This is a genomic window from Lysinibacillus zambalensis, from assembly GCF_040183165.1.
Taxonomy (GTDB): domain Bacteria; phylum Bacillota; class Bacilli; order Bacillales_A; family Planococcaceae; genus Lysinibacillus; species Lysinibacillus zambalensis.
In genome coordinates this window covers 403,698-461,368 of the sequence record NZ_JBEGDG010000001.1, presented here as the reverse complement: position 1 = coordinate 461,368, position 57,671 = coordinate 403,698, and the positions used below count along the sequence as shown (strand labels likewise).

General features: G+C 35.2%; 62 protein-coding genes and 2 pseudogenes (1 of these 64 only partly in view). 45 read left to right on the top strand and 19 right to left on the bottom strand.

What is annotated here, in order from left to right; translation table 11 throughout:
• The first annotated feature begins 12 nt into the window (after positions 1–12).
• The 5 genes from ABNX05_RS02245 (at position 13) to ABNX05_RS02225 (ending at position 4,850) form a co-directional block, all read left to right on the top strand.
• Positions 13–777, top strand: coding sequence for a MerR family transcriptional regulator (locus ABNX05_RS02245; RefSeq protein WP_349658199.1), 765 nt, complete (start codon positions 13–15; stop codon positions 775–777).
• Positions 778–1,137: 360 nt separating this feature from the next.
• Entirely contained in the window at positions 1,138–1,722 is a 585-nt protein-coding gene (locus tag ABNX05_RS02240) for a hypothetical protein (RefSeq protein ID WP_349658198.1), read from the top strand.
• A 418-nt stretch (positions 1,723–2,140) separates the two neighbouring features.
• On the top strand, positions 2,141–3,202 hold the full coding sequence (locus tag ABNX05_RS02235) for a suppressor of fused domain protein (protein ID WP_349658197.1): 1,062 nt from the start codon (positions 2,141–2,143) through the stop codon (positions 3,200–3,202).
• A gap of 198 nt (positions 3,203–3,400) precedes the next feature.
• Positions 3,401–4,249 (top strand): metallophosphoesterase family protein, encoded by an 849-nt coding sequence (locus tag ABNX05_RS02230; RefSeq protein ID WP_349658196.1) that lies wholly within the window; start codon positions 3,401–3,403, stop codon positions 4,247–4,249.
• A 130-nt stretch (positions 4,250–4,379) separates the two neighbouring features.
• Entirely contained in the window at positions 4,380–4,850 is a 471-nt protein-coding gene (locus tag ABNX05_RS02225) for a DUF4259 domain-containing protein (RefSeq protein WP_349658195.1), read from the top strand.
• 87 nt (positions 4,851–4,937) lie between these two features.
• On the opposite strand, the gene ABNX05_RS02220 is transcribed toward ABNX05_RS02225, so the two are convergent.
• Positions 4,938–5,633 carry a hypothetical protein gene (locus ABNX05_RS02220; protein ID WP_349658194.1) on the bottom strand — a complete coding sequence of 232 codons (696 nt, stop codon included), beginning with the start codon at positions 5,631–5,633 and terminating at the stop codon, positions 4,938–4,940.
• Between the two features lie 52 nt (positions 5,634–5,685).
• Between ABNX05_RS02220 and ABNX05_RS02215 the strand changes: the two genes are divergently transcribed.
• From ABNX05_RS02215 to ABNX05_RS02195, 5 genes are all read left to right on the top strand, one after another.
• Positions 5,686–6,159: a hypothetical protein gene (locus tag ABNX05_RS02215; RefSeq protein ID WP_349658193.1), complete on the top strand. Its 474-nt coding sequence runs from the start codon at positions 5,686–5,688 to the stop codon at positions 6,157–6,159.
• A gap of 395 nt (positions 6,160–6,554) precedes the next feature.
• Entirely contained in the window at positions 6,555–6,866 is a 312-nt protein-coding gene (locus ABNX05_RS02210; protein WP_349658307.1) for a GNAT family N-acetyltransferase, read from the top strand.
• A gap of 10 nt (positions 6,867–6,876) precedes the next feature.
• Positions 6,877–7,356, top strand: a complete 480-nt coding sequence (locus ABNX05_RS02205; RefSeq protein WP_349658192.1) for a nucleoside 2-deoxyribosyltransferase — start codon at positions 6,877–6,879, stop codon at positions 7,354–7,356.
• Between the two features lie 13 nt (positions 7,357–7,369).
• On the top strand, positions 7,370–7,687 hold the full coding sequence (locus ABNX05_RS02200; RefSeq protein ID WP_349658191.1) for a YbjQ family protein: 318 nt from the start codon (positions 7,370–7,372) through the stop codon (positions 7,685–7,687).
• A gap of 618 nt (positions 7,688–8,305) precedes the next feature.
• Positions 8,306–9,280: a helix-turn-helix transcriptional regulator gene (locus ABNX05_RS02195; RefSeq protein ID WP_349658190.1), complete on the top strand. Its 975-nt coding sequence runs from the start codon at positions 8,306–8,308 to the stop codon at positions 9,278–9,280.
• An 86-nt stretch (positions 9,281–9,366) separates the two neighbouring features.
• On the opposite strand, the gene ABNX05_RS02190 is transcribed toward ABNX05_RS02195, so the two are convergent.
• Entirely contained in the window at positions 9,367–9,795 is a 429-nt protein-coding gene (locus ABNX05_RS02190; protein ID WP_349658189.1) for a hypothetical protein, read from the bottom strand.
• A 93-nt stretch (positions 9,796–9,888) separates the two neighbouring features.
• Between ABNX05_RS02190 and ABNX05_RS02185 the strand changes: the two genes are divergently transcribed.
• From ABNX05_RS02185 to ABNX05_RS02160, 6 genes are all read left to right on the top strand, one after another.
• Positions 9,889–11,577: an AAA family ATPase gene (locus ABNX05_RS02185; RefSeq protein WP_349658188.1), complete on the top strand. Its 1,689-nt coding sequence runs from the start codon at positions 9,889–9,891 to the stop codon at positions 11,575–11,577.
• A 499-nt stretch (positions 11,578–12,076) separates the two neighbouring features.
• Complete coding sequence (locus ABNX05_RS02180; protein ID WP_349658187.1) at positions 12,077–12,595, top strand: TetR/AcrR family transcriptional regulator; 519 nt, start codon at positions 12,077–12,079, stop codon at positions 12,593–12,595.
• A gap of 205 nt (positions 12,596–12,800) precedes the next feature.
• Positions 12,801–13,223 carry a DUF3995 domain-containing protein gene (locus ABNX05_RS02175; protein ID WP_349658186.1) on the top strand — a complete coding sequence of 141 codons (423 nt, stop codon included), beginning with the start codon at positions 12,801–12,803 and terminating at the stop codon, positions 13,221–13,223.
• Between the two features lie 41 nt (positions 13,224–13,264).
• A complete protein-coding gene (locus ABNX05_RS02170) occupies positions 13,265–13,885 on the top strand; it encodes a histidine phosphatase family protein (RefSeq protein WP_349658185.1) in 621 nt (206 codons plus the stop codon).
• Positions 13,886–14,079: 194 nt separating this feature from the next.
• Complete coding sequence (locus tag ABNX05_RS02165; RefSeq protein WP_349658184.1) at positions 14,080–14,916, top strand: D-alanyl-D-alanine carboxypeptidase family protein; 837 nt, start codon at positions 14,080–14,082, stop codon at positions 14,914–14,916.
• Positions 14,917–15,368: 452 nt separating this feature from the next.
• Entirely contained in the window at positions 15,369–16,634 is a 1,266-nt protein-coding gene (locus ABNX05_RS02160) for a polysaccharide deacetylase family protein (protein WP_349658183.1), read from the top strand.
• Between the two features lie 63 nt (positions 16,635–16,697).
• Here ABNX05_RS02160 and gltS read toward each other — a convergent pair whose 3' ends face one another.
• Together gltS and hutG are read right to left on the bottom strand one after the other, a co-directional pair.
• Positions 16,698–17,882, bottom strand: coding sequence for a sodium/glutamate symporter (gltS, locus tag ABNX05_RS02155; RefSeq protein ID WP_349658182.1), 1,185 nt, complete (start codon positions 17,880–17,882; stop codon positions 16,698–16,700).
• Positions 17,879–18,844, bottom strand: coding sequence for a formimidoylglutamase (gene hutG / locus ABNX05_RS02150; protein ID WP_349658181.1), 966 nt, complete (start codon positions 18,842–18,844; stop codon positions 17,879–17,881). Before hutG ends, gltS begins: the two co-directional genes overlap by 4 nt.
• Positions 18,845–18,984: 140 nt before the next feature.
• On the opposite strand from hutG, the gene ABNX05_RS02145 reads away from it, so the two are divergent.
• The 5 genes from ABNX05_RS02145 to ABNX05_RS02125 all read left to right on the top strand — a co-directional run bounded on the left by ABNX05_RS02145 (position 18,985) and on the right by ABNX05_RS02125 (position 24,681).
• Positions 18,985–19,872, top strand: a complete 888-nt coding sequence (locus ABNX05_RS02145; RefSeq protein WP_349658180.1) for a LysR family transcriptional regulator — start codon at positions 18,985–18,987, stop codon at positions 19,870–19,872.
• A 659-nt stretch (positions 19,873–20,531) separates the two neighbouring features.
• Entirely contained in the window at positions 20,532–21,767 is a 1,236-nt protein-coding gene (locus ABNX05_RS02140) for an acyl-CoA dehydrogenase family protein (protein ID WP_349658179.1), read from the top strand.
• Positions 21,764–22,540, top strand: a complete 777-nt coding sequence (locus tag ABNX05_RS02135) for an SDR family oxidoreductase (RefSeq protein WP_197140615.1) — start codon at positions 21,764–21,766, stop codon at positions 22,538–22,540. Before ABNX05_RS02140 ends, ABNX05_RS02135 begins: the two co-directional genes overlap by 4 nt.
• A gap of 237 nt (positions 22,541–22,777) precedes the next feature.
• Positions 22,778–23,821: a phosphotransferase family protein gene (locus tag ABNX05_RS02130; RefSeq protein ID WP_349658178.1), complete on the top strand. Its 1,044-nt coding sequence runs from the start codon at positions 22,778–22,780 to the stop codon at positions 23,819–23,821.
• Between the two features lie 641 nt (positions 23,822–24,462).
• Positions 24,463–24,681, top strand: coding sequence for a DUF3955 domain-containing protein (locus ABNX05_RS02125; protein ID WP_349658177.1), 219 nt, complete (start codon positions 24,463–24,465; stop codon positions 24,679–24,681).
• A gap of 54 nt (positions 24,682–24,735) precedes the next feature.
• Here ABNX05_RS02125 and ABNX05_RS02120 read toward each other — a convergent pair whose 3' ends face one another.
• Positions 24,736–25,221 carry a tetratricopeptide repeat protein gene (locus ABNX05_RS02120; protein ID WP_349658176.1) on the bottom strand — a complete coding sequence of 162 codons (486 nt, stop codon included), beginning with the start codon at positions 25,219–25,221 and terminating at the stop codon, positions 24,736–24,738.
• Between the two features lie 316 nt (positions 25,222–25,537).
• On the opposite strand from ABNX05_RS02120, the gene ABNX05_RS02115 reads away from it, so the two are divergent.
• Entirely contained in the window at positions 25,538–26,383 is an 846-nt protein-coding gene (locus tag ABNX05_RS02115; RefSeq protein WP_349658175.1) for an alpha/beta hydrolase, read from the top strand.
• Between the two features lie 106 nt (positions 26,384–26,489).
• Here the strand turns inward: ABNX05_RS02115 and ABNX05_RS02110 are convergent, their stop codons facing one another.
• Positions 26,490–26,939 (bottom strand): ribosomal maturation YjgA family protein, encoded by a 450-nt coding sequence (locus ABNX05_RS02110; protein ID WP_432760111.1) that lies wholly within the window; start codon positions 26,937–26,939, stop codon positions 26,490–26,492.
• Positions 26,940–27,186: 247 nt separating this feature from the next.
• Between ABNX05_RS02110 and ABNX05_RS02105 the strand changes: the two genes are divergently transcribed.
• The gene (locus tag ABNX05_RS02105; protein ID WP_349658174.1) at positions 27,187–27,657 is read left to right on the top strand and encodes a DinB family protein; all 471 of its coding nucleotides are present in this window, start codon (positions 27,187–27,189) and stop codon (positions 27,655–27,657) included.
• Positions 27,658–28,197: 540 nt separating this feature from the next.
• On the opposite strand, the gene ABNX05_RS26325 is transcribed toward ABNX05_RS02105, so the two are convergent.
• The 3 genes from ABNX05_RS26325 to ABNX05_RS02095 form a co-directional block, all read right to left on the bottom strand.
• Positions 28,198–28,404 (bottom strand): DUF2992 family protein, encoded by a 207-nt coding sequence (locus ABNX05_RS26325; RefSeq protein WP_432760116.1) that lies wholly within the window; start codon positions 28,402–28,404, stop codon positions 28,198–28,200.
• Positions 28,374–28,613: a DUF2992 family protein gene (locus ABNX05_RS02100; RefSeq protein WP_349658173.1), complete on the bottom strand. Its 240-nt coding sequence runs from the start codon at positions 28,611–28,613 to the stop codon at positions 28,374–28,376. Before ABNX05_RS02100 ends, ABNX05_RS26325 begins: the two co-directional genes overlap by 31 nt.
• Before the next feature lie 452 nt (positions 28,614–29,065).
• Positions 29,066–29,641 carry a GNAT family N-acetyltransferase gene (locus tag ABNX05_RS02095; RefSeq protein ID WP_349658172.1) on the bottom strand — a complete coding sequence of 192 codons (576 nt, stop codon included), beginning with the start codon at positions 29,639–29,641 and terminating at the stop codon, positions 29,066–29,068.
• A gap of 248 nt (positions 29,642–29,889) precedes the next feature.
• Between ABNX05_RS02095 and ABNX05_RS02090 the strand changes: the two genes are divergently transcribed.
• Complete coding sequence (locus ABNX05_RS02090) at positions 29,890–30,648, top strand: class I SAM-dependent methyltransferase (RefSeq protein ID WP_349658171.1); 759 nt, start codon at positions 29,890–29,892, stop codon at positions 30,646–30,648.
• Between the two features lie 123 nt (positions 30,649–30,771).
• Here ABNX05_RS02090 and ABNX05_RS02085 read toward each other — a convergent pair whose 3' ends face one another.
• Entirely contained in the window at positions 30,772–31,527 is a 756-nt protein-coding gene (locus ABNX05_RS02085; protein ID WP_349658170.1) for a DUF1266 domain-containing protein, read from the bottom strand.
• Between the two features lie 395 nt (positions 31,528–31,922).
• Here ABNX05_RS02085 and ABNX05_RS02080 point away from each other — a divergent pair, with 395 nt between their 5' ends.
• Positions 31,923–32,768, top strand: coding sequence for an MBL fold metallo-hydrolase (locus ABNX05_RS02080; protein ID WP_349658169.1), 846 nt, complete (start codon positions 31,923–31,925; stop codon positions 32,766–32,768).
• A gap of 188 nt (positions 32,769–32,956) precedes the next feature.
• Here ABNX05_RS02080 and ABNX05_RS02075 read toward each other — a convergent pair whose 3' ends face one another.
• Positions 32,957–33,499 carry a sodium:solute symporter family transporter gene (locus ABNX05_RS02075; protein WP_349658168.1) on the bottom strand — a complete coding sequence of 181 codons (543 nt, stop codon included), beginning with the start codon at positions 33,497–33,499 and terminating at the stop codon, positions 32,957–32,959.
• A gap of 172 nt (positions 33,500–33,671) precedes the next feature.
• On the opposite strand from ABNX05_RS02075, the gene ABNX05_RS02070 reads away from it, so the two are divergent.
• The 4 genes from ABNX05_RS02070 to ABNX05_RS02055 all read left to right on the top strand — a co-directional run bounded on the left by ABNX05_RS02070 (position 33,672) and on the right by ABNX05_RS02055 (position 36,191).
• Complete coding sequence (locus ABNX05_RS02070) at positions 33,672–33,905, top strand: hypothetical protein (RefSeq protein ID WP_349658167.1); 234 nt, start codon at positions 33,672–33,674, stop codon at positions 33,903–33,905.
• Positions 33,906–34,160: 255 nt separating this feature from the next.
• Positions 34,161–34,709 carry a PadR family transcriptional regulator gene (locus ABNX05_RS02065; RefSeq protein WP_349658166.1) on the top strand — a complete coding sequence of 183 codons (549 nt, stop codon included), beginning with the start codon at positions 34,161–34,163 and terminating at the stop codon, positions 34,707–34,709.
• 64 nt (positions 34,710–34,773) lie between these two features.
• Positions 34,774–35,469 carry an ABC transporter ATP-binding protein gene (locus ABNX05_RS02060; protein WP_349658165.1) on the top strand — a complete coding sequence of 232 codons (696 nt, stop codon included), beginning with the start codon at positions 34,774–34,776 and terminating at the stop codon, positions 35,467–35,469.
• Between the two features lie 11 nt (positions 35,470–35,480).
• A complete protein-coding gene (locus ABNX05_RS02055) occupies positions 35,481–36,191 on the top strand; it encodes an ABC transporter permease (protein ID WP_349658164.1) in 711 nt (236 codons plus the stop codon).
• 192 nt (positions 36,192–36,383) lie between these two features.
• On the opposite strand, the gene ABNX05_RS02050 is transcribed toward ABNX05_RS02055, so the two are convergent.
• On the bottom strand, positions 36,384–37,583 hold the full coding sequence (locus tag ABNX05_RS02050) for an alpha/beta hydrolase fold domain-containing protein (RefSeq protein WP_349658163.1): 1,200 nt from the start codon (positions 37,581–37,583) through the stop codon (positions 36,384–36,386).
• 379 nt (positions 37,584–37,962) lie between these two features.
• Between ABNX05_RS02050 and ABNX05_RS02045 the strand changes: the two are divergent.
• Together ABNX05_RS02045 and ABNX05_RS02040 are read left to right on the top strand one after the other, a co-directional pair.
• Positions 37,963–38,388, top strand: a pseudogene (locus ABNX05_RS02045) (VOC family protein).
• A pseudogene (locus ABNX05_RS02040) lies at positions 38,381–38,720 on the top strand (VOC family protein). The pseudogenes ABNX05_RS02045 and ABNX05_RS02040 overlap by 8 nt, the downstream one beginning before the upstream one ends.
• Positions 38,721–38,961: 241 nt before the next feature.
• Here the strand turns inward: ABNX05_RS02040 and ABNX05_RS02035 are convergent.
• The 3 genes from ABNX05_RS02035 to ABNX05_RS02025 all read right to left on the bottom strand — a co-directional run bounded on the left by ABNX05_RS02035 (position 38,962) and on the right by ABNX05_RS02025 (position 40,923).
• The gene (locus ABNX05_RS02035) at positions 38,962–39,153 is read right to left on the bottom strand and encodes a hypothetical protein (RefSeq protein WP_349658162.1); all 192 of its coding nucleotides are present in this window, start codon (positions 39,151–39,153) and stop codon (positions 38,962–38,964) included.
• Between the two features lie 21 nt (positions 39,154–39,174).
• Positions 39,175–40,089, bottom strand: a complete 915-nt coding sequence (locus ABNX05_RS02030; protein ID WP_349658161.1) for a class I SAM-dependent methyltransferase — start codon at positions 40,087–40,089, stop codon at positions 39,175–39,177.
• 147 nt (positions 40,090–40,236) lie between these two features.
• Entirely contained in the window at positions 40,237–40,923 is a 687-nt protein-coding gene (locus tag ABNX05_RS02025) for a DUF421 domain-containing protein (RefSeq protein ID WP_349658160.1), read from the bottom strand.
• 255 nt (positions 40,924–41,178) lie between these two features.
• Here ABNX05_RS02025 and ABNX05_RS02020 point away from each other — a divergent pair, with 255 nt between their 5' ends.
• The 9 genes from ABNX05_RS02020 to ABNX05_RS01980 all read left to right on the top strand — a co-directional run bounded on the left by ABNX05_RS02020 (position 41,179) and on the right by ABNX05_RS01980 (position 47,785).
• Entirely contained in the window at positions 41,179–41,991 is an 813-nt protein-coding gene (locus ABNX05_RS02020) for an aminoglycoside adenylyltransferase domain-containing protein (protein WP_349658159.1), read from the top strand.
• Between the two features lie 307 nt (positions 41,992–42,298).
• A complete protein-coding gene (locus ABNX05_RS02015) occupies positions 42,299–42,856 on the top strand; it encodes a cysteine hydrolase family protein (protein ID WP_349658158.1) in 558 nt (185 codons plus the stop codon).
• Between the two features lie 136 nt (positions 42,857–42,992).
• Positions 42,993–43,565, top strand: a complete 573-nt coding sequence (locus ABNX05_RS02010; RefSeq protein ID WP_349658157.1) for a DUF1697 domain-containing protein — start codon at positions 42,993–42,995, stop codon at positions 43,563–43,565.
• Positions 43,566–43,944: 379 nt separating this feature from the next.
• Positions 43,945–44,265, top strand: a complete 321-nt coding sequence (locus tag ABNX05_RS02005) for an ArsR/SmtB family transcription factor (RefSeq protein WP_349658156.1) — start codon at positions 43,945–43,947, stop codon at positions 44,263–44,265.
• 83 nt (positions 44,266–44,348) lie between these two features.
• Entirely contained in the window at positions 44,349–45,287 is a 939-nt protein-coding gene (locus ABNX05_RS02000; protein ID WP_349658155.1) for a DMT family transporter, read from the top strand.
• Positions 45,288–45,967: 680 nt separating this feature from the next.
• A complete protein-coding gene (locus tag ABNX05_RS01995) occupies positions 45,968–46,528 on the top strand; it encodes a hypothetical protein (protein WP_349658154.1) in 561 nt (186 codons plus the stop codon).
• Positions 46,529–46,593: 65 nt separating this feature from the next.
• Positions 46,594–46,722: a transposase gene (locus tag ABNX05_RS01990; RefSeq protein ID WP_349658153.1), complete on the top strand. Its 129-nt coding sequence runs from the start codon at positions 46,594–46,596 to the stop codon at positions 46,720–46,722.
• Positions 46,716–46,907 (top strand): hypothetical protein, encoded by a 192-nt coding sequence (locus tag ABNX05_RS01985; RefSeq protein ID WP_349658152.1) that lies wholly within the window; start codon positions 46,716–46,718, stop codon positions 46,905–46,907. The genes ABNX05_RS01990 and ABNX05_RS01985 overlap by 7 nt, the downstream gene beginning before the upstream one ends.
• A 134-nt stretch (positions 46,908–47,041) precedes the next feature.
• Entirely contained in the window at positions 47,042–47,785 is a 744-nt protein-coding gene (locus ABNX05_RS01980; protein ID WP_349658151.1) for an amidohydrolase family protein, read from the top strand.
• Positions 47,786–47,961: 176 nt separating this feature from the next.
• Here the strand turns inward: ABNX05_RS01980 and ABNX05_RS01975 are convergent, their stop codons facing one another.
• Positions 47,962–48,123 carry a hypothetical protein gene (locus ABNX05_RS01975; RefSeq protein WP_349658150.1) on the bottom strand — a complete coding sequence of 54 codons (162 nt, stop codon included), beginning with the start codon at positions 48,121–48,123 and terminating at the stop codon, positions 47,962–47,964.
• Positions 48,124–48,455: 332 nt separating this feature from the next.
• Positions 48,456–49,772, bottom strand: a complete 1,317-nt coding sequence (locus ABNX05_RS01970) for an HTH domain-containing protein (protein WP_349658149.1) — start codon at positions 49,770–49,772, stop codon at positions 48,456–48,458.
• Positions 49,773–49,999: 227 nt separating this feature from the next.
• On the opposite strand from ABNX05_RS01970, the gene ABNX05_RS01965 reads away from it, so the two are divergent.
• Together ABNX05_RS01965 and ABNX05_RS01960 are read left to right on the top strand one after the other, a co-directional pair.
• Positions 50,000–51,238: an MFS transporter gene (locus ABNX05_RS01965; RefSeq protein ID WP_349658148.1), complete on the top strand. Its 1,239-nt coding sequence runs from the start codon at positions 50,000–50,002 to the stop codon at positions 51,236–51,238.
• Between the two features lie 24 nt (positions 51,239–51,262).
• On the top strand, positions 51,263–52,696 hold the full coding sequence (locus tag ABNX05_RS01960; protein WP_349658147.1) for a M20 family metallopeptidase: 1,434 nt from the start codon (positions 51,263–51,265) through the stop codon (positions 52,694–52,696).
• Between the two features lie 537 nt (positions 52,697–53,233).
• Here the strand turns inward: ABNX05_RS01960 and ABNX05_RS01955 are convergent.
• A complete protein-coding gene (locus ABNX05_RS01955) occupies positions 53,234–54,148 on the bottom strand; it encodes a DMT family transporter (RefSeq protein ID WP_349658305.1) in 915 nt (304 codons plus the stop codon).
• Positions 54,149–54,278: 130 nt separating this feature from the next.
• Between ABNX05_RS01955 and ABNX05_RS01950 the strand changes: the two genes are divergently transcribed.
• From ABNX05_RS01950 to ABNX05_RS01940, 3 genes are all read left to right on the top strand, one after another.
• On the top strand, positions 54,279–55,706 hold the full coding sequence (locus tag ABNX05_RS01950) for an aminotransferase-like domain-containing protein (RefSeq protein ID WP_349658146.1): 1,428 nt from the start codon (positions 54,279–54,281) through the stop codon (positions 55,704–55,706).
• A 1-nt stretch (position 55,707) separates the two neighbouring features.
• On the top strand, positions 55,708–56,334 hold the full coding sequence (locus tag ABNX05_RS01945) for a DUF3267 domain-containing protein (protein ID WP_349658145.1): 627 nt from the start codon (positions 55,708–55,710) through the stop codon (positions 56,332–56,334).
• 361 nt (positions 56,335–56,695) lie between these two features.
• Positions 56,696–57,505 (top strand): hypothetical protein, encoded by an 810-nt coding sequence (locus tag ABNX05_RS01940; protein WP_349658144.1) that lies wholly within the window; start codon positions 56,696–56,698, stop codon positions 57,503–57,505.
• A 74-nt stretch (positions 57,506–57,579) separates the two neighbouring features.
• Here ABNX05_RS01940 and ABNX05_RS01935 read toward each other — a convergent pair whose 3' ends face one another.
• On the bottom strand, positions 57,580–57,671 hold the 3' end of the coding sequence (locus ABNX05_RS01935; protein ID WP_349658143.1) for a putative iron-sulfur cluster-binding metallochaperone. 367 nt of this gene lie beyond the right edge of the window; only the last 92 of its 459 coding nucleotides appear in the window; its start codon lies beyond the right edge, outside the window; it ends in the stop codon at positions 57,580–57,582.

Below are 57,671 nucleotides of genomic sequence, written 5' to 3'. Positions count from 1 at the left end.
AGAGAATAATTTGTGGGGAAAGGTATATTTACGATAGGTGAGCTTGTACAAAAGTCTGGTGTTAGTATTAGAACCCTACGCTATTATGACAGTATAGACTTACTGAAACCAAGTGATTACACAGAGGGTGGACATAGACTATATTCTACAGAGGACCTATCTACTTTACAAAACATTAAGTCATTACAGTTTCTAGGCTTGTCGCTAAAGGAAATTAAAGATATGCTGCAAAAAAACAAGATTAAAGGTGAAATTATCTTAAAATCTTTAAACAATCAAAAACAGTTGTTTGAAGCTAAACAACTTGAAATCATAAATATATTAGCCGATTTAAACCATCTTATTGAAACAGTGAAAGATGAAGAAGTTATCAATATCGAGATATTTTGTGCTATGCTACAAAAATTAATGTTTGCTGAAAACACCGAAACATGGTTTAAAGAACACTTTTCAAAAGATATAACTGATGAATTATTTAGTATAAATAAATCTGAGGAACTCGATTTAGATAGAAAATGGACTAAAGTTTTATCAGAAATTAAACATTTAACGTTTACAGACGCTATACCTTCTTCAAAAGAAGCTCAAGAAACGGTTAGAACACTTCTACAGCTTATGAATGAAACCTTGAAAGGGAATTTAGATTTAGTTGAAAAAAAGCTACCATTTACAGAAACATTCAAATTTCCAAATCCTTTTACAGAACAGGAGCAACTATTTTTAAAAGAAGCAATAAGTATATATCAAAATAATTGTCAGGAAACGGTGAAGAATTAAAGTATAATCAAGCATGAAAACGCAGATTGAAAAAATGGATAGCATGGAAATTGTGCCCCACTTGTGACTAACAATTGGGGTACAGACCATTATTAGTTATCTAATAAACAATTAGCTCTCAAACTTTCATCACACCCTTCTATAATCACATTTCCTCTCGTACATACATATACTTAAGTACTCAGTGTCACACATAAGAATACGATTCAAAACATATAAATAAAGGTGGTTTAAAAAACTCTAAAAGCATTTACGAAAAATTAAGAAAATATTCAGTTTTTACTAAGAAAAAATATAGTATCATAATATATACTTATAAAAACAGGAAATTAATGAAACCGATTGAATATTTAAAACGTATTGGTAGTAGGAAAGAATATTGAAGTAGGTGAGGAAATGGCACACACCATTTACATAGTATTAACAAAAACAGGTACATTATTATCAAAAGCTATAGGTATGTATACTGGAAAAGAGATGAATCATGCATCAATTGCTTTTGATGAGGAGCTCTTTGAAATGTATAGCTTTGGACGTCGACAATTAAACAATCCTTTAAGTGGGGGGTTTTTACGAGAAGATGCCGTCAGAGGGCTATTTGAAACAGCTGATTGTGTCATTTATCGTTGTAAAATATCCCATTATCAATACTTAGAGATGATGAAGATCGTACATTATATGTATTGGAATCGCGATCGTTATAAATATAATTTTATTGGGCTCTTTGGCGTTATGATGCAAAGGGAGGTTCGAAGAGAGCGCGCCTATTTTTGTTCGCAATTTGTGGCGATGCTTTTAAAGGTTGGGGGGCTGAATGTTTATCAAAACCCAGCATTAATGACCCCCCATTGCATTTCACAATTACCTTATTTAGAAAAAGTATACGCAGGGAAGCTTGCAGACTATTTACAAAGTGTGCGTTCACCAGCAATGTTATACGGTTAAGGACAAACCTCGAATCATTTTAATTATTTTTACCTTCGCTATTGATAACGCCTCGGCATATTTAGATATCGTCGAGGCTTCACTTGATGGTCACTCTAGGCCGAAGTCGATACAGATTGGCATTGGATATAATTCTTAAGTCCCGATAATTAACTCGACATCCTTCATCGATTAATGAACATTAAACTATTCTGTTATAAAATTAAAGGTAATCAAGTTGGGTATTATTCTCTTTGGAGTATATTATATACTTTAAAGTAGAATCTGAAGTGAATATATTAGTAACGAAAGTGAAACGTCAGTTTTAGAAGTCTTCCATCTCAATAGTTGGGAGATGAATAGAGTTTAAGTTACTTTTCAGCGGGTGTCCAAACATCCACTAAAAGGAAGTTGAAAAATACATAAAGGGGCGTTATGGATGAGTGAAGAATTAAATACATCTGGCTGGGATGCAATTGATGAGGAATTATTAAAAATTTATGGGGAGCAAGAGCCGAAGCATTATGGAACCGTTATTCCCTATTTATTAGGGGGCGAAGATCCGCTTGAAGGAATCAGTGCCTATAAGAGTGAGACACCAGTTCCACACTGGCATTTTGTCACTTATGGATTTTCCGAGTTATATGAGAAAGAATCAGAAAATGCTGAATACAGCGGATATGGGTTTGAGTTAACATTTCGTCTTGACCGAAAAGAAGATGAGGTGGAGCCACCAGCATGGGCGTTGAATTTGCTACAAAACATGGGAAGATATGTGTTTAACAGTGGCAATGTTTTCAGATCAGGTGATTACTTGGATGCTAATGGTCCAATCTGCCAAGGGGCAGACACGCTTTTAACGGCACTTGCCTTTACGATAGATCCCGAGTTGCCTGCTATTGATACACCGAATGGACAAGTAGAGTTTATTCAAATGGTCGGTATTACAGGTGATGAGCTTGAGGCGATGCAAACATGGAATACAATGGGTGTGCTAAATGCAGGTCTTGAATATATCCCGAGCTATGTTACTGATTTATCTCGTGCATCTCTTTTACAGATTCCATCCATTGCAGGAGCTGTAGAAAAAGGAATGGAGGAAGATGGCTCTAGTACCGGCTTTTTATTCGTAGACCAACTAGCTTGGGAACAGGGCAAAAAGGGATTGTTCAGCAAACAAGCTAATAAGTTAACGCTAGGGGCAAAGCAAGCGGGAATAATCGGCAAGCTATTACGCGGACGGATTTTAAAAGAGAAAAGCCTAACCTTAGTTAGTCAAGAATTCCGTGTTGTATTTGAGCCGGGTGAAAAATGTGGGTATAACGTGGAGGAAACGGATGTTACCATTACTTTAAATGACAAGGCAGTTATGGAACTCCATCAAAGCTTGATGCCGCAAGAACAAGAGTTTGAAATATCCTCTATACCGGGGCTTTCCATCCAAATTGCAAAAACAACTATTAAAGATCAGCAAGGAAACGTTGTGGAAACAATCGGATGATAAAAAATAGTCTCCCACTAAAACGAACTGAAATCCAAATGATGTGCTTTGGGTTCGTAGTGGGAGATTTTTAACGTGGAAGAATCGAATCTAATGCTCCAAAAGATAAGTTTGAATGAACTAGAAAAAGAGAATTTATTATTCGAATGAAAAGATGAAGTACTACTTTGATTCCTATCTGTAAGGGGAATGTCTTAAATGAAGAAACAGACAAAAAGAGCATTGAAAATCGTTGATATTGCCAAAGAGCCTTTAGAGAAATTACCATACATTACTGCTGCATCAAAGGGAGCGGGTATTTCTTATGAATGGCTTCCTGTTTATTGGGGAGAGATGTTTGAACTGCCAGAAGAGCTGGATGCGATAATTATTGCTTCTGATTTACAAGGAATCGCAGGTCATCATCAAGAAACGATAGAAGAAGTTCCAAAGCTACTGGGTGAGGAACTTGCGGAAGTGCTCTCCCTTTTGTTTCAAATCCATTTACCAAATTTGGACCCAGCCAAAGTGATGGTTTGCTTATGTGGAGATTTATACACTGATCTAACCAAAAGAGGTGCTAGCGGTAATCCTCTGCCTGTATGGAGAGCTTTTCAGAGTCAATTTGGATTTGTCACAGGCATCGCAGGAAATCACGACCTATTGACGAATAAGGAACAAGTTGAATTGGATTCTACCTCAGGAATACATTTCTTCTCGGATGGGGGTACGGTCATCTATGCAAATCTTGCAGTTGCAGGGCTTGGAGGAATCATCGGTAAGGGAGATAAACCGAATCGTATGGGAGAAACTGATTATTTGGCAAAACTCAGAGACATTTTAAGGCATGTTCCCGACATCCTGCTACTGCATGAAAGTCCGAAGATTAGCGCACAAGGTCTACCTGGTAATCCACATATTTGGAATGAACTACAGAATGCTGCTGAGCTTTTGGTTTGCTGTGGCCATGTTCATTGGGATACACCACTAGTTGAAACGAATGATGGGTTACAGATTTTAAATGCGGATGGACGTGCTTTTGTTTTTACTGCTGCGACACTAAATTAGAAATGAATTACTTAATGGGATAGACAACTCCATAATGTCTATGATTCTAGATTCTCTCATAGTTAATAGGAAAGCAAAGGGTAGGACATTTGGAAGAATTGTTATATTTTAAATATGAAGGAGTTTTAATATGGGAGCATGGGGATATAAGCCATTAGAAAGCGATGAAGGCTTGGATGTAGTTGATTTTTTAGAGAACTATATCCAAAATAATGCAGAATCAAATCATATAGAGCTATCAGAGGTTATCAATGCGATGAAACGAGAGGGTTTTTTTGGGAAAAGCTTCGATGAAATTGATTTCCTTTTCGATATAAGTGCGATGGCGCTTGCAGAGCTTTATGTAATGTATCTTGATACAGGGAAATTATATGATGCAGAAGACGAATTTGAAAAAATACACTCAATAAATGTGGATGAGGAATCATTGAAGTTTATATTAAGATATTTAAATGATATTAGAGCTGAAGTTCCAGATGCTGATGGTATTAGGGAAATCGTTGAATTATGGCGTGAATCAGAATGCTGGATTGAATGGAAATCTAATTTAGAGTTGCTATTCAGTAGAGTTGAAAAAGAAATGATCCATTCTTTAAAGTGATATTAGAATGGACATTTCATCTTTATGTAAAGAGCTTATTTCTCTTTTGAAAATATTTATCAAGAGAGGACAAGTTCTTTACTTTTACTACAAGGGAACAGAGCTACGCAATAGCTTATTTAACTCGTCTTTAGAAATGATTTTATTTCCCCCGTATACGATGTCATAATGAAATCCCCATTCTCCCAACGCAATAAGATGGTGACGTTCATTTTTCTTTTTGATGAGAGCCCATGTTCCTAAATCGCTTTCCGTACTTGCACTTATCAATATCCATTCGTTGTAATGTAACACATATATATCCCTAAACATCTGAAAAGAATCCAAATGACTAGAACCGTTTGAATCAGACCAAATATCGCAAGCTTCTTTTAAGAGAACAACATTCAGAATTCTGATTTCAATCCAAGGACATTCATCATTTCTAGACAAAATCTGCTCAAAGCTGCAATTTACAAATGCTGAGGAATTGATTTCACTAGGATGCTCTTTCCATCCGTTAAAGTATGAGAGGGCAGGCATAAATAACATCCAAAAGCTTTCACCTACTGTCATCTGAAAGGGATAACGGACCATTACGATCCTTCTATCTCCTTTGAGAGGTGGATTATTTGATCGTGCCCATATTTTTTCATCAAGAGAAGGTAAATTACTGGCTTGAAAATCGGACCACTCAATGCCCGCCTCAAATCCTACGACTTCGAAATTATTTTTGATTAATTCTAGTTTATCAGGTATTTTATTACATGTAGAATATGGAAAAGCTATACCGTTATCATACATAATAAATCACCGTTTCATTTTGTTTTATTAATTGTAAAAGGAGAGATTGAATTTGCATTATGAATTTTGGATTATGACATCGATTTCAGAACTAGTTCATTATCCCGACGAATGGAAAGATGAATACATACCTCACCCGAATTTTAAAACGATTATGGATGCGATTGGTATTCGTGCACCAATCGAGGATATTTACGAACGTTATTTTAACCAGCCTGTACATACTGGTCATGTACTAGTGTTTTCCAATAAACATGAGCCAGGTACATGTATTGTTTTTGACACTTATCGAGACGCAATGGACCAGAGCGATATGATTAGATTCGGATGGAGAATCAGTGGAAAAGAAGCTATTGAATCAGTAAAACAATTATCAAGGCGCCTTTATGATGAATGCGAAGATGCTACCATATTCTACAAGGAAGGTCAATGTGTTCTTTATGAGGTACTGAAAGAAGAACGTTATCCTCGTAAAATTTATTATAAAAAGGTATTTAAACAGCAAATCAAAAGGTACATAGTTTGAGATAACTGTCTTATTATCTCAAACTATACCAAATATGTATGATTATTATCCTTGATTTACGGGAACGGGGCATATGTTTTTGGTAAGTAAACCAAATACCCAAAGCAGGTCAGTTAACGTGTTCGACGACTGGAACTAAGGATAAAACATAGCACTTTATGAAGATTGCTATGAATTTTCTTTAACTCAGGTTAAACCGTATTGCATTGTTCAACCTTAAAGTTAAACCTTTTTCTGCTATAATTAATGACAGTTGAGATAGGGGTGATAAAGGTGTATATCGTTACAATTGAAGGTGTTCCATATGATTGGCTGAAGCGATTACAGAAGATTCATGCACATGTATTTGATGGAGCAAATTTACACTAGAAAAACTTGAAAATAAAGAATGCCTCATTTGTTTATTAGCTATAGAAGATGAGGAAATCATAGGCTTTAAAATAGGCTACACACATCCGGATGGTGTTTTTTATAGCTGGTTAGGTGGTGTGCATGAGAAGAAACGTGGTCAAGGAATTGCCAGTCAATTAATGAAGCGGCAGCACGAACATCTACATTCACTTGGCTTTAAAAAAATTCGTACATATGGTAGAAATGAGCGAAAAGCAATGCTCATCACAAATATTAAACACGGATTTGATATTGTCTCAACTTTTGTGGATAAAAAAGATCAACATAAAATAGTGTTTGAAAAAATATTGGAATAGGAGTTTTAACATGAAAGCATACTTAGCAAATGGATTATTTTCTTTAGGAGATCGTTTAGTCAACGAACAGCTCGCTGCCGCAATTAGAGAGGCAGTACCCGGTATCGAATTATATGTACCACAGGAGAATGATGCGATAAACGATAAAACGGCCTATGCGGATAGTTTGGCGATTGCACAAGCAGATTTAGAAATGCTGCAAAATAGCGATGTATTAGTAGCTGTTTTAGATGGTGTTGAGATTGATTCAGGTGTAGCAGCAGAAATAGGTGCATTTGCGATGCTCGATCGCCCAATCGTAGGTGTCTTTACAGATGTTCGTCAACAAGGTCGGGACAATATGATGAAAATAGAGGCACTTGTACGCGATGGAATTGAAAATCAGTTTGTTTATCGTAATTTATTTGTTATTGGTTTAATTAAGCGTACGGGAGTGATTACGACTTCCATCGATGAAGCTGTTCAAGCGGTTCAAAAATATAAAAAATAGGAGGAGTTTTTGTATGTTATTATCAACAACAGATATTGTGGTTGGAAAAGAAATTGTAGAAACACTCGGCTTAGTAAAAGGTAACTCTGTACAATCAAGAAATATTGGACGCGATATGATGGCGGGACTTCGTAATATTGTTGGAGGAGAGATGAAGGAGTATGCAGAAATGCTCGTTCGCTCCCGAGAAGTTGCTACGCAAGCTATGGAGGAAGAGGCAAGACGGTTAGGGGCAAATGCCATTGTTGGCGTAAGATTTTCCACGTCATCTGTGATGGATGGCACATCAGAGGTATTAGCATACGGAACAGCAGTAAGAGTAAAAGAATAACGGGTAAGGGCTTCAATCAACGAGGTTGGAGACCTAACTAATGTATTCACTTTTTGCAAAGATATGTTGTTGATGCCACTAAGTCGCACTGCGCTTTCGCGCATGAAAAACATTGTTGAAATTTAGTTTCGTTTTAATATTATTAATTAGAATGAATAACATGCCAGAAGATATATGATAAAAGAAATGGTTGATTGGAGTGGAGGCTGGGCGACTCCTTGGGGATAGCGTCACAGATGAGACCCTGGAGCGAGCTTAGCGAGTGAAGCGGCTCATCGGACTTGCTCTGTGCGAAAGCGAAGCGACAGCAACAAAGCGCCCAGCCGGAACGGAAATCAACACCTCGCTCTATACATTAATTTCATAGACTTAATCGTGAAGGGCTTCAATCAACAAGGTTGAAGCTCTTTTTTATTTGCCACTACGGAATTAGTTGGTAAAAATAAAGTTAATTATAACAAAAGTATAGTATGTTTAGTCTGCATAATGGTTATTGTTTCTAATTAGAATACACCAATTATACCAAAGTTATAGAAAAATTATAGTTAAAAGGACTAATAGTGTCCAACTAATTTTGTATAATAGAGTTGTAACTATGAAGAAAGAGTGGGATATACGGTGGATTCACAACAAAACAAAGGCTATCGTGTCATTTCGATGTTTGACAGACTAATAGATGGTCGAGGAATTAACAAAAAACAAGAAGCATTTACACATAATGTTGGAGAAAAAACAATACAACGGGATTTGAATGAAATTCGAGCGTATTTGGAAAAAGCTAAATTGGATAGTCATTTAGAATATGTTCGGACCGAAAATGTGTACAGGCTGACAAATACAGGGGAAAGTAATTTATCGAAGGAGCAAGTTTTAGCGATTGTAAAAATTCTGATCGAATCAAGAGCGCTGCTAAAATCAGAAATGAGCGATATTATAGATAAGCTTATTTCGATTGTTGCAGCCGATAAGCAGGAGTTTATTCGCAATATTATTTTAAATGAAAAGCATTTGTATGTAGATTTACATCATAAAAAGTCTCTATTGTGTTTAATTTGGGCTCTGTCAGAGGCAATTCAAAAAAAGAAAATCATTAAAATTGATTATTTACGTGAAGGTGAAGCAATTCCGACAGAAAAGATTTTAAAACCACTCGCCGTTATTTTCTCAGAATACTACTTTTATTTAATTGCTTACGATAATAAGGTCGAAAAGGATTTGCCCATTGTCTATAGAGTCGACCGTATACAACATTTACAAGAACTCGAACAAAAATTTCAAATACCCTATACCGAACGTTTTCAAGAAGGAGAGTTCCGTAAGCGTATTCAGTTTATGCAGGCTGGCGAGCTGTTACGTATGAAATTTATCTTTAAAGGAACATCCCCGCAAGCGGTTTTAGATCGCTTACCAACAGCAAACATAGTATCTAAAAAAGATGAGCATTATTTATTTGAAGCAGAAGTTTTTGGACATGGTATTAAAATGTGGCTGCTGAGCCAAGGGGCAAACATTGAAGTGCTAGAGCCAATTGAGCTTAGAGAAGAGATCATTGAAACGATTCAATCGATGCAGGAAAACTACCGCTATATATAATAAACAAAAGCAATCCACAAATAAACGATAAAAATCCGCGTAGAATCTAATCGAAGCGGATTTTTACCGTTTAAGAATGAAAATATCTAAAAAAGATCCTCAAAAAAGGTCATATTAAATTGATCTAAAAGCTTGTAATCTTTCATATAGTTTTCCTCATACAAATAAACGAATAAATGCTTTGAGTTATCTAATCGTATGCCTATTTCTAGGTTATCACTATTACGTAATGTTAGCCAATAAGCCTCGTCATAATCTGAATTGGAAAAATAGACTTTTCGAAGTGACTGATCTTCAAATTGCTGCATTATTTGATTGATTGTAGCTACATCTGTAATAGTGATTGTTTTGTTATCAGAGGAACGGATCAATTCAATTTCATTAATTTGTTCAATATCAAATCGTTCAATTACCTCCTTATCAAATGTTGAATCGCGCGTTAAAAATATGGTTGAAGCATATAAGATGAGAAGAGGTAATAGGATGCCGATTAATATTTTGTATCGTTTTTTCATGTTAAACTCCTTAAATTCTGAAAATTTGTATATATGTATTCTTTCCCACGCTATAATTGAGCATATACTGAATGGATAAAGGATGGCAACAAAATGACGCATAATCATGAAGAAAAAGAGATATTGTATCCAGATGGTACATTAATGTATCGTGGCGGTGTGAAGAAAAATGACTTTGGTCATGACATTTATGATGGAAAGGGTACGCTATTTGACCAAGAAGGTGAGCTTTTATTCGAGGGAGAATTCATCAACCATATGAAGCAAGGTAACGGCATCATGTATTTAAAAGGCCAAATAATATACCAGGGCGAATTTATTCAAAATAAAAAACAAGGTAATGGTATTTTATATAAGAGCGGTCACGTATATTACGAGGGGCAATTTCGTAATGATTTGATGGAAGGTTATGGGGTTTTATATTATGAGGAAGATGGTATTGCCCCATTTAAAGAGCTTCGTGAACTGTATCCGCATTTAAATCAACCACAATATGAGGGTGATTTTGTTCATGGCATGAAGAAAGGCAAGGGAAAGCAATACTATCCAAATGGTTTTTTACAATATGAAGGTGATTTCATATGGAATCATATGCAAGGGGCAGGAAAGCTGTATTATGCATCAGAATCTCCAAGTGCTGAGGAGCTTGCAAAGGGTGTAACATCCCTTCTGTACGATGGCTATTTCTTTGAGGATTTGAAGCATGGAAAAGGTAAGAACTATTCCAGACAAGGTGTACTTGAATCGGAGGGGCAATTTAAAGAGGATGCTATGACAGGACAGGGTACTCTTTATTATGCTAATGGACAAGCTTCTTATATTGGGGAACTTGTAAATGGAGCAAAGCACGGTCGAGGAGATTATTTTAATAAAGAAGGAAAAATTATTTATAGTGGTGAATTCATTAACGATGAACGTTTACGAATAACGCCAGAAATAGAACGAGAGATTGAAAAATTACAGAAGCAGCTTGATGGGCTTGTAGGACTTCCTAATGCTAAGAAGGAGTTACATAATTTAATCAATTTCATAAAAATTCAAAGCTTGCGTGTCGACCATGGTTTAACAAGCTTCCCAATCACCTATCATCTTGTGTTCTCCGGAAATCCAGGTACAGGAAAAACAACAGTGGCGCGCATTATAGGCCAAATATATAAGCATCTTGGTGTGCTCTCTAGCGGTCATTTTGTGGAAACGGATCGTGCCGGCTTAGTAGCAGGGTATGTTGGTCAGACGGCTTTGAAGGTCCAGGAAGTTGTGAATAAAGCTAAGGGCGGCGTGCTCTTTATAGATGAAGCTTATTCACTAATTCATGATAAACAGGACGCATTTGGTAAAGAAGCAATTGATAGCCTATTAAAGGCAATGGAGGATTTACGTGATGATTTAGTTGTGATCGTTGCTGGATATACAGAGCTCATGGAGGGATTTTTGCTCGCTAATCCAGGATTTAAGTCGCGCTTTAATCACTTTGTGCAGTTTGATAACTTTAGCACAAATGAGCTTTATGATATTTTTGCCATGCTATGTAAAAATAATGATTACCAGTATCGGGACGTATTTGCACACCATATGAAGGAGCAATTACATCAAATTCCCGTCGAATCCATTCCTAACTTTTCGAACGGTCGTTACATACGAAACTTATTTGAAAAACTCGTGACTATTCAGTCAAACCGCTTAATTCAACAGAAAGACGTTACAAGAGAAGAATTAATGGAGTTTACAGAGCAAGATATTTTACTAGGTAAAGCAGAAAATCTATTTGCTAATACATTTTAACTTATTTCAGCGGGTGTCCAAACACTCGCTGAAATAAAGGAACTCAGGCTAAGTGGCATCTACTGAGTGACCAACGTCGTGTTGTTGCTGCCGCTGCGTTAGCACTACGCTTTCGCACAAAAAACATCTGTTGGGCCCAAGCCTCCGGCGAATGTCACGGAGAATCGGAAAGGAGTTCTTTGCAAGCATAAAGCCGATTCCGGACGCATTTTGCCGAGGCATGATTCATAAGTTATCGTTGAGGCCAGGAATAAATTAAAATTTAGCCTCAGCTATTTACAAAAAAATATGATCAATAAAATGAAAAAAGGAGAGAAAGATGAAAAAACTTTTAGCTTTTATATTAATATGCGCTTGTATTTTACCAAGGGTAATGAACATAAATATTACGATCAACAATAACATTAAAGTACATAAACAGAATGATAATTGACAAAAAATGAAAGTAGTAGTAATCTAGCTAAAAACATACGCAACCGTATCTTATTGGAGAGATAACATGCAATTAACGAGGGAAGATTGGATAAAAGCAGGGCTACAACAATTAGCTGATGAAGGAATACATAAAGTTCGCGTCGAAGCACTTGCTCGATTGTTAAAAATAAGTAAAGGGAGCTTTTATCACTATTTTCGTGACCATCAAGAGCTGTTAGATTCTATGTTTGACTATTGGGAAGTACATGCAACAAAGCTCATTGTTCAAAGTATGGAGCAACCGGATGCCTCATTAGAACAGCTATTACAAATTAGTTTTAATCGAGATAAAAAGATGGAGATTGGCATTTATACTTGGGCAAAATATGATGCTGTTATTGCAGAACGCTTAGTGAATATTGAAGAACAAAGAATTTCATGTGTTGCGAAATTGTATCAAAAAAAGGGTGCAGACAATGCTGAATCGATTGATAGAGCGAGACTTGCCTATTTAACGTATGTAGGATGGATGACAAGGTTTGAAGAAAATCCTAATTTTGATATTGATAAAATGGTTGAACTTTTAACTTCTTTCAGCGGTTGACAAAATATCTGTTTTTGCTGTCGCTACGTTAGCACTACGCTTTTGCACAAAATTTTATGACCGAATCCGGCCGCAATTATGCCGGGAATAATTGAATACACGATTTTAAATGTCCCTAATATAGTTATAGAACTTGAAGGGACAAATTTAACCGTATAACATACGGTGACGTATGTTATGGAGTAACGACATTGGAGGCAACTATATGCAATCAATTTTACCGTTAATAGCTGTGGGGTTTCTGTGGTTTATCAGTTTGTTGCATGTGTATTGGGCTTTTGGAGGGCGATGGGGTTCTGCTGCTGTAATCCCAGTGAGAAAGGGAGAGTATAAACCTGCATTTACGCCGAGAAAATGGGGCACATTATTCGTAGCCATTCTTATTCTATTTGCTAGTATCATTATCGTTGTGCAAGGTGATTATTTACTGGGCTTCAAAGCAAATAACCTTTCAAAAATCGGAAGTATTATCTGTGCTATCGTTTTTACTATTCGGGCGATTGGTGATTTTAATTACGTTGGATTTTTCAAAAAAATAAAACATTCACAGTTTGCTAAATACGATACTTGGATCTACAGTCCATTATGTTTGTTCTTTGGAATTGTCTATATCTTATTAGTATTTTAAAATAAGAGACAGATCGGGAGAATTTATAGGGGGAAACAATAATGAATCAAACGATTTACTTACTCCGTCATGGGGAAACGGAATTTAATACACAAGGACGATACCAAGGAGAGCTCGATACTTCATTAACAGAAATGGGTGTACAACAAGTACAACAGAACGCACAAATGCTGAAAAGTTTAATTGGAAATCCTGATGAATGGAAAATTGTGTCGAGTCCATTAGGAAGAGCGATGCAAAGTACTGAAATCATTTGTGAAACAATAGGATATGATGTGAAAAAGGTTGAAAAAGATGAACGATTAACAGAGGTTGCTGTGGGACAATGGGCTGGGTTAACAACGAAAGAAATTGAAAGTTCTTGGCCAAACCTTTTTCAAAATACAAATGTGTATAACTGGTATTTTAATGCGCCTAATGGAGAAGCTTATGACTCGGTAGTGAGCAGGCTAAGTACTTGGTTAAAAGACATTCAACATGTACCAAATGTGATTGCTATTTCCCATGGTCTAACAGGTCGTATTTTACGAGGAATTTATGCAGATTTAAAAAAGGAAGACGCACTGAAGCTAGAAGTGTCTCAAGATGTATTTTTTAAATTAACGGATAACACGATCACTAGAATATGTTCAGATTTTGATGATGTTTATCTTCATTTATAATGTTTTTTCACGAAAGTGTAGCGACAGGTACAGAAGACTCCTACCTTTGAAGGTGGAGATGAATAAAGACAAAGTCTCCTGACGCAATTACACCAAGGCGAAATTAATTAAAAAACCTTAAAAATTTCTTCATAAATTTCCTACAGGAATATTCATAAATGCCTCCTATTATAATGAGTGGGGGGCGTTTTTTTATGAAGAAATTTGTCGTATTTTGTTTTACATGTGCGGTTGTATTCTTTTTTTATTTTACAAATAACTCAACGGAACAAACCGAAATAGAGCTACCTTCGTTGCATAGTAAAAATGCGTTGTTGCTGAATGCAAAAGGAGATATATTGTTCGAAAAAAATGCAGATGCCATTATTTATCCTGCATCATTAACGAAAATTATGACAGCGATTGTTGCCATTGAACTGACTACTGATCTGCAGAAGCAAACAATCGTTGAACCACAAACGATTTCTAAATTTACTGCTCAAAATGCTTCCATGGCTGGCTTTAAGGCAGGAGATTTTGTGACGATAGAGGATTTATTATATGGTACATTACTTGCTTCTGGGGCAGATGCTACAGGAACACTTGCGGATGCGATTGCAGGAAGTGAAGAATCATTTGTGACATTAATGAATAATAAAGCACATGAATTAGGGTTGAATGATACTCATTTTGTGAATACCAGCGGATTACATGATCCTGCTCATGTCTCCAGTGTACGAGATATTAGCAAGCTGTTTCGTTATGCTATCGAAAATCCTATCTTTTATCAAATTTTGACTTCAAAAAGCTATAGTACTCATGTGCCTAATGCATTAACGATAACAAGCTCACTTTTGACCAAAATACCAGGCGGAGAAGGTGCAATATTGGGAGGGAAAACGGGCTATACACCTGAAGCGGGTCTTTGCTTAGCGTCAATAATCGAAAAAGATGATAAACGATATATATTCGTGACGACGAATGCGGATGGGCAGGCCTGGACACCACCATTCCATATTGAAGATGCTCTGACAGCGTACGATTCGCTGTAGGGAAAAATATGAAGAAATAACAACTTTTTAATCGTTTCAACCGTCTTCTTAATAGGGAGCACACATAAACACTTGAAAAAAGGCGTCTTGGGAGCCTTTTTTCGAAATATATGGGATAGCTAGGGAATACAATCGATCAGTTTTTGATTTAAGAGGGGAGGTGTTATGTGATCATTGAAAGTTTTTTAGAAAAAAATAAGCAAACAATTCAACAATATGCCGTATTTTATTACTTGATTGGAGTGGAGGTTGGGCAACTCTAGGAAAGCGCCTAGCCCGAAATGGAAATCAATCCTACGTTATACTGTGTTCCATTTTTATTCACAATAACTAGTTAATTCCTACTATTTCCTGGTACAATCTATTAATCTATAATTAGAGTCGAATTCTATACTTTAATAGAAAAAGCACATGAGAAAAGACATCTGTGATGAAAAGGGCGGTGTAGAACAATGAAAAAACTTTTACCCTTTGCAATTATTTTGACATTTTTAATTAGTTTTGTGTTTGTAGATAATGAAGCTGCAAATGCTAGGGGTACATCTGTTATTCAATCAGTAGCTAAAGACACAGCAATTTATGAAGAACCTTCCGTAGAAAGTACCGAAATTGGTCAAATAACGAAAGGTAGTTATGTAACAGCTACACCTGTAAGTAAGAAATGGACTCAAATTAAAGTGCAACAGCTAGAGGGATATGTTGAAACGGCAGCATTAGTAAGCACTACACCTGAAATTTATTTAGTGACGCAAAAAGGCGGAACATCTTTATTTACATATCCTAGTCCCAATGCACAAAAAACGGGACTGCTAAATGAAAACAGTATTATCTTTGTATATGGATCAGCACCTGGAGGTTGGTCATTTGTTCAATATGGTCATCAAACAGGCTATGTTGCAACAAACTCTTTAAAGAAACCTGTTGCGACAACAAAACGAGTAAATGCTGCTAATGGCGCCGTGCTTCGTTTAACTGCTAGCCCAAATGGCGAGATTCTTGGTACGATTGCTAATAAAACAGTCGTTCAACAGTACACAACGCTAGTTGGCTGGGCTTATGTAGAAGCAGGTGAACAAAAGGGCTATGTGAAAGCTTCAGAGCTGGCAAATATCCAAATACCTGGTAATAAAATATATAACAAAGGTGTACCAGTAGCGAAAGGGGAAAAGAAACGTGTGGCTTTAACATTTGATGATGGGCCAGATGCAAAAGTTACCCCACAAATTTTAGCGACTTTAAATAAATATAATGCAAAAGCAACATTTTTTATGGTTGGGCCAAACGCCTCTAAAAACTCAGCAATCGTAAAGAAAGTTTATGAGGCAGGTCATGAAATAGGTAATCATACATGGAACCATCCAAAGTTAACAGGCTTATCGCCAGCAAATGTTAAACAAGAGGTTGATCGAACTAGCAATGCTATTTATGCATCCATCGGTCAATATCCAACGGTTTTCCGTCCACCATATGGTGCAGTGAATGATAAAGTTCGTTCTGTCATTACAATGCCTTCTATTCTATGGTCAATCGATACATTAGATTGGAAGCATCGCAATGCTGATAAAATATTAGCGTCTGTGAAAGCATCAGTGAAAGATGGCAGCATTGTTTTAATGCATGATATTCATCAAACGACAGCAAATGGTTTGGAAAATGTAATTCTTTACTTGCAAAAGCAAGGCTATGAATTTGTAACTGTTAGTGAAATATTACAATAAACTATAGGCAATAAAATAAGGCCGTGTAACTGTCTAACTAAGACAATTGCACGGCCTTATTGATTATTTAAATAGATTAATAGTCGTAATAATAATTGGAATACCGAATACGTCGATTAAAAACGCTCCTACAATTGGTACGACAAGAAATGCTTTTTTCGATGGACCGAAGCGTTGGACAACTGCTGACATATTAGCCATCGCATTTGGCGTTGCCCCTAAGCCGTGTCCGGCGAAACCTGCAACCATAACTGCAGCATCGTAGTTTTTACCAAGAATCTTAAATAATACAAAGATACTAAATACGACAATGAAGAATACTTGCGCGAAAACAATAATGAATAATGGAAGTGCTAAATCAGCAATTTCCCATAATTTGATACTCATTAGTGCCATAGAAAGGAAGATCCCTAATGTTACATCGCCGATTAAAGAAATGCTTTTCATGTTAATCGCTTCAGGGTTAATTTTATCCATAATATTGCGCACTAGGACAGCTACAAACATTGCACCAACATAGCCAGGGAGTACGAAGCCAGTAGCTTCTGAGAATAATGTTCCAACATATGTACCTATTGCCATACAGAACGTGATGAATAATACTTGTGTAAAGAATGAATCAGATGTAATTTGTTCATTTTTATTTTCAAAATCAACTTCTTCAGTTTCTTGTTCATCTGGCGTTAAATTGTATTTACCAACTAAGTACTTTACAATAGGACCACCGATTAAGCCACCAGCAACTAAACCACATGTAGCTGCCGCCGCACCGATTGTCATGGCTGAAGAAATACCTAAGTCTTCTAATGTTTGTCCGAATGCTGCAGCGGCACCATGACCGCCTTCCATAGAAACAGCGCCAGCCATCATACCGATTAATGGATGAATCCCCATTAGTGAAGCAAGTGACACACCAATAACATTTTGCATTAAAGCTAAGAAACCACAAGCTAACCAATAAATAACTAATAATTTTCCACCAAGCTTCACAAGTTTAAAGCTAGCCCCTAAACCAATTGTTGTGAAGAAAGTAATCATAAATAAACTTTGTAACGACGTATCAAGCGAAATTTCTATGACGTCTGTTGTCTTTAGAATAGTTGCTAATGCGGCGAATAGTAAGCCACCAACAACAGGCGCTGGTATACAAAACCTTTTTAAAAAACCGATTTTATTAATAAGCCAGCTGCCCAATGCGAATAGGGCAACCGCTAGAAATACTGTTGTAATTTGATTAAATTCGATCATGAACCATGTCTCCTAAGTAAGTGATTTAGTGCTTCATAAACAAAATAAGCACCTAATTTAACTGTGTGTCCGTTCTCATCCAGTGAAGGATTTACCTCACAAATATCAAAAGAATGTGTATTTGGGTGCGAAGTTACTGTTTGAAGTATTGTGCGAACAGTTTTTGGATCTAGTCCAAACGGTGATGGAGCACTGACTCCTGGTGCAAATGCAGCGTTTAGCACATCCATACATAACGTTAAAAGGATATAATCATGATTATCCATAAATTGCTGAAGATCATGTAAGATTTGCGCCATATTTTCTGACGTCAGGTTATCTTCTAACACATAATTTACATTCAACTCATCTGCTTTATCAAATAGCTCTTTTGTATTACCGTAACGTTGTATGCCTAGAACAAAGTAATCGGCATGTGGATCCTGCTCTAAAATCTGACGGAACATTGTGCCAGACGATGGTTGTTCATCATATGGTCGTAAATCGAAATGAGCGTCGATATTGACGATCCCAATTTCTGCATCTTTAGGTAACGCTGAGCGAACGCCTAAGTAATGTCCGTATAGTGTTTCGTGTCCTCCGCCAAGCACGACACATTGTAATTTTTTATTTAGCAATGTTTTGACAATTTCACCGAGCTCACGCTGTGCATCTTGTAATGCATGATTTAGACAAATAACGTTACCGACATCTATAATTTGCTGTTCATCATCAAATGTCCAAGGTAGGCTAGATAATGCCTCTCGCAGAGCATTAGGTGCACTTGCTGCGCCTATACGTCCTTGATTACGACGTACACCTTCATCACAAATAAAGCCAACAATCCCGGCATGGTGATTATCTGAGGCACTGACATCATTAATAGGAATTCTATTTACTTTTTGATGTAAACGAAAACTACTCGTATTAGTAGTTGAATCTATACGACCTTTCCATTGTTTTTGATCTGTTACTGTATACATATCAGTATCAACTCCGTTTCCAATATTATTGTAGTGAAAATATTGTTATGAATAAATTATATATTCGCATAATTATAATATCTAATATATAATTATTATTAATCTATAGCTTTAAACTATAAATGGGGAGGGGTGTTGTTGTGGATATTAAACAATTGCAATATTTTATAGCAGTTGCGGGGCAAATGAATTTCTCGAAGGCTGCTGAAAAACTGCATATTTCTCAGCCTTCTCTAAGTAATGCTATCAAAAAATTAGAACAAGAAATTGGTTCACCTTTACTTGAAAGGAATACTAGAAACCTTCAATTAACAGAAGCGGGCGAGCTTTTATATGAACGAGCAATAGTTATATTGAAAAACATGGAAGTTTTAAAAATAGAAATGGATGAGGTCATCGTACGAGGCACGAGCGAAATAACGATCGGCATTATGGAGTCGATTAAGCATTGGCTCCCAAAAGTTATTACAGAGTATAAAAAAGAGTATCCCCAAATGATGATTCATCTAGTAGATATTTTAGGAAGTAAACGTGTGGAAAAATCGCTTAAAAGCTATAAAACACATTTAATTATTACAAATCAAATCATGGAAGATGAGGATCTCGAAGTTAAATGCTTATATGAAGAGAGACTTGTAGCCGTTTTACCATTAAATCACCCTTTAGCAGAAAAGGAAAGGTTGACGATCGCCGATTTAAGTGAGGAGCCATTTATTATAAGTACAGAGGGCTTTCAAACGAGACAAGATATTTTAGATGCATTCGCAAGGGCTGACAAAAACATTAATATACAATTTGAAATTGAACGTTTTGAAACGGCTGTGTCTCTCGTACGTGAAAATTTAGGGATTACCATTCTACCTGAAAATTATTTAAAAGGTCCTACAGCTAAAACGATTGTACAAAAAGAAATAGATTGTCCTAATTTACGACGAAATGTGTATGTTGTGTATTTAAAAAACCGTCATCTACCTTTAGCTATTCGTCAATTGCTTACTGATATTATGACAGTAGGCAAAACGCATTAAAATGTTAGAGACTAATATAATTGGAAAGAGTAACTTCTTTGAATGGGAAGTTACTCTTTTTATCTTACTTTTCGCTTACCAATTTTAAAAAGAAGAGGCTCACTGGACGACCTAGGAAAATCAACCCCACGCTATGGTAATGAGCCATACAAGGGAATTTCTTATAAGTTTTAGTCCTTCATCAGAAGTTTGAGATGTCATTTTGAAATACATGTCATGTGAATATGTTGATTGTAGTGGAGGCTGGCGACTCCTTGGGGATCAGCAATAGAGGTACGAAGGCTAAAACCATCACGTCCTGTGATAATGCCTTCGTGACCAACATCGTGGAACGGAAATCAACCCCATGCTATGATGATGAGCTAAAGTAAAAAAAGCGACTATGAAAATACCAAATCATAAAATTTTTAATCAAAAGAAGCTATTTTGATTTTAATATACATATTATGTCAAAATAATTTTTGGCTTGAGTTTTATTATCGTAATGTGATGACTTATTTGCTTAAAATCTTATATTGAGTATGAATTTTCTCTATAATTCAAATTTTTGATTAATAGACATTGATTTACAAGAAATATAGCGGTAACATTTAATGTAAGAATAAAAATGAATATTCATTCATTTGTCATTTTGGTGTTCAAACAAAGGGGGCTTTTTTATGAACTTTTCTTATAGCGAAAAAGTAGTAGAACTGCAAGAGAAGCTGACAAATTTTATGGAGCAATACATTTATCCGAACGAGGCAGTGTTTGCAGCACAGGTAGAGGCAATGGAGGATCGTTGGGGAGCGATTCCGCCAATTATGGAGGAATTAAAGCAAAAAGCAAAAGAAGCGGGCTTATGGAATTTATTTTTACCAGATAGCAAATATGGAGCAGGTTTGACGAATTTAGAATATGCACCTCTATGTGAAATAATGGGACGCTCTTTACTTGCACCAGAAGTTTTTAATTGTAATGCACCAGATACGGGAAATATGGAGGTACTTGTGCGTTACGGCTCAGAACAGCAGAAAAAACAATGGCTAGAGCCGTTATTACGTGGGGAAATACGTTCCTGCTTTGCAATGACTGAGCCAGCAGTTGCCTCTAGTGATGCAACAAATATCGAGGCAAGCATTGAACGTGATGGCGATTATTATATTTTAAATGGACATAAGTGGTGGACAACAGGAGCTGGGGATCCACGCTGTAAAATCGCCATTTTTATGGGGAAACATAAAGATACTACAGCACCTATCCATGAGCAACAGTCGATGATCTTAGTGCCGATGGATACTCCTGGAGTGAAAATTGAGCGTATGCTTACTGCATTTGGCTATGATCACGCACCAGAAGGACACGGTGAGGTGACGTTTACGAACGTTCGAGTGCCTGTTGAAAATATATTGTGGGGAGAAGGAAAAGGCTTTGCGATTGCACAAGGTCGTTTAGGGCCAGGTCGTATCCATCACTGTATGCGTCTTATTGGAGCCGCTGAACGTGCATTAGAGGAAATGTGTGTGCGTGTAAGTGAGCGACACGCTTTCCATCGAGCACTCGCAGACCAAGGTGTGATGCGCGAGCGTATTGCGGAGTCCCGAATTGATATTGAGCAGGCAAGGCTCTTAACGTTAAAAGCGGCGTATATGATGGACACAGTAGGGAATAAAGAGGCGAAAGCAGAAATTGCCATGATTAAAGTAGTGGCGCCAAATATGGCATTAAGAGTGATTGACCGAGCGATTCAAGCATTCGGTGCTGCTGGAGTAGGACCTGATACGACGCTTGCTGCACAATGGGCAAACTCCCGTACATTACGATTAGCAGATGGACCGGATGAAGTGCATCGTAACACAGTTGCTAAGCTGGAGCTAAAGAAGCATGCCAAAAAACAAGAGGAGCTGGTTAAATGACGGTACTAGATTTATTTAGCTTAAAAGGGAAAACGGCCATCGTAACAGGCGGAGGTCGTGGTCTTGGAGCTCAAATCGCACAAGGCTTTGCAGAAGCAGGTGCCAACGTTGTACTTTGCTCAAGAAAGGTTGAGGCATGCGAAGAGGTAGCGGCAGAATTAGCTGATTTAGGTGTACAAACATTAGCGCTTGCCTGTGATGTAACAAAGCCAGAAGATATAGCGAATGTAGTGTCAAAAACGCTTGAAACATTCGGTCAAATTGATATTTTAGTCAATAACAGTGGGGCGTCTTGGGGTACTCCTGCTGTTGAAATGCCATATGAAGCTTGGCAAAAAGTCTTCGATGTTAACGTCAATGGTACATTTTTAATGAGCCAAGCTGTTGGCAAAATAATGCTAGAACAAAAGAGTGGAAAAATCATCAATATCGCTTCGGTTGCAGGGCTTGGTGGTACATTACCTGAATTCATGGATACAATTGGTTATAACGCAAGTAAAGGCGCGGTCATTACGCTAACGAAAGATTTAGCCGTAAAATGGGGACCATATGGCGTTAATGTAAATGCGATTGCTCCAGGATTTTTCCCAACAAAAATGTCAAAGGTTTTAATTGAGCGCGGACAAGATTATTTAATGGGCGTGACGCCGTTAAAACGATTAGGAACTGAAAATGACCTAAAAGGTGTTGCATTATTTTTAGCCGCAGCTGCCTCAGATTATATTACGGGGGATGTTTTAGTTGTGGATGGCGGTATGAGCTCAATCATTTAACTTCTTTCAGCAATTATTTTCTGTAGCGAAAGTGAAGCGACAGGTACAGAAGTCTCCCACCTCAATAGTGGTGAGATGAATGCAAATTTAAGTTGCTTTTCATCGGGTGTCCAAACACCGCTGAAATAAGTTAAAGCCTCCGGCGGATGTCACAGAATCGGTAAGGAGTTCTTTGTGCAAGCACAAAGCCAATTCTGGACGCAATTATGCCGAGGCATAATTGATAGGAGGGGTACAATGGATACGATTCAAGTAAGAGCAAGTGAACGTATAGATGAAGTGAAATTACACTCATTTTTAAAGAGTCAATTTCCGGAATTACAAGAGGGGAAACTAGAAATTTCACAGTTTAGTGCTGGACATTCAAATTTGACTTATTGCCTAAAAGTAGGCGAATTTGAAGTGGTTCTTCGACGACCTCCACATGGTCCAGTTGCCAAAAAAGCGCATGATATGAAACGTGAGTTTACGATTATATCGGCATTACATCCATTTTTATCTGCAGTACCTAAACCGTATGTGTACGTTGATGATCGAGATATAATCGGCAGTGATTTCTTTCTAATGGAGCGCAAAAAGGGTATCGTACTAGATACTCATTTCCCATCTGGCACTGATAATACGGAGGAATTAGGACGTCTCGTTTCGGAAAAGATGGTTGATTCACTTGTAGCTCTTCATGCAATACCATATAAGGAAACGCAATTAAAAGATATGGTGAAGCCAGAAGGATTTATGGAACGGCAAGTACATGGGTGGATTGAGCGCTATGACAAAGCGAAAACGGCAGAACATGCTGAAGTAGCAGCGTTGACTAATTGGTTAGAAGACCATGTACCTTCTAATGATGAAGCTACTATTATTCATTATGATTACAAGCTTAATAACGCTATGTTTTCCGGCGATTACTCTGAAATGATTGGTCTTTTTGATTTAGAGATGACAACTGTAGGGGACCCATTAGCAGATTTAGGGGTAGCTATGAGCTATTGGATGCATGCAGATGATCCAAAAATGTTACTATACGCATTTGGAGAACCACCAATAACGACTTTACCAGGGTTTTACACACGTCAGGAATTCATAAATCGCTATGCTGAGAAAAGCGGACGTGATGTTTCGACCATCGATTATTATATTACATTTGCCTACTTTAAATTAGCTGTAATTTGTCAGCAAATCTATTATCGATACGTCAACGGTCAAACAAAAGATGATCGTTTTGCACAAATGGATAAAATGGTAGCTGCTCTAATTCATCAGGCATCCAAAGCACTATAAATATAAAGAATAACGGTTGCTTGTCCGAGCAGCCGTTTTATTATTGTTAAAACAACAGATTATCCGACATTTGTTTTTATATTATTAAGATGTATTCTCGCACCCAATTTATTTTTATAACAAAATATTCCCGTGAAGAAAATTAAGGGAGTGTGAACGTGTGTTCTTATTTTATCATATTTCACTAATTTAACAAGCATTTTGGCTAAAAAGGGGAAGGATGAGTAGTTACAATAATTATTTATTGTTTTACGATAAAAAATTATTGACTTAGAATGAATGACAAGTTAATATGTCATTAGCAAGTTATGAATCAAAGAGAATTATCAAGATGGGTAAAATTGATAATTGTATTTTGTGCTTTATTTGGTTTATTGTTCTTTATTTATGTAGGGCCACAAATAGGCAAGGATGTTTTACTAGACTTAGTAAGAAAAGCAAGTGAGATAAAGCAGGATAACATTTGGGGTGTGTAAACGAACTAGGCAATACAATGGCGAATGTTTCTATCTTGAAAAATGAAAGGCAAATGTCGCTAAATTTTCTACATTAGAAAAAATTATGCGAAGTTTTAGACTGTTAACAAGATGACATTTTGGAATATAGAAAAAATGAGGATAATGAATAATAGGAGAAGAACGATGAAAAAATATATACTTGCAACTTTACCGATTTTAATAGGAGTTTTATGTTTATTTACGAAGGGATTTATCGGGGATGAAATGCTGCCAGATGGTACCCTCATAGAAAGAAATTTCTTTTTAATTCCTTTAAGTTATTTATTTTTCTTTAGCGGTATAATTTCAATATTATTTGTTGCAATTATTTCTACCGATAAAAAAACAAATATTGCGAAGTAATTTGAAAAGATCAGGTTACCAAATAGGAGCCTGATCCTTTCTGCGTTTATTTTGCTATTCCCACGTTTGATCAAGTTTATCACTGTAAAACTTTATAGCTTTACGATAGTCTTTTATACCTTCATTATTAGTAGTGTCGGCTACAGTATTTAATAAAATTTCCATTGCCTTTGAATGTTCATTGAGATTATAGAGAGTCATAGCATAGAATACCTTTACATGTTCGGCTTCTGGAAACTCACTTAAAGCTTGTTCAAAAATACGTTTTGCCTGTCCATATTGCCCTAACGTACGATAAGTGCTTCCTAATCCTACATAAGCATCTAGTAAGATTTCTGGTTTGAGCCCTAGTTTTATCGCTTTTTCATAGTGGGGGATAGCATCATTTTCTTTTCCTAATAAATCATATGTCCATGCACATTGAAATTGATAATATCCATTTTCAGGCTCTTCTTTAACTAGTTCTACGATTAATTGATTTGCTTCTTCCAATCGACCATTCTCCCGCAAGGTTATGATGTGTTGTAATTGTTTATCCATTTTCTTGTACCCTCTAACTTTCTATATTTAACTAATATTTAATAATTTTAAACTGTTAAATTCATATTGTATACTTGGTTCATGTTTTAAAAATTTTACTTTTCTATATTATCAGGCATTTTGATAGGGGAAATACAATATATTATTGTTCAATAAAAGGCTTTTTAAATAACATACAAAATAATAATGAGAGGTGAGGTAGGATGCTGGAGCGTTCTATGGAGAAAACACGGGAACGTAAAATAGAAAGGGAGTGATAAAAAGAAGAGCATTAAATGATAGCTCTTCGATATAAAAAGAAAAGAGGACGATTATAATGAATAGTTATCAAAGCATTTTAAATGAAGGATTTGAATTAAAATATTATGTGAAGGGACAAGGTAAGCCGATATTGGTAGTGAGTAGCAGTGTATATTATCCACGCTTGTTCTCAGAAAATTTATATAAACATTTTCAATTTATCTTCTTAGATCATAGAGGTTTTGTGAAGCCACCACGTGCTTTAAAGAAAGAAGATTATACTTTAGATAAAATTGTCGAGGATATTGAAGCAGCAAGACAATTATTAAAGCTTGAGGATTTTATCATTTTAGGACATTCTGGACATGCATTTATGGCCTTGGCGTATGCCGAAAAATATCCTCAATATGTTCAGAAGGTCATTTTATTAAATTCAGCACCGACAAACAGTCAGGAGAGACAGCAACAAAGTTTTTCATTTTTTAATGAGACGGCTAGTGCTGAACGAACGAAGCAATTTGAGCAGGATATTGCTTTGTTAGAGAATGACATTCACAATGATCCAGAGAGAAGATTTGTGCATATGTGTATTCGTATGGGAGCGCATAGTTTTTATGATTATACGTTCGATGCTGCTTATATGTGGGATGGCGTCTATACAAATATGGATATTATTGATTATCTTTGGGGTGTAGCTTTTGCTGAACGAAATCTAATTCAATCTATGGCTCACTTAGATAAACCTATTTTTGTAGGGTTAGGAAGGTATGATTATTTAGTCGCCCCTGTTTCACTCTGGGATGTAATTGACGATTCATTTGAACATGTGAAGAAGGTCATTTTTGAAAAAAGTGGCCATAACCCAATGTTTGAAGAACCGGATATTTTTGATAAAGAATTCATCAATTGGATTAATGAATAGATGATGACCATTCTTCATATTGGTTTGTAATAAAGATTGCTCATTTAAAATATGGTTCATTAATATAACCCTAAATATAAAATCGCTAGAGACTTAATATAATTCTCTAGCGATTTTCCATGTAACTTCGAAGCGTGAACTTAATTGTCGCCGTATCCAAAATAGTAGCAATTATGATTCCTGCTGAATATCGAACCAAATCCTCTTTAAGAAAACCTTTGCCAAGTATCAAAGCCCCGAGCGTAGTCCCTCGAATCTGATTAATCCAATCTTCCTGATATAACTGGCTAAATTCAATGCCGAAGCTAAACAAAAAACTAAGCAAGATAGCTGTGAGGACGCTTTTTCGCACTAGCAACAATCGAAATCCGAAATAGACCATCATAGCCCATAGTATGTCCCCTGCATTCGGCGCTACAAATGATGGGAGTAGGGTACTCCAATTTCTTGAAGCTAAGCCGAGTGAAATGGTGATAGCAATAGCTATCAAATAAATTATTCGCATTTTACCGTATTGCAAGTTGATAGGTTTATGCCCATTAGTCAATAGAATCACTCTTTTTCGCGGATTGATTTAGTATTCATCAATTTTCAGTATATCTCATAAATGGTATCAGCAAGAATTATATGTTTATAAGCCTTTGAGGAAATGATCGATTTGTACTATAAGGTGAAACTAGGGAAAGGCTTTAATGCAATGAGAAGGGAGAATAAGTCAAAAAGGCATCTTTAAAGATCAATTTGATATTACAGATTAACCCAAATAGTGTTATTGTTAATTTAATTAACTTAAGGAGGATAAGATGAATATATATTGTAAAAGCGCATTACATCAAATTAAATTTGCTATAACGACAATAGTTGAGATGATAGAAAAGTTAGCAGAACATGACTTGCAAAAAAGACCTACACCTAGCAAGTATTCCATAGGAGAGCTGCTAGAACATATTGCTATTATTTGTGTAGCTGATTCACTTATTTCAGATGGGGCATCTCAAGACAAGATGAAAAAGTTTTATTTAAGTGTTTCATATAAGAATCTAAATGAGATGAAAGACGCATTGATAATAAATTATCAATTTTTAGAAGATAAATATATGAATTATACAGAAGTCGAGCTTCATGAGAAAATTACTTCTTATTGGGGTGTAACATACTCACGATATGAATGGTTATTAGAGATCCTAGCTCATGTTTATCATCACAGAGGGCAATTAAACTCTATGCTTGTTCATTGTTATGGGATAGAACCAAACGTTCCATTGTTTGAATAGAAATTAACTACTTAACAAACAGGGGGCTTTTAGCCAAAATTACTATCACAATAACCAGAAATATCTCTAAAGATCATTTCAAAAAATCCATCACCTGAAAAACTAAAGTTTTAAACCGTAGTAGAAAATATATCATCTTGTTCTCTCAAAGCATACATATATGGACCATATAATAAACAGTCGATAAGTGCAAATGTAGCGGATTCCTCTTGTAGCTACAACTTTAGATTATATACTTATATGCCCAAGCTCCAAATTACAAGTAATACTTATGATAAATAAGGGTAATTTAAGTAAATTGGAAAAATGTTGTTTCCGTCTTGTTTATTAACGTGATGCCGATTGTTCAATTAGAGCGATCGCTTCTTGTGCTAACGAAGCAGTTGAGTTGATCTAGAAGGAGTAGAAAGTTACTTTAAACAGAAATATCAAAGTGAAACTGTAAATTTCATAACTATATTGAATGAATATCTGAAAGAAAATATACAGTAATCAACGAATAAAAAACTGACAACTAATGTTGTCAGTAAAAGGAATGAATTACCTACCTTTATGTTTATTTTTAGACTTTTGAACTTTGATATTCCTAATATATTCTTTATGTTCATCTTTTAGTCGTTTGCAGGTAACAGATTTTTCTTTTTTTCTAAGTTCCAATTCTGCTTTAAGCGCTTCTTCAGCCTTAGTAGAAATACTAGGTTTTTTTAGTTCTTTCGCTACTTTCCTTTGAAGTCTTTTAGGATTGATGTTTTTACTTTCTTCTGCTGGATAGGTATTCCGCTATGTTTATCATTATGTTTGATAAAATCCAACAAATTCGTATTTACAAAATCATAAACTTCTTGATCTTTAGGTTCTTTTCTAAAAATATACCGGTATGCTTTGTATTTGTTTTCGGGAATGTTTTCTATTAGCCCTATATAAAATTGTCCATCATAACAAATGGTTAGTTTCATAGTAGGTCCCTCCTTAAAATTAAACTCGAATGATGGACATCCCAAGGAGGGGAAGGTTATTGACATCAAAATTATGATGCATCCGGACTACCAACCGAATCGTAGTTTTTCATTCAAGTATGTATTATAAACGATATAGTGATTTTTGTAATGAAAAATTTGGATATTAATTATTAGTTAACTAGAAATTGATACAAAATAGAGAATCTCATAAAGTAGAAATTTAATTACTGAACAATATGAGTAAGTTAATAAATATGATGCAATCTGCTTTTTTGTAAATATGCAAAAAACAGTTAAACAAACGAAGGCTGTAATAATAGTTCAATTCTAGAAATAACAAAACAAAAAATCATATTGATAAAATATATCTTTTAGTTTTAATAGTAACAATCTTTGGGGATCTAGCCGAAATTTAAGACTTAAACACAAGCTTTATGAACCTCACCCAATTATTTATCTATGATGTATTCTTCTTTAAGCAAACCGTATATTTCTAAATCTACAACACCTTTACCAGACCACACTTTAGCTTGTCTCAAAAGTCCTTCTTTTAGAAAACCATTTTTCTGGAGAACCTTTTTAGATGCTTCATTTAACGGCATTACTTCGGCCTGTATTCGATTTATATTAACTTCCTCAAATAAAAATTTGACAAGTATGTTAACCGCATCAAATGCAAGACCTTTACCCCAATAGTCCTCTGCTAAATAGTAACCAATCGTCACCATATTCACTTTTTGATTAAATTCCATTGCTTCTATAATACCTACTAATTGATCGCTATGAGATTTTTGAAAAATGCCCCATTTAACTATGTTTTCCTTCTTGTAATCTCTATCAAAATGCCCAATCATTTTACTCACTGTTTGGATATTATGTTTAGGGATTATCCCGCAGTATTCAAATACTTTTTCATTATCATAAATCGCAAATAGTTCCTGTAAATGTGCATCTTCAATTTTTTTTAGTACTAGCTTTTCGGAGTTTAATAACGGGAATTCTGCAAACACTTTTTCTTTATTCATAGAATTCTCTCCTTATTTTTTAATGAGCACAAGATCAGCAGTAAGGTTCTTCTGACCATTCTTCAGCTTATTTGGGAATTTAAAAACTATTTGTAAAATTTAGATTAATTATGTATAATTTTACTATATTCTTTACGAAAGTGAGTGATTAATTATGAAAGTCAGCTCTATTTTTTCATCAAACATAAATAAGGTGTGGAAGAACTAAGTATAATAGATTCTTCTGCAAAAAAATCGGAGGAATTACTTTGTATAGTGATTACGGTCCATTATGTACAGAACTTTATGATTTGACAAAACCAGTAGGATATTCTATTGGTGGGGATATTGAATATTATCTAGAACGACTAAAGGGAACTAAGGGAAAAGTGCTTGAAGCAGGGGTTGGTTCGGGACGCTTCTTAATTCCTTTACTTGAAAAGAGATATAATGTTGAGGGAATTGACTACTCACCTGACATGTTAGATTTATGCAGAAAACGTTGTGAAGAAAGAGGATTCATGCCAAATCTATATGAAGGTAACTTGAGCAATTTTTCAATAGACTCAAAATATGAAGCGATTGTTATGCCTACAGGTTCTTTATGCTTAATAGAGAATTCAAAAGATGCAATGGATGCATTAAAATGTATGTACAATCATTTAATACCTGGAGGACGCTTAATTGTAGACTTGCTTTTACCTACAGACTGGCGAACAGGGGAAACTTCTTCATCTTACTATGAAATTTCGAAAGAGGAAGGAATTGCATTAGAAAGAAAAGCCGTTGAAATGAACTGGATCGATCAATATACTTTAACCGTTTTGAAATATGAAAAATGGAGAAATGGTAAATTAATAGATTCAGAATTGCAAAGATTTTCGTTACGATGGTACGGAATAGAAGAATTCCAGCACATATTAACAAGCTTAGGTTTTTCTGATATTACTTGTTCAGCTGAATATATTTATGACAAAAAGCCTTCAAAAGAGCATTCATTAATTACATTTGAAGCTGTTCGTAAATAAGTAAACCTGCTAGATTTTAGCTAAGAAAGTAGCTAAATATCTAGCAGGTTTTTGTTTTAATTATCATTCATTTCTTTGTACTCTAAATAGAATACTCTCTTAGACCTTGTCCAATGTTAAGTTTTAGACTTTTTGTACCGCTGTTCGATTAATACTAAATTCATTCCAAATCGAACCATCTTCTTTTAGCAATTCTTTTCCACTCCAAATGATGTCGTAAATGTCACCCTCGTAAGCAATGGCACGACCAAATGCAAATGAAATAAAGTAGTCATTCCATGATTGGAAGAAATGGCTGCCGGCATCAGCTGCTCTTGCAATATAGCCCCATGCCTGTTCTTCGGATAAATAACCAACTATGTAGCTCCATCTTGCAATATTTACAGCTCGGTCAAAATCCCATGCGGCAATAGTGTCCACACGGTCATAGTCTGATTTAGCAAAGGAAAGCTGCTTTATCATTACTTCTTGCGCAGATTCATAGCATTTCTGCGATTTGCCCACTTCTTCCTCTGTAAAAGTCTGTCCAGCTTTCAACGCCATAAATAATTCGTCATATCTTGCACGATGTCCTTCCATAAGAAGCCATTCAAGGGTTGCTACAGCTTCTTCTGGATTACTAACGTCCCAGAATGAAGAAAGACCTTCTTTCAAAGTCTCGTGATCTACCTTCACCGGCAGTATCCGAGGCGACTCAGACCGGTAAAGAGCTATATTTGCACCGTAGGCAAGCAAATGCTGTTTCTCTTTCGGTAATGGGTTAGCCGCTTCCATTTCTAACTGTGATTTTTTTGCGTTTTTCACAATTCGTTTGCTCGCAATAATTAAACCAACAATAAGTAAAACCACAACAGCTATAATAATTCCTACAATTTTCAAATTACTACATTCCTTTCCGTGTTTTTATTTGGCGAAGTTTAAACAAGAATCATTTACTTCGAACAAAATACAGTAAAATTATACATTTATAGTTAGTAATATACAATGAAACTATTTTATTACTTATCGATGAAAGTGAGGATGATATTTGTAGGTACGAGTGATTGAAAGGCACTAAAGATAGGGACATGAAGCGGAAGTTAGCTCTTGATGTTTTTTTTACAGGTGATATGGATGCAGATTTAAGCTACTTTTCAGCGATCAAGTACTCAAACACATGCTGAAAGAAATTAATGCTTTAGGAAAATTTAAAACCCATTTTTTTCTTGCTATATCTTTACAGTATAAAGGAAAAATATGATTGTCTACAATTCAATGAGGAAGAAGGGATTTTCATGCATGAAAAAATGAACTATGGTAGCGACTTTAAATATATTCCTGCGACATCAATTTGGAGTGGTGATGGTGTAGACGTTTTGCCTGATTTATACCAACATACGATTCAAATTGTTAATATTGTACTCTACGGTGAACCTCATAAGAGAGAGTTCATATTAATTGATGCAGGCATGCCAAAAAGTGCAAAGGAAATTATTTCGATAGCTGAGGAGAGATTTGGATCAAATAGTCGACCTAAAGCGCTAATTTTGACGCACGGTCACTTTGATCATGTTGGGGCGATAATTGATTTAATTGAACACTGGGGTATGCCGGTTTATGCACATTCTTTAGAATTACCTTATTTAACGGATATAAAAAATTACCCTAAACCTGATCCTAGTGTAAATGGTGGCTTACTAGCAAAAGTTTCATCCATTTATCCGAATGAAGCGATTAACTTAGGAAACAGCGTTGAGGCACTTCCTTCCGATGGTAGTATTCCATTTATGGATGGTTTTCGTTGGATTCATACGCCGGGTCATACGCCAGGGCATATATCTTTATTTCGCGAAGAGGATCGAGCATTAATTGTTGGAGATGCATTTGTTACGGTTAAACAAGAGTCGCTCTACAAAGTATTGCTACAAAAAAAGGAAATTAGCGGGCCACCGCGATATTTCACGACGGATTGGAAGGCAGCTTGGGATTCTGTAAAAAAATTAGAGGCGCTAAAACCTTCAGTTGCTATTACAGGACATGGATTACCAATGAAGGGAGAAGAGCTTACTAGAAATTTGCATAAGCTAGCTACTGAATTCGAGCAGATTGCTTTACCTAATCACAGCAAATTTCTGAATTAACATAGTAAAAGGGTCACTTTTAATGATAGAAGAAAACATAAGGATTTCATGATGATGAAGAAATTTTCCATGAAAATGCTTTTCCTCTTTTCCTCATAAAAAAACTGCATCTCCAATAGTTAGATGTGTTTAACTTTGGAATGCAGCTTACATTAAGTTTGTGTGAAATTGAAACTTTCTATAAATGTTTACTTGTAAATTGTCGTATCTTTTTTGCTCACCTCAATGTTATTTTCAGGAATAATAAGCGTGAAACCTATAATAACGACGAGTCCAGTAATTAAACCATAAATAATCGGAAGTGTAGAAGTAATGCCAAAAATAATAAATGAAATAAAGATAACTAGTGAACTAGCAATAATAGAATAGAAAGCAGCTTTACTTGTTACACGCTTCCAATAAAGACCGATGATGAGAGGTACAAAGATAGCACCTGATAAAATTGCATAGGCCATGTCCAATGCTACGAGTATATTTTGGATCCATACTGAAAAAATGATGGCTAATCCACCTAAGCCGAGTATGACGATTCGCGATGTATTGATGATATCTCTATCAGTCATTTCTTTTTTTACGTAAACTTTAATAATATCATTCGTAATTAGGGTTGCAGAGGCAAAAATAGCTCCTGAAGCATTTGACATAAGTGCAGAACAAACACTAGCAAGAACAAGTCCCAATAGTGTACACGCTATCAAAAGTGTGCGAGACCATGTGGCAGATATCGCCATTATAGCGAATGAGTGTAATGATATCGATATTAGTAAATTTCATGAAATTTTAAGAGAAGCTACCTTTATCTCCTATGGCTATCATTGTAGTTTCAGCAATATCATAGAACAATACTTCAAAAAAGCCGATTATCAACCTTAGTCCACTATTATGGTTGGTGGAAGTGATGAGATGATAAAGCGTGCCGTGTTGAACGGAACTGGCTATGCGATTTTAGGTCAAAATGCTATTGAGAATGAAATAAATGACGGTTCGATCACGATTCTCCAACATATTTCAGCATCAATAATAACATCAGCCATTAATTTAAAAGTACGTTCAGATGAACCGAATATACTAACGTTTCATGAATTTTTACAAAATGCCTGGCGAGTAAGTAATAATCTTAGTGAATCATTAGGTTAAATTGCAAAATGGGAATTAGATAATAAGAATAATATATTGAAAAAAAAAAGAGCTGTAGCAAATAAATTTGCTACAGCTTGAATTGGAACATGCCCCTTTGATGGCGCAATATAAAGTATTTTATCATAAAAAACTTTATTATAGCGAATTTAGATTTTTACAACATTTCAAAAATAATTATAAAGACAATTGACAAAAAAATCGAGAAACGGTATATTCAACTTATTCAACGTTGAATATAAAAAGGTGATTATTATGACAAGGCTATTAGTTCTTGCTATGTTGGGGCTAAAACCAATGACTGGCTATGATATTAAAGTAATGCTTGAATTAAATGACGCAGAACGATGGGGTGGTGTGCTAATCGGCTCGATCTATAATGCTTTAAAGAAGCTTGAAAAAGATGGCTATATAGAGTTAGCTAGTATAGAATCCACAGGTCATAGACAAAAAGCAATTTACCAAATTACTGAAAAGGGCAGGGAGCATGAGCAAGAATTAATTATCGAGGCGCTTGAAAAATCCTCTGTAGTTTATCCTACAACTTTGTATTCTGGTGTATCCTTTGCGTTTAAACTGCCAAAAGCTAAAGCTGTGGAAGCATTAGAAAAGCAGAAAAAAATTTTAGAGCAAGAAGAGCAGGCTATCAATGCTGGTTATGAGGCGAAATTAATTGCCATGCAAGGAGAATTACCGGAATTAACACAACTAGCATTTGATAATATGCTAGAAATTGTGAAAGTGCAGTCAAAATTTGTACATCAAGCTATTAATATTATGAAAAAAAATAACTCCCTCGAATGAGGGAGTTAAAAAATAGCTATATGTTCAACGTTGAATATACAACAATAAATAAAGGGGAGAAAATATGAAGAAGTTAATTAACGCTAGTCAATTAATGAAAAGTTATAAAACTAGATGTGTCGTTGATCATATAGATGTTGATATTAATGAGGGGGAGATAGTAGCTTTAGTGGGCACAAATGGTGCTGGTAAAACAACAACTATCGGTATGCTTCTTGGCATTATTCCTCAGGACAGTGGAACAATTAAATACTGGACATCTGATTACAAAAAGGAAATAGGTACGCAACTTCAAACAACACCTTTTTTCGAAGGCTATTCTGTAGAGGATAATCTGAAATTATTTGCTGCATTTTATGGAGTTTCGCTAACAAAAATGCTGATAGATGAAAAACTTGCAGCTTTTGATCTATTGCAGGTGAAAAAAATGCCTGCAATTAAACTGTCATTAGGACAGCAAAAGCGCCTGGCAATTATCGTGACAACTTTGCATAATCCTAAACTTGTGATTTTGGATGAACCTTCTGCAGGATTAGATCCAAGAGGACAGCGAGAAATTCAACAAATCATTAAACGTTTAAAAGATAGCGGGGTTGCCGTCTTATTTTCTTCCCACGATATGTTGGAGGTAATGAACGTGGCTGACAGAGTGTTGATGATGCATCATGGAAAAATAATTGCAAATGGTTCACCTGATAGTTTAATGGAGCACTACCAAACTCAAAATTTAGAAGAATTATTTTTTGAATTAACAATGTGAGGAGCGAGAAAATGAAGGCTGTTTTCGTATTAAATTTGAAATCGAGTATAAAAGATATGTATTTACTATTTTGGTCAATATTAATGCCATTTGCTGCGATAATTGCGCTAAGGTTATTTGTACCGAACTATGCAGCAAATTATGTAGAAGGAATCATTGCCATGAGTGTATTTTTTTATTCGTTTATGACCACTGCTTTTATAGCGTTATCGCAAAGAAAAAGAGGTGTTTATAATTTACTTCACGCTACGCCTATGCCTTTATGGAAATATATCATTAGTATTTCAAGTTCGTGGGCAATAGTTGCCATTATCTTATCTTATATAGTGCTTTTATTTTCTATCGTTATCAATCGTCTAGATGTATCTTTTAATATCTTCTTATATATGACACCGATTATTCTAATAGCCTCATTAGGTTTTGTTTTTTTAAGCTTTTTAATATCAAGTCTAGTGAAAAACGAGGGACATTTAAGTATGACTGCCAATGTACTGATGATACCAATGTTACTTTGTAGCAATGCATTTTTTACAATGGAAAAGGCGCCAAGCTTTATAAAATATATTAGTCTGATAAATCCATTTGAATGGTTTTTAAATGGGATTAAAGCTGCATTTATAAATAATTTTAGTACATGGGGAGAATCTTTACTCCTTTTAATAGGATGCTTAGCATTGACACTTATTATTTCATTAAAAACTTTCAAGTATAGTGACCAATAATTGTTCAAAGCAAAGTATAGTTAAATGTAAAAAAAGAAGGGCCAGAACTCGAGGTGGAGTCTGGTTCTTTTGGTAATTTGCTTAAGCATGCTCAACAACTTGGTGGTGAAAGTCCACTACAGGCAGGTTACTTCATTACGTTTTTTGCTTAACAGGGGCCACTATAATTATTAAATCAATTTTTTTAGCATGTTATTTGTTATATTTCTGAAGGAATGTCTTGAGCTTCTCGTACGTAATTTGGGTATTCAAACTACCTAGTACTCCATCATAAACATGTTCAGCTTTCGGAAGATAATAGATCTCATGATGAACATGATTCATGGAAAGTTCCTTGCCCAATATTTTAGCTTGTTCTGTTGGGACAAGACTGTCGCTCGTGCCTAAAAACATAATGGTAGGTGGTGTGTGCCCCCCGATATAATTGATAGGAGAAAGCTTTTGATAACGATCAGGAAATTGTGAAGGTGTGCCCCTTATATACTCTTTCATAACATTTTGCACATAGCCTGGACTAGGATTATTCTCATAAAATTTTGTCATATCTGACGGTCCATAAAAGTTTATCACTGTATTAATAGGTACTGATGGTACATTGGTGGACGGTGGTAAAGTTGTGTCTCCCATACTATAAGCAGCGAGCATAGCTAGATTTCCACCTGCTGAATCACCCATTAAGTTTATTTTTTTAGGATCAATTTTATAAGTATCCGCATGTTCTACTACCCACCCTATTGCTGATTTCACATCAGCTACCTCATCTTTCCATCCTGCTTGGGGAGGCATGCGATAGTCTATATCAAAAACAGTAAATCCTAATTCACTTAACCATTGATTTAAATATGGGGCACTCGCTTTACTGCCCTCAACCCATCCACCACCATGTACCTTTATAACAGCTGGGGTACGTGTGTTTTCCAATTTTTCATTAGCTGGCCACACATCAAGCTTTAACTCAACGCCATCTGTAGTTTTTCCAAATATAATATCTTTTGTAAACTTTGATGATATTTCTTTTTTGTAAAAAAAGTGAGAGTAAAGTGAAACGTGAACATTTTCTTTTTTAGCATAGTTCTTCATTTCTATAATTGGCTCCACAGTTAGAAATACATTTATTAACAAGAGCGAAATCAACATGAATTGAGCGATTTTAGCTTTCTGCCATAAAGCAAGTATTAATAGTACTATGATAAAAAATGTAAATATTAATAAAAACCATGGAGTGTACAATGCAAGCGTTCCAAGGAAACCAATTACACTAAGAATATTAGTTGTATGAAAAATGGCATACGTTATCATGGCGGTAAGAAGTGTTAGTATTACTGAAATGCCTGTTAATAGCCACTGCAAAAAACCTTTAGGCCGCCATAAGGTTATTTTTTTTTGTTCCATATTTCAAAATTCCTCCAAAAGAATATATTTTATCTCCGACAGCACACATCTTTCTATGGATCAAATACACTTGGATATTAAAGTGCCTTATATAATTCTCTTTCTATATAATATATATAGAATCAATTTTTTATTTGTAAAGTTAATCTACAGAAGAGGGAATAATCATTCGAGTCAATGTATGGGGAGAATCTATACTGTTTTTATTAGGTTCGCTTACTTTGACACTTATCATTTCATAATGACCAGAACTCGAAATTGAGTCTGGCCGTTTTAGACTGTAATCCAAATTTAGCATTTTGTGAGGACGAAATTGTAACAAGGGATATAAAGGAAGAGCATAGAATATTTTACTTGAGACATTGGAGAGGGTGAGTGAATGAGTGAAATGTTAATTAGAGTAGGAACGACTTATATTCCAGTCAGTAATGTAGAACGGTCATGTGAATAGTATGTAAGTAAATTGGGTGCAGAACGCTGTTACCAGGATAGTGATAAAGCGATTGTTAATTTTGCCAATCAAAGTTTTTTTCTTGTTAAATCCATGAACAATCAAAGCTCTAATTTCATTAATGGCTATGGGGAAGAACATTTTTCAATAGCCTTTGAGGTGGATGGATTAAGTGCATTGGAGACTATTCGAAAAGGTTTTATCGATAAAGGAATTAAAGTTGGAAAAGTTGAGAATAGGGGCCATACGGGAAGAAATTTTGTTTTTTATGATGTAGACGGAAATAAGTTTGATGTGTGGAGTGAGCTGAGCCCTATTTTTAAAGAAAATTACAAGGAGGGAAAATATGAGTAAACCTATATTGAAAGGTGTAGAAGCGATATTTATTCCAATTAAGAACCCCGACCTATCTGCAAAATGGTATGAGGAGAAACTTGGGTTTTCACTTCTGTATTTAGAAGAAGGCGCTGCAGTAATGAAAATTGATGCAGAATCTCAAACTGTTGTTTGTTTATTAAAAGCAAAAAATCATATACCACTAAATTTCCCAGATAATAATTTTGGGGTAGGGAAGTTCTTTAATTTTATTACGCATAACATTGAAGAAACATACCGATCATTAATGTGAGACGAAATTTTTTACCTTTTATGATCCAGACGGAAATCCATTGGGAGTTTGTCAATAAACTATATATAAACACTATTAATTGAATAGTAAATTTATAGAGGGTCACCTATAATAATAAGTGACCCTTAGTAACAAAGCTTGGGAGGTGTAAGACTAAACCATCTTACATTACTAAAATATGATACGATGTTATTCTTGCATAGTTAATTGCCTGAAAAATATTCAGAAAATATCGATAATTAATTTTGTAGGCATAAACGCTGCGGGATTTAAGTGTTCAGATTCTATCACGATGCCAGTTAATCTTCTTTATGTCTTTGTTTCACGCCTTTCCCCCTTACCACATAAAACTGCAATTTCAGGATGGATTGCACAATATTGCACCGTTCATATCTTACATATCGTTCACCTTCTAAAATAAAAACAGCAAGGAAACCGCTGCCTGATGGTGCAATAACACTGTTTTCTTTAGAAGATCGATTAAATTGCATTTGATTCTTCCGAAATTTTACTTATTTTTTCACAGCGTGAATGTAGTGAATTGTTTCAAAGGCTGTTAAATAATCTTCTCGATTGTCAAAATAAAGTTCATTAATTGTATTTGGAGATAAATGCTCATAAATTAGTAAGCCTGAGTTTTCTAACATTTTTTCCATTTCTTTATAAGTAAAACATGATTTCATTGGTTCACCACTAGCTGCAGCCATTTTCACCATATTATCTACTCGATTTGAAATTCCTTTTTCAGTAAATAATTTTTCATCTGCATAATCTAATACGATGGAACTTCCAGACGGTACATTGGCAAACAAATGATTAAGTAAGCTTGACGTTTCCTCTTTCGTTAAATAATAGGAAACACCTAGTAGACTAAAGAACGTTTTTTTATTGTCAAAGCCGTTATCCATTAGATGTTGATAGGAAAACTTTTTTGTGAAATCCATCGAAATGTAATGTACATTACTTGGAAGCGTTATTTCAACTTCAGTCAATCTTTTCTTTTTAAACTGCTGTGTTGCAGGGTGATCAATTTCAAAGATTTCTAAAATGTTTTCAAATTCAGGGTGTCTTAAGCTAAATGTGTCTAATCCTGCTCCGAGTATGACATATTGCTGTAAACCTAACATGACTTCATTGTGCACAACTTTTTCACAATATGCTGCACGTGCCAAGGGAGTAGGGGAGAGTTGAGTTTGCACAATCCATTTTAAGAGCTCTTCATTTTGTCCATTTAGTTTTTCTGCAATTTCTTTGTTGAAAAACTGGATGCCTTGAATCATGTTTGTTTGAATGTCTTGGAACTCTTGTTGTGTGATTAACTCTTTTGCTAGATAGTCATCAAAAATTTTAGGGGTATCGAATTGACTATGATAAGCTCTACTAAAAGCTGAGATTAATGAAGTTAAACTGGATTCACCTTTGTTCATGCAAATACACTCCTTCAAAAAAAATAGGATTCCCCCGGCCAGGAGAATCCTATTGTACAAATAAATATAATAAAAGTAAATTATTGCATAAAAAAATTTTTTTGTCAAGTTTTAGGCGCTGGGAAGCAATTGAATAAGAAACTCTTCTTAATCAATTTTTTGGATAAATATGTTTCCGTCTGGTTGAATTTCTGCATATAAAACTTCTTGGATTGTTTTAACATTTGCCTTATTTAATTCATTATCTAGCCATTCTCTACTTTTTCCAACTTCCAGTAAATTTCGTGGCAATAGCTTCCCATCTGTGATGATTTCAAGAGGGATAAAAGCCGGAGCTGAAGGATAGATTTTTAAATCAGTCTTTTGGGTGTTTTGAAATTCAGGCTTTTTCAAAATACTAAGCATGCCATTTGGTTCTAAAATAGCATAGTCAATTTCTGTAATAGAGAAAACTTGATACTGTCTAATCATCATCGTAAGGTCATCAATATTTATTTTTGTGCTTGCTAAAGCTGCTCTATCTATTTTTCCTTTTTTAATAACAATGGTCGGTTGTCCATCAAGTATAACTCTTGCTTTTCCGGATTTTAGAGCGATGTAACTAATTAAACTAGTAAGCCCGCACCAAACAATTAAGCTTACTAAAAATTTTGTGAATAGAATTGTTTTTAAAATTACCATATTGGCTGCAATAGAACCAATTGTAATACCAGTTACGTAGTTAAAGAAGGTTAAGTGACTTAGTTGTTTTTTACCTAAAAACCTCGCAAGTGTAAGCAGGACAAAAAAAGTAATAATTGTTTGAACAACTATTTGTAAATAACTTGAAAACAAATTTTCCCACCCCTTATCTAATCATTAGAATACCCAATGAATTTTTAAAAGATACTCCATATTGGCTCTTTATCAAAACGTAGGGGTGATTTCCGTTTCGACAGCGGCTTTTCTATGGACGTCCAGTAGGAGCGAAGATCAAACGGGCAAAGTTTGAAAAAATTTCATCTCTGATAATCACTTTATTATCAATAATTGTAAATCAGGTAGTCGTTTTGGTAATATAAGTATTATTTGATGAAAAGGAGAGTTTTTATGGATTCTAGAATTCCTATTCCGGTTCAAACAGTTATAAATGAATATTTGACCCTATTTCAAAATAAAATGCCGAATATAATGGAAGGGTTCTATTTACATGGTTCAATTGCTCTTAACGCTTACATAAACGGGTCTAGTGATATCGATTTTATTACAGTTGTAAACAGAACCTTAACTGAAGAAGATGCGAAAGTGATATCCGACCTTCACAAAGAATTAAATCGAAAATATAAGGAAATAGGGATGGATGGAAGTTATATTCTATTTGGGGATGTCGGAAAGAAACAGAGTGTGGTTAAAGGCTGTCTAAAGGTAAATGAAGGCAAAACAAATTGGACTAATGATGATATTAACCCAATTACTTGGTGGGTTTTAAAAAATAAAGGGATTACCGTTTTAGGGCCGGATATAGCAACCTCTAACTTTAGTGTAGATGAAAGAGTGCTGGTTGATCATGTTTTGCAAAACATGAACAGTTATTGGGCGAATAGATTGAAAACGATGGAAAAATATAAAACTATGGCATTTGTGATACCAAAAAAATTAGTTGATGAAGAAGTAGAATGGTCAATTACTGGGATGTTACGACAATTTTACACATTAACAGAAAATGATATTGTTTCAAAAGTAGATGCATGTAAATTTGCTATACATCATTTACCTGAGGAATTTCATGAAATTATTAACGAAGCTATTAGTATTCGAGAAGGTTCAAATATACGTTATTATAATTCGAAAAAACAACGCATTGATGATACGGTTCAATGTATGACATACATACTTAATCATTGTAATAGTATGAAGATTTAAGTGAGATGTGGCTCATGATCAAAGTTGAAGGATGACATTTGTTAAAACTGAATAGAGTGGAGACCGACGCCCTCTGGAAAGCGCACAGTAGGAACAATCAGACGTTTTGGTGATGAGCATGAGAAGTTCCATTTTATCAGCTGTTACCTTTTTGGAATAAATGGTAAAATTAATTAGTCTTAAATGACAAATTCATTTAAGGGGAGATAGTATGGTTAAAAATTATGTTAGCGTGATAAACAAAAAGGGGAAAACCGTCTAACTAATAATTAGATAGCGTTTTCTCAGATTGAAAGGGGAAAATTATTTGAATCAGGCGTTACTTATTATTGATGCTCAGCAAGAATTATTGGATGGTAATGAGAAAGAAAAAGCTGTTTTTAATAAAGAACAACTTATTAGAACTATCAATTTAGTCATTGATAAAGCAAGGAATTCCAATGTTCCAGTTGCATTTGTAAGAGATCTTGATGTTGCGGAAGGTAAAGGAAAAGGATTCGAAATTCATAATGGCATTAAAGTTCCTCATGAAGCAAAGATTTTCGATAAAAAAGCAACGAATTGCTTCCATGGGACTGACTTGTTAAATCATTTGCAATCTCAAGAAGTTTCACATGTTGTTGTGATGGGCTGTTCGACGCAGCACTGCATTGATAGTGCAGTAAGAACTGCGACTATTAGTGGTTTGGATGTCACGTTAGTTGGGGATGGGCATTCAACTGTGGACAATGATGTTTTAAGTGCAGAACATATTATCAAGCATCATAATCATACACTTCATGGTCATTACAATGTCGAACACTTTTCTGTTGTTAGAAATTCAGAAGAAGACTTGTTTCAACCTACACATGATTCTTATCGATAAGAAAAAATGTATATGGACACTCATTATGGGTGTCTTTTCTTTTTTCTTCAAATTATTATTGATTCTTGTGGATAAGCCTTTGACGCAATATAGGGCTTTTATTAGTAAATAAAGAGTAAATAGAAAGGTAGATAGTATGACTATATATATTGCATTACTTAGAGGAATTAATGTAGGTGGGTATAATAAAATAATTATGGCAGAATTAAGAAATTCACTTGAGCAATTAGGATTACATAATGTGAAGACATATATTCAAAGTGGAAACATCCTTTTTGAATCAGATGAAACCGAGGAGCTTTTACAAACGAAAATTCACGATAAAATTAAAGATGATTTTGGGGTATCTAGCGTTGTTGTCATTAGGACGGCAGAGGAATTACAGCAAATTATTAGTCAAACTCCTTTTTCAGATCAGGAGATTTCAGAAGCGGATCGTACATGTAAAGGGGAATCTTTGCATGTTGCTTTATTGCCGACAGCTCCTTCAAAAGTCAATAGTGACAAGTTTTTATCCTATGCAAACGAAAGAGAACTCAGTGTCATAAACGGAAGGGATGTATATCTTTTATTTTATGACAGCATTCGAAATTCCAAACTAGGCAATAATCTAAAAAAGCTTGAGATTCCAGCAACTGTCCGTAATTGGAAAACGCTCATGAAGCTTTCGAGTATGGCCGAAGAAGTCAAACATATGAAGAGTGAATAAGAATAAAAGTTCCATATAAAAGCTAATAACATGATTTTCCTAGCGACAAATAAGTTCGATTTGAGTGCCTAGCGTTAACTATATAGCAAAAATCGAAAAAAGTTCACAGTTTGTTTAGACATAAATAGAATAATATGGTAAACTAGTGATGTCATGGTTAACAAATGAACACGCATAAAAAAAGCTAGGTATTCACAATTTTTTTGTGGACCTAGCTTTTTTCGTTTAGATAAAAGAAGCTTTTTAAAAGATTTATCGCTGTATCCATTTAGAAGCAATGATCTATAAGGTTTTAAGTGAAAATAAAGAGTAACTTGACAAATTATGTTTTTTAATTAAAAATAATTATGTTTAAAAATTTAAACATAGAGGAGGTATTATGGGAAATTTTAATTGCGATAACAAAGAGCTAGTTCTTGAGAAGTTTAAATTATCAACCCCCATTTTTCAAGCACTTGGTGATGTAAATCGTCAACAAATCATCATGCTTTTACTGACACATGATAGCTTAAATGTAAATCAATTAACAGAAAGAATAGAGCTTTCTAGACCAGCTGTATCCCATCATTTAAAAATTTTAAGACAAGCAGGTTTAATTACTTTTAACCGAAATGGAAATGAAAAATATTATTCATTGAGTTCTAATGAGTTTCTAAAACAAATCAAAGAGTTAATTCAATCTATTGAACAAAGCTATTGATTTGTTCTTTTTTATAATTACAGTTCATATGTTTAAGCTTTTAAACATATGAACTATGTTCGGAATATTAGGAGGATTAAATAATGAAGAGTAAGAACAAAAATCAATCAAAAAATATTTATTTATTAATGTTGCTCGTGCCTTTGTTTTGGGGTGGAGCATTTGTGACAGCGAAGCATGTCATTACGGAAGTTCCACCACTTGTTGCAGCTACGCTACGTTTCGGCATAACAGGAATAATACTCGTTTCAATCATAACAATTCAGAAAGAATGGCAGTGGCAAGTAATCCGAGGTAGATGGAAAGGTTTGTTATTTATTGGCTTTATTGGAATTTTTGGTTACAATGCTTTCTTTTTTACAGCATTGAAGTATACCTCTGCGACAAACGGTGCGTTAATTATAGCTGCAATGCCTGTATTCACTATGCTAGGGGCCGTTACGTTAGGTAAAGAAAAATGGAATAATAAAGCTGGAGCAGGTTTAGCTATATCGATGATTGGAGTAATTATTGTTATTGTCAAAGGGTCACTTTCTGATTTGTTTTCTCTTTCTTTTAACTTAGGAGATTTGCTTTTTGTTGGGGCTCTTTTATGCGGAGTTATTTATGCACTAATGGGTGAATCTATGCTTAAAGGTATACCAGTGATGTTATCGAATACTATGATGATGTTATCTGGGGCTGTTTTCTTAGCAATCAGTACAGTATTTGAAGGCGGTTGGGGTCAAGTAGTCAATATGTCAATTCAAAGTTGGATTGAAATGTTTTATATGGTTGTATGTGGGACATTGATTGGCTATGTTATTTTTAATAAGGGTGTAGAGAGCCTAGGAGGTAGTAAAGCGAGCTTATATTTAAACTTGACGCCAATTGTAGCAACATTGCTTGCGTTAATTGTGTATGGTAGCTCAATTACGTTGATACAAATCGTTGGGATGGTAATGGTGCTGGTAGGTGTTTATATTGCTACTAATAACGTATTCAGTACACAGTCAGATGAAAGTATAATAAAGAATACATAATCCTTTTGAATTGGGGAAAGAAACATAATACTTCTGGGTTAACAAATAAACTGACCAATGCTTTATGTAGAACGATGTGGTATTCAATAAATATAAGCTTTTCAATGTCATAAGGTAAACTGTTATAAGATACCAGATACTCTTTAATTTTAGCTATGTATTTTTTAAAAAGTAAAGCTATATTGAACTGCACCTATATTATTAGTAAGCTTCTAACAATTTGGCTACAATTTATTTTGATAATACTTACAATGGATTTTTAAATTTGTAAGGAATGAGAAAGAAAAAGAGATGATTGATTCGTACAATTAAGTACATGAAAGTGCTCGTTTCGAGAAAAGGTTGACTTTACTTATAGCGAAGGCTGTGAGGAGGGAAGGATTTTCTGCATTGATATTTTAAAAACAATTAATTACCAAGACAGAAAAACCGACGACCGACCAGCGACCCATAAACGTGTCCGGGGCAAGACAACTTAACCTGCTTATATTTTTTAAGAGATAAGGCATTGCCCTGGCTTACATGTTTTATTAAGAATAATATGTAAAAATACTCTTGTTCAAAAAATCGCTTAGTTTAGTAGTCTTTTAATAAAATCTAATTTTTTCATACAGCTTTAGTAAAATTGTCTATTTCATTTGTCCCTTTATTGAATAATGTAAAAACAAGGAGGTGATAAAATGGGTTTTGATAGTTTTGATAGAAGCAAAAAGGGATTGACTAATAAAAGAATTAGTAGAATTCAGGAAGATTGCGAAGGAAGTTGTATAGAAAAAAATGGTCGTCAAGGACTACAAGTCCCACAAGAACCTGTAGGTACGGGGCTTCCAGGGTCTGCTTATATTTATGATACAACTGCACAACCAGCTATCCCGAATAATGGTCAAGTTACTTTCAATACAAATGGTAATATTACTCCTGCAGGATTTGTAACACATGTACCAGGAACAGCGCCTATCATTATAAATCAAACAGGTACTTACCTTATTACCTATGAGGTGTTCGTTACAGGTGGCCCTAATGCGTTTGCTCTTTTCAATGGTAACAACCAAATAGCTGGTTCCAATTATGGAGACAATGCTGGTAACTCAACGAAAAATGGTCAAGTAATCACGACTTTAAATGCATTAGATGTTCTTACATTAAGAAATATTTATATAAACCCAATAGCTTTACTCAATGTAACTATTGGAAATGTTTCGGTTATCAGCGCTTCTATTGTTATTTTAAGATTAGCGTAATACGCTCCCCCATTAAGTAGACAGATTAAAAAATTAAATCTGTTTGCCTATGGGGGAGGTTTTTTATGAGAAAATATAGCTTTTCAAAAGAAGAAAAATTAGAGATCCTAAATTTTTATGAAAATGGCCAATTCACTCTTAATGAGGTGGCCGAATTATATATAGTTGATTCTAGAACAATCAAAGATTGGTAGAATATTTTTTTGGAGAGGATAGTCCTTATAGAAGTAAAAATCATAATACATACCCAAAAGAATTAAAGCGAGCAGCTGTTCAAGACTATATTTCAGGAAGCTATGGTTGCGGGTCTTCTGGCGTTAATTACATCTGGCAGCAATGCGCTAAGGTATTTATTATAAGGAATATTATTTTAGCTTAAGACATTTGCTGGAGGGATTCTCGCAGGACTTGTAACGGGTCTGTGTGATAAGAAAAAATTATAGGTATATATGAATAAATATAAATTTTATTTATGTACTATATTTGATAAAGTATAAGAAAGGGGGCGGTAAGATGAAAATTTTTGATGCACACTTTCACATTATTGATTTTGATTTTCCGATTACTGAAAATCAAGGGTATGTACCACCTAGTTATGTTGTAGGAGATTATCAAAAAGAAACAGCGACGTATCCTATTGTAGGTGGGGCAATTGTATCCGGTTCTTTTCAAGGTTTTGATCAATCATATTTAGTGAATGCTTTAGAGAAGATGGGATCAGCATTTTGTGGTGTTACACAGCTTCCATTTTCGGTTACAGATGATGAGATTATAGATTTACATAATAAAGGAGTATGCGCACTCCGATTCAATGTGAAGCGCGGCGGCTCCGAAGATTTATCGAAGCTCGATTACTTTGCGAGACGTGTATATGATTTAGCTGGCTGGCATAGTGAATTATATATTGACGCAAAAAATTTGCCTGAAATTGCACCAACAATTGAAAAATTACCGGCGATTTCAATTGATCATTTGGGGTTATCCGAGGAAGGCTTACCTCATTTGTTGCGCCTTGTAGAAAAAGGTGTACGAGTAAAGGCGACAGGTTTTGGTCGTGTAGAGCTCGATGTTGAACATGCGTTGAAATCTATTTTTGCTGTCAATCCCGAAGCGTTAATGTTCGGTACAGACTTGCCGTCCACACGAGCAAAAAGACCTTTTGCTTATGCAGATATTGAGCTTATTCAAGAATTGTTTGATGCAATGTCAGTTGAGAAAATTCTTTATCAAAACGCGATGGATTTTTATTTCAAGTGAGTTTTTTTAGTAGAAGTACCCTTATTCCGCATAATTGCTACTGCCTTTCACATCAATGAACTGCACCCAAATTGTTAGACATAATTGTGGAGGGTTTTTTATGATGCGCTGGGAGAGCATAGGGATATGTAATAGGATCACTTTATATAATACCGCAATTATTAATCTAAACTAATTTAAAAAGCTTTATCATAATAAGCTAAAAATAAATCAATGGTTGACTTTGCATCATTGTGCGAAGACTCAGTAATTTTTACTACTAGAGAATGTAAGAGAGCTACTTGACGAACAAGTTTACCAATTTCAATTGTAGATTGATGAAGGAGAGTTTTATTCATAAAGATGTTCTCGTTCTGGTATTGGGGTCACTCTTTATCAGAATAGAGAAGCTATTGAACAGTTTGCATTGCAGGTGAAAAACGAACTAAATTAAAATGAAACCGAGTTACTCATAAATATTTGAGTACTCGGTTCTTTTATTTGTAGTTACCCAGCGATTAAACCCACAGATATTCGTTGTGAACAAGCACGAGATTACGCAGCTCGCATTGCGGATTTTCTAGAGAAGAAAGATGCGCTTTATTATTTCTACACATTGAGCCCTTTAAAATTCAGGGCACAAGCAACTCCGTATGTTAAAAAACTTAACGTATATGAAGTGAATTTGCGATTATTCCAATCCAGTAAATTCAATGTGATAGATTTTCTTTGGTCTTCCTCGCAATTTCTCTTGTTTTTTATAAAGGATACGTGCAGCTCCTTTTTCCTCCAACCGATTTAAAATACGGTTAGCACTGCGTATAGTGACATCGAGATGATAGGCAAGTTCCTCAGCTGTCATTTCATTGCTATTGGTCTTTTTCATTACAGCCATGATTTTTTGAAGCTGCAGCGTAGAAATTTCCACATCTTTGCTAATACGTTGGATTGACTTGTTTATTCCTTTAAAATTTTCAAGATTATCTCCTTCATTCAATGGCCCAATCACCTTATTTGAATCTGTCACAACAAAAGTGCCATGAGGTCGGCTTGTAATAGATAAACGGTTAGCATACTGCGCATTTATACGCGCTTTATAGATTGTATTATTGACACCCCAACCAAGGTGAACCTGAAATGGCAATACTTTCGAGAGATAAGACATTAACAAGCATTGTGAAAGATTATTAGTAAGTGTCTTCAATTCTCTATATGAACTGATGAGTTCAAAACTGCCATTCGATATTTGAATGAGGAAGGGGACCTCTTGCTCAGTATTAAATTCTAAAAGCGATTTATGCAATAACATTTGCTGAAACTCCCACTCATTTATGTTTTGTTTGGTGGTGTCCGAATATCCAATGGAGACATGACCAATAGCAATTTGGTTCTCAGCTAGTTTAATCACTGATAGCTCATTTATGATTTGTTCGAATTGCTGGATAACCGAATCAGTCGATGGAAACAGAAAAATATGGGGAATTCCATGTCGAGTTAAATCATCAACGATATTACTCAAACGGGTTAAAGACAAATCAATTTTTCCTTCTTGCCATAATCGAATATGTTCATTTAGTACTTGTTCGTAGCCATCATCCGTCACCTTAGAAAAGGAAACCAAATGTGGCATGTCCTTTTTAGACAATACGTCTTTTAATCCGAGGAAATTGTTTTGACTCGCAACAAAATCGATGTAAATCCTTGAAAATTCAAGCGTACGGTTAGACAAACTGATTTGTAATAGCTTTTCATAAAATTCCTCTTTTGTAAATTGAAAGTAATACGTTGGAATGGGAAAGCTATTCCATTGGTCTGTTAAATAATGGTACGCTAGCTCGGTTAGTACGAACCCATCTACATCGTGCATATTTTGTTGGTATAGATCAATTGTTTCCTGTAAGCGTTGATAAGGAATCATGATGATCTCACAGCTCTCACGGAGACGATCAGGTACCGTTTTTATTTCTTTGAGAGAATGCTGAGCAATTAAGACACCCAACCGGATCATTCTCAATCCCTCCTTTTATTCACTGATAACAATTATAAGCCATTCCTTTTGACAATGGAAATGAATAAAAAAAGCCTTGAAAAAGAATATTAATAAATTTATAATTATTTTCAGACAATTCGTCTTATTTATGTCTAAAAATCCATAGTCTTATACAAGGGGAGATATGGCGAATTTTTTTCATACAAGAATAATTGTCAGGAAAATTAATAAAGGGGGAATCAAAGATGAACACAACTGCTACAAATAGAAAAACAAAAACAGTAATTCTATTATTACTTATTTTTGGAGAGCTGCTCAGTACTTTTGACAAGGTTGCCATTAATGTGGCTGTTATCCCTATCTCTAAAGAGTTCGGTTTAACAGAAACGCAAATGGGTTTAGTTATCAGTAGCTTTTTTTTAAGTTTTGCGATTATGCAGCCAATTGGTGGTAGTCTAGCAGATCGATTCGGCACACGAAAAGTGATTATTATTTCTCTAATTACATGGTCCATGATTACGATCTTTACTGGGCTTGCTTGGTCTTTAGCATCATTAATTACTATTCGTTTTTTATTTGGTATTGGGGAAGGAAGCTACCCATCAGCAAGTGTAGCAGCCATTGGAGAAACATTCCCCTTTGAAGAACGTTCACGAGCTAAATCCACTCTTTCAGCTGGAGGAAAGATTGGTGGTGCGCTAGGTTCTTTGTTTGTGGCTGGTTTAATAACTGGATTCGGATGGAAGTTAATGTTTGTTATTTTAGGTTGTGTTGGTTTACTTCTTTCTCCACTATACATCAAGTACTACCGTCCTGGAGGCATCGATGTTCAAAAACATAGTACTAATGAAAAAATTACATTGATTGAGTTATTCAAAAAACCTTTATTGTGGAAATTGATGGTTGTTTATTTTGGTTTTTCCATTGTATCTTGGGGCAGTCAGTCATGGTTACCTTCATATATGGTAAATGTACATCATTTAAATTTAGTGTCGATGGGTGCATTAATTACTATTCCGGCATTTTTTACAATAGTAGGTGTAATTGGAATAGGTTGGATACTTGATAAATACGTAGCCGGACGGGAGAAAATTGTTATCATTACAGGTTCTCTTACGACAATGATCTCTTTACTGTTTATGACACAATCTCCTTCCATCGTAGAAGTTTTGATTTGTATGACGATAGCAAGTATCAGCATTGTATCTGGAGTTGTCACAATATTTACAATTATCCTAAAACACATCCCTAGTTCAGGTGTGGGGAGAGCCTCAGGATGGATCTATCTTTCTGGAAATCTTGCAGGTGTCGTTGCTCCTACAGTAATGGGATTTATGATTGAGCGATTTAATGGTTCATATGAGGCTGGATTTTGGTTTTTAATTGCAGCGCTTATCATTTCACTTTTAATAGGGCTGACAATTCAAACGAACTTAGATAAAACAAATAAAAAAGAGGGAGAGATAGGTTTCCAAGTACAATAGCCTATCACAGAAAGGGTGTTTTTCATGTTTAATCATCAGAGAATTTGTGACATTATTGAAGAAAAAAGAGAGCAATTGATTCATGTAAGTGATTGTATTTGGGAATATGCCGAAACAAAGTTTGAGGAGTTTCGCTCAGCAGAACTAATTTGTAAGACATTAGAGGAAGAAGGATTTAACGTTGAAAGAGGAGTAGCTGGACTTGAAACCGCTTTTATCGGTAACTATGGAAATGGTGGACCAGTTATAGCCATTCTAGGAGAATATGACGCTTTACCTGGTTTAAGTCAGGTAAGAGGTCAAGCTACACAATGTCCTATCGAAAAAAGCGGAAATGGTCATGGGTGTGGTCACAATTTACTAGGTGCTGGGGCGTTAGCTGCTGCAATTGCAGTACGTCAATACATGAAAGAAAACCAGCTACAGGGAACTGTTCGTTATTACGGTTGCCCTGCGGAAGAAGGCGGATCTGGCAAAACCATTATGGTAAGTGAAGGCTTGTTTGATGATATAGATATTGCTATTTCTTGGCACCCTTATCCATTTAACGCTGTTGCATCAGTGACAAATGTAGCAAACTATCAGGTAGCCTTTAAATTTAAAGGGAAGGCAGCCCATGCATCATCATCTCCACATCTTGGGAGAAGTGCATTAGATGCCTTAGAACTTATGAATGTTGGAGTTAATTTCTTAAGGGAGCATATTATACCTGAAGCGCGTATTCACTATGCTATTACAAATTCTGGAGGACTAGCTCCAAACGTTGTACAAGCCGAAGCGGAAGTACTTTATTTGGTACGTGCTCCTAAATTGGAGCAAGTTGAAGAAATTTATCAACGTGTATGTAAGGTAGCGAAAGGCGCAGCGATGATGACTGAAACAGAAGTGGAAATCCTATATAATAAAGGATGTTCTAATCTAATTCCAAACAAAACTTTAGCTGCTGTAATGTATCAGAATTTCCTCAAGGTAGGTGTCCCGATATTTAATGAGAAAGAAAAAGCTTTCGCAAGTGAAATTCGCAACACGATGCCAGAGTCAGACAAGTTAAGTATTTTCCGAATGCTATCTCAGCTACCAGTACCAAAAGAATTACTACAGCAAATTAAAGAACAAGATATTTCTTCCATTTTAATGCCTTATGTAGATAAAACGTTTAATATGACAGGTTCTACTGATGTAGGAGATGTTAGTTGGAATGTACCTACTGTGCAGTGTGCAACGAATTGTTTTGCAATGGGTACACAGCTTCATACTTGGCAAGTTGTAGCACAGGGAGGAACATCCATCGGACACAAAGGGATGCTTCATGCCGGAAAGGTAATGGCAACTACAGCCATCGATATTTTGTTACAACCACAAATCATTGAAAAGGCAAAAGTTGAGTTAAAGGAACAATTAGGTGGCGCAATATATAACCCACCGATTCCAAAGAATATCGAAAGCTCAACCATCTAAGTTATAAATACTCATAAAAGATTAATAGAAAGAACTCAATAATGAAGATTTCTTTACAATTTAAACATTAATATGTTTTGTTTAACATAGGAAGTAAAGGATAAGAGGTTGGTTCAAAAAAACTGGTCAAAACCATAAAAAAACGTGAGAAATTTATACCGTATCCTACAAGAGTCTTTAACGAAGATTTTTCGACATTTATTTGCAGATTCTGTAATTGTAAATGTAACGGAAATGAATAGGTTAATAAAGCCCTTCATTGCTGATAATGGTATATATGCAGGGAATAAGCCATTAAAATATGGGTTTTGGGGTAACTAGTTGATTAATTTTATTTTGACCGATCTAAATAGTAAATATATTCATTAACGAGTAGTGAAACGTGATATGCCCCCCCATTAGGTAGACAGATTAAAATAAAAATCTGTTTTTCTAGGGGGGCATTTTTTTATGGCTCGAAGTAACTACTCAAAAGATGAAAAATTAGCGATTCTTAGATTTTACTAAGGGTTGTCAACGCTATTTCTTTAATCGAGATCATTTGATTAAATTCTGAGTATTTTTGTTTTCTTGAACAATATCTTCTTTCTTTATATTGGCAATAAATACCCCTATTAAAGTGATTAAGCCACCTGTTACGGCTGAAAAATGTGGGACTTCACCAAGCCAAATCCATGCGATAAGAAATGCAAAAACAGAGGTTAAATATAGCGTACTTGTTGCTTCAGCTGCTCCATTTCGTGAGGTAACATAAGCTAGCGTAAAATAAGGAATGATTGTTGGAAAGATTCCAAGATACAAAATGACTAATGTTGCATTTAACGGTGCATCCATTATTGCATCACTTAGCCCGGGTGAGAATAGTAGCATAAAAATAGTACCTGACCAAATTGCGTACATCGTGAATGGAAAAGCCCTATATTTTTTTACATAACGACATTGAAAAACAAAGTATATACTTTCTGAAAGGGAGGCTACTAAAACTAGGATGATCCCCGTATTAAAAGCAAAGTCTCCGGTTGAACCTCCTACAGAAATAAATGCTACACCACAAAAACCAACAAGTGAACCAAGCCATCCCCATAACCCAAGCTTCTCACGAAAAAAGAATACAGCTAACAAGGCGGTGAATATAGGGGTTGTTGAAACAAGTAAACTTGCAACGCCAGCACTAATCGTTTGCTCCCCATAATTAAGTGCTACTTGATATACAGTGAATCCTAAAAAGCCAAGCAATAAAATAATTGGGATATCTTTTAGTGCAGGTAAAGGCGTTTTAGTAATAACTGCGATGATGATTAATACGAATGAGCCGACTAATAATCGTAGTAATGATATATGTTCGGGTGAATAAGCCGTCAATGCGACTCGGATTCCTGGAAAAGCTGATGCCCATAAAAGGATTGTTATGAAATGAGCAGAAATAATCTTTAAATCTAATCTTTTTAACATGAATACACCTCGTTTTACTTTCTTAATCCAACCAATTAAATTCTTATTTTCAATATTAATAGGATTTTGGTAAAATTTCTCCAACAGGTTAAAATGAAAAAAACCAACCAGTTCATTAAAGGGAGTACATATGAAAAAGCCAAAATATCAAGTGATTATTGATTTTATAAAAGAAAAAATTGCTAAAGGGGAGTGGCCGATTGGCAGTCCTATACCAAGTCAACGTAATCTGGCAAAACAGTTTGAGGTTAATCGGAGTACAGTTATAACAGCTTTAGAGGAACTAATGGCAGAAGGACTAATTGAAGGCAAAGTAGGGAAGGAAACGTTGGTCACCAATAATACTTGGACTTTGATGGGAGGGAAATTCTCGGCGAACTGGAATGAAAATGTCACATTAGGAACGCATAAACCAAGCGTTTCCATGGTGCAGGAAATTAACGAAGCGGAATCGAATGCGAATCTTATTCAATTGAGTAAAGGGGAGTTATCACCAGAGATGTTCCCTTTAGAAGAGATGAAAGCCATTGTTCAAAAGGTTTCGAATCAATTGGCCACTTTTGGCTATGAAGAGCCGAAAGGAAATATAAAATTACGCCAAGCCATTAGTGATTATTTAAAAGTAAGAGGAATCGAAGCATCTCCGTCGTCCATCCTTGTCGTTTCTGGTGCGCTTCAAGCTTTACATCTAATTTCAATTGGACTTCTGAAAAGAGGTTCATCGGTATTGTTGGAAATGCCTTCTTACCTTTACTCATTGACTGTTTTTGAGTCTGCTGGGATGGAGTTGCAAGGCTTAACGATGGACAATGAGGGGATCATTATAGATTCCATTTATCCGACTAATGAAAAGGGCAAGAATATTTTATATACGATTCCAACCTTCCACAATCCAACAGGCGCATTAATGCAAGAAGAGAGACGTCAGAAATTAATGGCATACTGTGAAAGAGAGCAACTTCCAGTTATAGAAGATGATGTGTACCGTGATTTATGGATTGACAATCCACCACCTAAACCACTGAAAGCAATGGACCATTACGGGAATGTATTGTATGTTGGAAGTTTATCCAAAACCCTTAGTCCAGGATTACGGATTGGGTGGGTAGTCGGTTCGGAGTCAGTCATTAATCGATTAGCAGATTTAAAAATGCAATCCGATTATGGATCAAGTACACTTTCCCAGCTCGTGGCAGCAGAGTGGCTATCAAGTAATCTATATGAGGATCATCTTGATAAAGTAAGAGAACAACTTAGTGTGCGTAGAAAAATTGCTTTAGATGCATTGGATAAATATTTGAGTCCTTACGCTACGTGGGACATCCCAAAAGGAGGATTGTTCATATGGGTTAAAATAAAACCAGAATATAAAGTAAAAAGGCTGTTTGAGAAGTCGTTATCCAACAATATTCTTCTAAATCCTGGTAGTATTTATGCCGAAAAATCAGGATTATTTATACGAATTTCCTACGGGTATGCTTCACTCGAAGAAATTAAAGAAGGCATTTTCCAATTAAGTGAGATTATTAAAAATCAATTGATTGTAATGGAGGGGTAAAATGAAATTACTAAACAAATTACCGCAAAGTAACCCGAATTTACATGTAGAATTAATTGATAATGGCTGGATTCCTATGAAAGAACCTAAAAATTTAAGAAGTGCTATATTGTTATCGATCCCTTTAATGATGATCGCTTCAATGATTTCTATTGGGGTAATAAATATTTTCTCCAGTATTTCTTTGAATGATTTTGGGTTCTCAGAGGGTGCAATAATTATAACAATTAACTTTAGTATTATTTTGTGGCTAGTCTTACTAATGATTATTCATGAATTACTTCATTTGATGTTCATTCCTAATTTTATGAAATCCAAAAAAACTTTTGTGGGGCTTACTCTGTTTGGGGCTTTTGTTATTACGGAAGAAGAGATTTTAAAATCAAGATATATCTTCATTACAGTTGCTCCTTTTATAATACTGTCAATAATTTTGCCACTAATTTTAAGTGTAGTTGGACTCTTGACAACGACATTAAAGTTCTTGGTCATACTAAACGCAATGGGTTCGTCAGTTGATTTATTGAATCTTCTTCTTATAATGAAACAGGTACCGAATAACGCAACATTAACATGTAATGGACCAAATACTTATTGGAAAAAAGATCAGACTGAACAAATAGGGTAAAGATTTCGTAAGTCATCTAATAGGAATAATACCGATATAGAATACATATGAAAGAGGAGGGTGCAATGAAATCAGCCCGAATGTTTAGTATTTTAAATTTATTAGTTCATCACGAGAAAATCACGGTACAACAGAAGAGAAGATTCAAAAATGGTATGATTCCATAAAAATGGTTTTTGCGAAAATTAATTTATAGGTAGAAGGGCATTTGGAATTGACTTAACTTATAAAACGTTTTTTAAAATTTCTGTTCTTTTGACATACAGCTGACACACTTCATCGATATAGTGTAGATACAGCTTAGTTAAATCTAAGCTTAGGGGCAAAAATCCCGTTACACTAATTCAAGGAGTGAATAAAAATGAAAATAAGAAGTAAGATTTCGATTTATGCTATGACAGGAGCTTTATCACTAGGAATATTTGGCGGTACAACGATACCAACTCTCGCAGCTACAACTCAAAAGGAAACAGTTAAAGTAGAAAAATTCACAAATTTAGATACTGAAACTCAACAAAAGGTTGATGAAATTTTAAACAATCTAAGGAATGAACTAGCGACCTTAGGGGTGTCATTACCTTCAAAACATACTGGAAAAGGCGATAAGTTCGCGAATTTAGATGATGAAACAAAAAAACAAGTGCAAGAAATTATGAAACAGCTTAAAGACGGTTCCTTGACTCAGGAGGAAGCGAATACAAAATTGAAAGACCTTGGAGTATCAATTCCCTCTCATAATGAAAAAGGTGGTAAATTCGCGAAATTAGATGATGGAGCGAAAACAAAGGTACAAGAAATTATGAAACAAGTTAAAGAGGGTGCCTTAACTCAAGAGGAAGCTAACAAACAACTGAAAGACCTTGGAGTATCAATTCCGACCCATAATGGAAAAGGCGATAAATTCGCCAATTTAGATGATGAAACAAAAACAAAAGTACAAGAAATTATGAAACAAGTTAAAGAGGGTTCAATAACTCAAGAGGAAGCTAACAAACAACTGAAAGACTTTGGTGTATCGATTCCGACTCATAATGAAAAGGGCGGAAGATTCACGAATTTAGATGATGAAACAAAAGAAGAGGCTACCAAATTAATTGAGAAAGCAAAAAAACAAATGAAGGAACTAGGAGTTGAGTTCCCTACAGAAAAGTTTAATCAATTAATGGATTAACAATTTTTACGAGCAATAATAAGGTCCTAAAACCTCTGTTTTACAAGGGTTTTAGGACGCTTTTTTATTCCGATTTAGCCTAGATCTTTAATATATTTCGTAACATTTCCTAAACAACAACTACCTTGAGGATTGTTTACCTCACAGCCACAACGATTCTCTTTTA

Bases quoted from the DNA above. Each gene is read 5' to 3' on its own strand.
- ABNX05_RS02235 (WP_349658197.1), top strand. From the start codon at position 2,141: ATGAGTGAAGAATTAAATACATCTGGCTGGGATGCAATTGATGAGGAA.
- ABNX05_RS02230 (WP_349658196.1), top strand. From the start codon at position 3,401: ATGAAGAAACAGACAAAAAGAGCATTGAAAATCGTTGATATTGCCAAA.
- ABNX05_RS02225 (WP_349658195.1), top strand. From the start codon at position 4,380: ATGGGAGCATGGGGATATAAGCCATTAGAAAGCGATGAAGGCTTGGAT.
- ABNX05_RS02220 (WP_349658194.1), bottom strand. From the start codon at position 5,633: ATGTATGATAACGGTATAGCTTTTCCATATTCTACATGTAATAAAATA.
- ABNX05_RS02205 (WP_349658192.1), top strand. From the start codon at position 6,877: ATGAAAGCATACTTAGCAAATGGATTATTTTCTTTAGGAGATCGTTTA.
- ABNX05_RS02200 (WP_349658191.1), top strand. From the start codon at position 7,370: ATGTTATTATCAACAACAGATATTGTGGTTGGAAAAGAAATTGTAGAA.
- ABNX05_RS02190 (WP_349658189.1), bottom strand. From the start codon at position 9,795: ATGAAAAAACGATACAAAATATTAATCGGCATCCTATTACCTCTTCTC.
- ABNX05_RS02185 (WP_349658188.1), top strand. From the start codon at position 9,889: ATGACGCATAATCATGAAGAAAAAGAGATATTGTATCCAGATGGTACA.
- ABNX05_RS02180 (WP_349658187.1), top strand. From the start codon at position 12,077: ATGCAATTAACGAGGGAAGATTGGATAAAAGCAGGGCTACAACAATTA.
- ABNX05_RS02175 (WP_349658186.1), top strand. From the start codon at position 12,801: ATGCAATCAATTTTACCGTTAATAGCTGTGGGGTTTCTGTGGTTTATC.
- ABNX05_RS02170 (WP_349658185.1), top strand. From the start codon at position 13,265: ATGAATCAAACGATTTACTTACTCCGTCATGGGGAAACGGAATTTAAT.
- ABNX05_RS02165 (WP_349658184.1), top strand. From the start codon at position 14,080: ATGAAGAAATTTGTCGTATTTTGTTTTACATGTGCGGTTGTATTCTTT.
- ABNX05_RS02160 (WP_349658183.1), top strand. From the start codon at position 15,369: ATGAAAAAACTTTTACCCTTTGCAATTATTTTGACATTTTTAATTAGT.
- gltS (WP_349658182.1), bottom strand. From the start codon at position 17,882: ATGATCGAATTTAATCAAATTACAACAGTATTTCTAGCGGTTGCCCTA.
- hutG (WP_349658181.1), bottom strand. From the start codon at position 18,844: ATGTATACAGTAACAGATCAAAAACAATGGAAAGGTCGTATAGATTCA.
- ABNX05_RS02140 (WP_349658179.1), top strand. From the start codon at position 20,532: ATGAACTTTTCTTATAGCGAAAAAGTAGTAGAACTGCAAGAGAAGCTG.
- ABNX05_RS02135 (WP_197140615.1), top strand. From the start codon at position 21,764: ATGACGGTACTAGATTTATTTAGCTTAAAAGGGAAAACGGCCATCGTA.
- ABNX05_RS02130 (WP_349658178.1), top strand. From the start codon at position 22,778: ATGGATACGATTCAAGTAAGAGCAAGTGAACGTATAGATGAAGTGAAA.
- ABNX05_RS02125 (WP_349658177.1), top strand. From the start codon at position 24,463: ATGAAAAAATATATACTTGCAACTTTACCGATTTTAATAGGAGTTTTA.
- ABNX05_RS02120 (WP_349658176.1), bottom strand. From the start codon at position 25,221: ATGGATAAACAATTACAACACATCATAACCTTGCGGGAGAATGGTCGA.
- ABNX05_RS02115 (WP_349658175.1), top strand. From the start codon at position 25,538: ATGAATAGTTATCAAAGCATTTTAAATGAAGGATTTGAATTAAAATAT.
- ABNX05_RS02105 (WP_349658174.1), top strand. From the start codon at position 27,187: ATGAATATATATTGTAAAAGCGCATTACATCAAATTAAATTTGCTATA.
- ABNX05_RS02100 (WP_349658173.1), bottom strand. From the start codon at position 28,613: ATGAAACTAACCATTTGTTATGATGGACAATTTTATATAGGGCTAATA.
- ABNX05_RS02095 (WP_349658172.1), bottom strand. From the start codon at position 29,641: ATGAATAAAGAAAAAGTGTTTGCAGAATTCCCGTTATTAAACTCCGAA.
- ABNX05_RS02080 (WP_349658169.1), top strand. From the start codon at position 31,923: ATGCATGAAAAAATGAACTATGGTAGCGACTTTAAATATATTCCTGCG.
- ABNX05_RS02075 (WP_349658168.1), bottom strand. From the start codon at position 33,499: ATGGCGATATCTGCCACATGGTCTCGCACACTTTTGATAGCGTGTACA.
- ABNX05_RS02070 (WP_349658167.1), top strand. From the start codon at position 33,672: ATGATAAAGCGTGCCGTGTTGAACGGAACTGGCTATGCGATTTTAGGT.
- ABNX05_RS02065 (WP_349658166.1), top strand. From the start codon at position 34,161: ATGACAAGGCTATTAGTTCTTGCTATGTTGGGGCTAAAACCAATGACT.
- ABNX05_RS02060 (WP_349658165.1), top strand. From the start codon at position 34,774: ATGAAGAAGTTAATTAACGCTAGTCAATTAATGAAAAGTTATAAAACT.
- ABNX05_RS02055 (WP_349658164.1), top strand. From the start codon at position 35,481: ATGAAGGCTGTTTTCGTATTAAATTTGAAATCGAGTATAAAAGATATG.
- ABNX05_RS02050 (WP_349658163.1), bottom strand. From the start codon at position 37,583: ATGGAACAAAAAAAAATAACCTTATGGCGGCCTAAAGGTTTTTTGCAG.
- ABNX05_RS02035 (WP_349658162.1), bottom strand. From the start codon at position 39,153: ATGCAATTTAATCGATCTTCTAAAGAAAACAGTGTTATTGCACCATCA.
- ABNX05_RS02030 (WP_349658161.1), bottom strand. From the start codon at position 40,089: ATGAACAAAGGTGAATCCAGTTTAACTTCATTAATCTCAGCTTTTAGT.
- ABNX05_RS02020 (WP_349658159.1), top strand. From the start codon at position 41,179: ATGGATTCTAGAATTCCTATTCCGGTTCAAACAGTTATAAATGAATAT.
- ABNX05_RS02010 (WP_349658157.1), top strand. From the start codon at position 42,993: ATGACTATATATATTGCATTACTTAGAGGAATTAATGTAGGTGGGTAT.
- ABNX05_RS02005 (WP_349658156.1), top strand. From the start codon at position 43,945: ATGGGAAATTTTAATTGCGATAACAAAGAGCTAGTTCTTGAGAAGTTT.
- ABNX05_RS02000 (WP_349658155.1), top strand. From the start codon at position 44,349: ATGAAGAGTAAGAACAAAAATCAATCAAAAAATATTTATTTATTAATG.
- ABNX05_RS01995 (WP_349658154.1), top strand. From the start codon at position 45,968: ATGGGTTTTGATAGTTTTGATAGAAGCAAAAAGGGATTGACTAATAAA.
- ABNX05_RS01990 (WP_349658153.1), top strand. From the start codon at position 46,594: ATGAGAAAATATAGCTTTTCAAAAGAAGAAAAATTAGAGATCCTAAAT.
- ABNX05_RS01980 (WP_349658151.1), top strand. From the start codon at position 47,042: ATGAAAATTTTTGATGCACACTTTCACATTATTGATTTTGATTTTCCG.
- ABNX05_RS01975 (WP_349658150.1), bottom strand. From the start codon at position 48,123: ATGAATAAAACTCTCCTTCATCAATCTACAATTGAAATTGGTAAACTT.
- ABNX05_RS01970 (WP_349658149.1), bottom strand. From the start codon at position 49,772: ATGATCCGGTTGGGTGTCTTAATTGCTCAGCATTCTCTCAAAGAAATA.
- ABNX05_RS01965 (WP_349658148.1), top strand. From the start codon at position 50,000: ATGAACACAACTGCTACAAATAGAAAAACAAAAACAGTAATTCTATTA.
- ABNX05_RS01960 (WP_349658147.1), top strand. From the start codon at position 51,263: ATGTTTAATCATCAGAGAATTTGTGACATTATTGAAGAAAAAAGAGAG.
- ABNX05_RS01955 (WP_349658305.1), bottom strand. From the start codon at position 54,148: ATGTTAAAAAGATTAGATTTAAAGATTATTTCTGCTCATTTCATAACA.
- ABNX05_RS01950 (WP_349658146.1), top strand. From the start codon at position 54,279: ATGAAAAAGCCAAAATATCAAGTGATTATTGATTTTATAAAAGAAAAA.
- ABNX05_RS01945 (WP_349658145.1), top strand. From the start codon at position 55,708: ATGAAATTACTAAACAAATTACCGCAAAGTAACCCGAATTTACATGTA.
- ABNX05_RS01940 (WP_349658144.1), top strand. From the start codon at position 56,696: ATGAAAATAAGAAGTAAGATTTCGATTTATGCTATGACAGGAGCTTTA.